Origin of the sequence: Isoptericola sp. 178, assembly GCF_030586525.1 — a bacterium.
Taxonomy (GTDB): Bacteria; Actinomycetota; Actinomycetes; order Actinomycetales; family Cellulomonadaceae; genus Isoptericola; species Isoptericola sediminis.
In genome coordinates, this window is the sequence record NZ_JAUQYN010000003.1 from 620456 (window position 1) to 677550 (window position 57095).

Sequence of the window (57095 nt, forward strand, 5' to 3'; positions counted from 1 at the left end):
CGGGCGATGACGAACTCGCCGAAGGTGGCGATGATCGACAGCAGCGCCACGACCGCCAGGATCGGGGTCACCAGGCGCAGGATGATCGTCCAGTACGTCTGGGCGTGCGTGGCGCCGTCGATCTTGGCCGCCTCGTCCAGCTCGCGCGGGACCGTGTTGAAGAACCCGTACATGAGGAACGTGTTCACGCCGAGCGCGCCGCCGAGGTAGACGCAGATGAGCGCGACCCGGGAGTTCAGGCCGAGCGCCGGGACCACCTCGCCGAGGCTGATGAGGAGCAGGAAGATCGCGACGAACGCGAGCATCTGCGGGAACATCTGGAGGATCAGCAGCGTGGTCAGCCCGGCCCGGCGCCCGGTGAACCGGAACCGGCTGAAGGCGTACGCCGCGGCGGCGCCCATGAGCACCGTACCGATCGAGGTCGCCACGGCGATCAGTACCGAGTTGGCGAACCACGACCAGTACACCGTGTCGGCCAGCCGGGCGTAGTTCTCCGTGCTGAACGTGTCGAAGAGCTGGTTGGACCCGGTCAGGGTGCCGCTCTCGGCCACGGAGGCCGACAGGACGTACACGATCGGGAAGGCGGCGTAGACCACGAACACGACGCCGACGACGTGCCGCCAGCCGAGCTCGGTGAACCAGCGCCCGGCCGTCCTGCGACGGGTGGGCGTCGACGGGGTGCGGACCGCGGGGGCGGTCGAGGTGGCGGTCATGTCAGTTGATCTCCTCGAGCGAGCGGGTCCGCTTGAAGGCGATGGCCGAGATCGTCGCGATGATCACGAAGATGACGATGGACAGCGCGCTGGCCAGGCCGAAGTCCTTCGGGGCGTTCCCGTCCAGACCGGCCACGGAGTAGACCATCGTGATCATGATGTCGGTGTGACCCAGCGGCACGGAGGCGTCCTCGAACCGTGGACCGCCTCCGGTGAGCATGTACACCAGGGCGAAGTTGTTGAAGTTGAACGCGAAGCTCGAGATGAGCAGCGGGGTCGTGGAGACGAGCAGCAGGGGCATGACGACCGAGCGCCAGGTGCGCAGCCGGCCGGCGCCGTCGATCTTCGCGGCCTCGAGCACGTCGGTGGGCAGGGACTGCAGCGCACCGGTGCAGATGAGGAACATGTACGGGAACCCGAGCCACAGGTTCACCCCGATGATCGACAGCTTGGCCAGCCACGGGTCGGTCAGCCACGGGATGGCCGCGCCCCCGAGCAGCACCTGGTTGACGAACCCGAAGCTGCGGTTGAGCAGACCGGACCACAGCAGCGGGGCGACGAACCCCGGGATCGCGTACGGCAGGATCAGCAGCGTCCGGTAGATCTTGCGCCCGCGCATCGGGGTGTTGAACACCGACGCCAGGAACATCCCGAGCAGGAACGTCGTGGCCACGGAGGCGAAGGCGAAGACGAAGGTCCAGACGACGATCTGGAAGAACGGCCCGGAGTACCGCGAGTCGGAGAACGCCGTGGTGAAGTTGTCGAACCCGACGAACACCCGCCAGCCGACGTTCAGCGTGGATCCGTCCGCCGCCTCGAACTGCCCCTCGTCGTTGGGTGTGTAGACGGTGCCGCTCGCGGTGTCCGTCATGGTGTCCGCGGCCTCGTCGTAGACGAGCGTGGACTCGTAGACGTACCCGGTGCGGGCGTCCTGGGTGCGCACGGACCCGGCGGCCGGGTCGTCGGAGACGGGCACCCGCAGATCGGTGACCTCGCCCTGCCGGGCCAGCACCTCGGCGCGGTCGAGGACCTCCCAGCCGTCGACGGCGGTGACCCGCCCGTCGGTGACGGTGGCCTCCGCCGCGGCGAGCGGCTCCTCGGCGCTGCCGACCTCCGTCGTCCCGTCGGGCTGGACGACGGCGAACCCGAGCTCCTCGCCGTCGGCCACCACGGTCAGCGGCACGGCGGGCGACCCCTCGACACGGCGCTCGTTCTGCACGAGCAGCGCCGCGACGGCGTCCTCCTTGGTGGAGTTGTGGCCGTCCCCGTAGTTGGTGAAGGCCACCCACCCGGTGTAGCCGATGGTGAAGATCTGGAAGGTGAACAGGAAGATCAGACCGGGCAGCACGTACTTCAGCGGGACGACGCGCCGCGAGAAGTAGACCCAGTTCGCCACGACCAGCATGGCGACCATGGCGCCGAGGATGAACCACGACTCGGCCAGGTAGGCCGACCAGACGACGTAGACGCCGAACGCGTCGACGACGGCCATGAGGGCGAGCTTGGCCAGGAATCCGGCGCCGTAGCGTCCGGCCGGCGACTCGTCGCGGCGTCCGAGCCGGAAGCGGCGCGAGGGGCGGCCGGGGGGTGCGGGAGCGTCGTCCGAGGCCTCGCGCGAGGCGGTGCGGGACTGCTGCAGGTCGGTCATCGAAGAGCCTTCCGGGATCGCGCGACGGGCCGTGGTGGCACCACGGCCCGTCGCGAGAGGTCAGGACGTCAGGAGTCGAGTGCGCCCTCGATGTCCGAGATCATCTTGTCCCAGGCCTTGGCCGGGTCGGCCTTGCCGGCGATGATGTTGGCCTCGGTGACGCCCCAGAAGGCCCACACGGAACCCATCTCGGGGATGGACGGCATCGGCACGGCCTCGGCGCCGACCTCACGGAAGCCCGCCACGATCGGGTCCGACGACGCGGCGTCGGCGGCGGCGGTGAGCGCCGGCGGGCGGCCACCGGCCTCGAACAGCGCGGTCTGCGCCTCCTCGGTGGACAGGTAGTTCACGAGGAAGTCGTTGGCCAGCAGGGCGTTCTCGCTCTGGGCGCTGACGTAGAAGCCCTGCACGCCGACGAACGGCTGCGCGGCCTCGTCACCCGCGGCCGGGATCGGGTCGATCGCCAGGTCCAGGTCGGCGAACTGCTCGAGCATCCACGGACCGCCCACGATGAACGGCGACTGGCCCTTGGCGAAGGCCTCGACGGCGATGTCGTAGGTGATGTCGGTGGTCAGCGTGCCGGCCTCGCCCTGCTCGGCGAGCCACTGCGCGTACGCCGTGCCCGCGTCGCCACCCATGGCGAGCTCCGGGGAGTAGGAACCGTCCTCGTTCTGCTCGAACACGGGAGCGCCGAACGACGTCTGGAACGGGTAGTAGGTGTACGGGTCGCCCTCGGTCCCGGTCTGGATGAGGAACGGGTACTTGGTGTCCGCGTCCTCGCCCATCGAGATGGCGTCGTCCCACGTGGCGGGGGCGCTGTCGGCCAGCTCGGTGTTGCGGATCAGGGCGATGTTCTCGATCGCGTACGGCATGCCGTAGACCGCGCCGTCGGCGGTGAAGGCCTCGACGGCGACGTCCTCGAACCCGTCGGCGGTGGCTCCGAGCTCGACCGGGGCGACGACCCCGTTGGTGATGAGCTCGCCGAGCCAGTCGTGGGCACCGACGGTGACGTCCGGGCCCTCGCCCGTCGGCACCTGGGCGATGAAGTCGGAGCGGATGTCCTCGAAGTTCTTCAGGACGATCTCGACCTCGGCGCCGGTCTCGGACTCGAACGCCTCGGCGGCGGACTCGACCGCGGTCTCGCGCGTCTCGTCGACCCAGACGGTCAGCGAGCCGGTCGCCTCGGTGGCCTCGGCCGTGCTCTCCTCGGTGCCCTCGGTGGTGTCACCGGCGTCCTCCGACGACCCGCACGCCGACAGGGCGAGGGTCGTCACCAGGGCGGACGCGATAAGGATGCTCCGTCGCATCGTCATTCTCCCAGCATCTTTCGGGGTGGTGGCCCACCGGCATGCACGCCGGCGGGCCCTGCTGGAGGATGAATCTAGGACAGGATGTTCGCGATTTGCAAGATGTTGCAATAACGTTTCTGCAACCGACGATCCACCGCAGCGTCCGACCCGCGGTCGCCCGAGGACGAGGAGGTCCCGTGTCCCTTACGATCGCAGGCGTGCGCACCCGACTGAGCGACCTGGCCGACCAGGCCGGGGTCTCGACCGCGACCGTGTCGCGCGTGCTCAACGGGAAGCCCGGTGTCGCCAGCTCCACCCGCCAGGCGGTGCTGGCCGCCCTGGACGTGCTGGGCTACGAGCGCCCCTCGACGCTGGCCGGCCGGTCCGCGGGACTCGTCGGTCTCGTGGTGCCCGAGCTCACCAACCCCGTCTTCCCCGCGTTCGCCCAGGCGGTCGAGTCCATCCTCGCCCAGCGGGGCTACACGCCGCTGCTGTGCACCCAGGCCCCCGGCGGCACCACCGAGGACGAGTACGTCTCGACGCTCGTGGACCACTCCGTCGACGGCATCATCTTCATCTCCGGCCTGCACGCCGACACCCGCGCCAACCACTCGCGCTACGAGCTGCTGCGCGGGCAGGGCGTGCCCATCGTCCTGGTCAACGGCTACGCACCGGGCATCGACGCCCCGTTCGTCTCCCCCGACGACGCCGAGAGCATCGACGTCGCGGTCCAGCACCTGGTCACGCTGGGGCACCGGCGTATCGGCCTGGCCATCGGCCCCGAGCGGTACGTGCCCGCCCAGCGCAAGGCGGCGGCGTTCGCCGCGGCCCTGGTCCGTCACGGGCTGGCCGCCGACGAGGCCGCGGCCCGGGCGCACGTGGTCAACACGCTGTACACCCTCGAGGGCGGGCAGGCCGCGGCCGCCGAGCTCTACGCCTCGGGCCACACGGCCGTGGTGTGCGGCTCGGACCTCATGGCCCTCGGTGCCGTCCGGGCGGCCCGGGCCCAGGGCCTGAAGGTCCCCGACGACGTCTCCGTCGTGGGCTACGACGACGCCCCGCTCATCGCCTTCACCGAGCCGCCGCTGACGACGGTGCGCCAGCCCGTCGACGCGATGGCCGACGCCGCCGTCAGCGCCCTGCTCACCGAGATCGGCGGGGACCGCGCCCCGCGCACGGAGCTGCTGTTCTCCCCCGAGCTCGTCGTCCGGGGCTCGACGGGTCCCGCGCCCCGCGACTGACCCTCGACCGCAGGGTTGCCCTCCTGCCCGCCGCAGCGCAGGCTGGATGCCACGACGGCCCGCCCATCGACCCCGGGCACCCCTTCTGCAAGAATCTTGCAGAGGCGTTTACACTCGACCGCCGTACCCCCACCGACCACCACCGAGGTTCCTCATGGCCACCACCGAGCCGACCATCCCGACGTCGGAGACCCTGTCCACGGGCGCCACCGTGCACGTCGGGTCCGCGACCGCCCGCGAATGGTGGCGGGACGCCGTCATCTACCAGGTCTACCCGCGCTCCTTCGCCGACGGCAACGGCGACGGCGTCGGCGACATCCCGGGCATCACGTCCCGCCTGGACCACCTGCAGACCCTCGGCGTCGACGCCGTCTGGCTGTCCCCGTTCTACCGGTCCCCCCAGAAGGACGCCGGCTACGACGTCGCCGACTACCGCGACGTCGACCCGCTGTTCGGCACCCTGGCCGACTTCGACGCGATGCTCGCCGGCGCCCACGCCCGCGGCATGCGCGTCATCGTCGACCTCGTGCCCAACCACACCTCCGACCAGCACGTCTGGTTCCAGCAGGCGCTGGCCTCCGCCCCGGGCTCGCCGGAGCGGGCGCGGTACATCTTCCGCGACGGCCGCGGCCCGGCCGGCGAGGAGCCGCCGAACAACTGGCACTCGATCTTCGGTGGTCCGGCCTGGACGCGCCTCGAGCCGCGCGAGGACGACGGCCCCCTCGGCCCGCAGTGGTACCTGCACCTCTTCGACTCCACCCAGCCGGACCTCGACTGGGACCACCCGGAGGTGCGCACCGAGTTCACCGACGTGCTGCGGTTCTGGCTGGACAAGGGCGTCGACGGCTTCCGCGTGGACGTCGCGCACGGCCTGGTCAAGGCCGACGGGCTGCCCGACTGGCACGGCCACGTGTCCATGGTCGACGGCGGCACCTCCGACGACGCCGAGGACGACCCGGGCGCCCCGGAGGACGGCTCCACCGGCGCCGGCAACCAGGGCCCGATGTTCGACCAGGACGGCGTGCACGAGATCTACCGGACCTGGCACGACGTGCTCGCCGAGTACGACGGCGATCGCTGCCTCGTCGCCGAGGCCTGGGTGGAGCCGCTGTCCCGCCTGGCGCGGTACGTGCGCCCGGACGAGATGCACCAGGCCTTCAACTTCTCGTTCCTGACCACCGCGTGGGACGCCGCCGCCCTGCGGCGCGTCGTCGCGGCGTCGTACGAGGCCAACGACGAGGTCGGCGCGCCCACCACGTGGGTGCTGTCGAACCACGACGTGGTGCGTCACGTCACCCGGCTCGGCCTGCCCGACGTCGGCGTGCGGCCCAACGGCGTCTTCGCCACGGACCCCCAGCCCGACGAGGAGCTCGGCCTGCGCCGCGGACGCGCCGCCACGCTGCTCATGCTGGGCCTGCCCGGCTCGGCTTACCTGTACCAGGGCGAGGAGCTCGGCCTGCCCGAGCACACCACGATGCCGAACGAGGTGCGCCAGGACCCGGCCCACTTCCGGACGCACGGTGCCGAGGCCGGCCGTGACGGCTGCCGCGTGCCCCTGCCGTGGGAGGCCGACGCCCCCGGCTTCGGCTTCGGCCCGACCGATGAGACGTGGCTGCCGCAGCCCGACTCCTACGCGCGCTACGCCGCCGACGTCCAGTACGACGTCCCGGGCTCGACCTTCGAGCTGTACCGGGCGGCCCTGGCCGCGCGGCGTGCTGAGGGTCTCGGGCACGGCACGATGGCGTGGCTCGAGGCGTGGGAGGACTCCGCGGACGTCGTCGCCTTCCGCAACGACGGGGTCGCCGTCGTGGCGAACCTCGGTACGGAGCCGGTGGCCCTGCCCGAGGGCGCCGAGGTGCTGCTGACCTCCGGCCCGGTGAGCGACGACCTGCCCGCCGACACCACGGTCTGGCTGCGCGCCTGACCTCACCGCTGTGGGCATGAAATATGCCGTCCGGGGTCACCCCCGGGCGGCAGATCTCATGCCCACAGGCGTGACGAATTCCCCCGGGGGTATGGCTTAGGCTCGTCCCCGATGGGTACCACCGGGTCGTCGCGTCAGGTTCGCGTGCTGCGCGGTGCCGTCGCCGCGACCGTCACGACGGGGGTCGCGCTGGCGTCGCACGTCGCCGGCGGCGCTCCCGTGCCCGGTTGGCTCGGCGTCGCCGCCCCGTGGGCGATCACGCTGTGGCTCTCCACCCTGCTGGCGGGGCGCCACGTCGCCCGCTGGCGCACGGCCTCCTCGGTCGTCGTCGGGCAGGTGCTGTTCCACACCCTCTTCGTGCTCGGCACCCCCACCGGGGCGCCCGCGCCCTCCGGCCCGCACGCGGGTCACGCCGTCATGGCGCCGTTCACACCGTCCGCGACCACGGTCGACCTGCTCCAGGCCGACGCCCGCATGGGGGGCTGGCACGCCGCCGCGGCCGTCGCCACCGTCGCCCTGCTGTACCGCGGCGAGCTGTTCCTCCACCGGCTGCTCCGCGCCGCCGGCACGGTCGCCACACGCCTGGCACCACGACGCCTCGACGTCGCCGCCGCGACCGTCGAGGTCCCGACGCCGCCCGCCCTCGTCGCGGTCCGGCACCACCGGCGGGCTCGTCCGCGGCCCCAGCTGCGCCCGCTCCAGCGGCGCGGCCCTCCCGCCCTCTCAGCGTCCTGAACCCCCTTCCCGGGTCCGTCCGACGACGGACCCCGGTCGCGCCGCGCCCGCGCTCCCGTGCGGCGGCGCCGGCGCGCCCGACGCCAGAGAACCTGAGAGGCACTCCTGTGACCACCCGACGCACCACCACGACGCTCGCCCTGCTGCTCGCCGCCGGCTCCCTCGGCCTGGCGGGCTGCGCCACCGAGGAGTCCGCCGCCCCCGCGGCGACGGACACCACCACCGCCGACGACGTGTCGATCGACGACGCCTGGGTCAAGGCCGCGGACGCGGGCATGACCGCCGGCTTCGGCGAGATCACCAACGACGGGGAGGTCGAGATCACCGTCGTCGCCGCCACCACCGACGCCGCGGCCCGCACCGAGCTGCACGAGACCGCCGCCGACGCCTCGGGCGAGATGTCCATGGCCGAGGTCGAGGGCGGGTTCGTCGTGCCGGCCGGCGAGACCCTCGTCCTCGAACCGGGCGGGCACCACCTGATGCTCATGGACCTCGCCGGCCCGGTCCGTGCCGGGGACGAGCTGACGTTCACCCTGACGTTCGGCGACGGCTCGACGGCCGAGCTGACGGCGCCGGTCAAGGACTTCACCGGCGCCGAGGAGAGCTACGACGGCGAGTCCGGCGCGGAGCACGGGGACTCCTGATGGCGGCGTCCGACGAGGGCGCCCGCGGCCGGCCCGGGTCGACCCGGCGGCAGTTCCTCCTCGGAGGGGCTGCCGCCGGGTTCGGCGCGGTCGCCGCGCTGGGCGCCGAGCACGCTCTCGACCGGCCCACCGCCGCGGCGGAGCCACCTCCCCTGCACGGCACCGAGACGGTCCCGTTCCACGGTGCCCACCAGGCCGGTATCGCTACCGACGCCCAGGCGTACGGCACGTTCGTCGCGCTGGACCTGCACGAGGACACCGGCCGCGAGGCGCTCGGCCGACTGATGCGCATCCTGTCCGACGACGCCGCGCGGCTCACGCAGGGCGAGCCGGCCCTGGCGGACACCGAGCCGGAGCTCGCCGTCGTGCCGGCACGCCTGACCGTCACCTTCGGGTTCGGCCCGGGCTTCGTGGCCCGAGCCGGCGGTGAGGCCCCGGCGTGGCTGCACCCGCTGCCGTCGTTCGCCGTCGACCGGCTGGACCCCGGTTTCAGCGACGGCGACCTGCTGCTGCAGATCGCCGCCGACGACCAGCTCACCGTGTCCCACGCGACGCGGATGCTGCTCAAGGACGCCCGGGGGTTCGCCGAGGTGCGCTGGACCCAGCGCGGGTTCCGCCGGGCGCACGGGTCGGTCGCGCCCGGCACCACGATGCGCAACCTCTTCGGTCAGGTCGACGGCACCGCGAACCCGGTGCCGGGCACGCCCGACTTCGACGAGGTCGTGTGGGCCACCGAGGGCTGGATGGCCGGCGGGACGAGCGCCGTCGTCCGGCGCATCCACATGGACCTCGACGAGTGGGACACCGTCGGGCGGGCCGGACGGGAGCAGGCGGTGGGCCGGACCCAGGCGACCGGCGCCCCGCTGACCGGCACCCGGGAGCACGACGAACCGGACTTCGCCGCGCGGACCGAGGCCGGCTTCTCCGTGATCCCGGAGTTCTCGCACGTGCGGCGAGCTCGCGGTGTCGACGAGGGCCGCCACGACCGGATCTTCCGGCGGGGATACAACTACGACGACACCCCGTCCGGAGACCACGTGTCGGACGCGGGGCTGATCTTCGCCTGCTTCCAGGCCGACGTGGACCGGCAGTTCACGCCGATGCAGCGGCGGCTGGCGAAGCTGGACCTGCTGAACCGGTGGACGACACCGATCGGGTCGTCGGTGTTCGCGATCCCGCCGGGGTGCGCACCGGGCGGGTTCGTCGGCGACACCCTGCTCGCCTAGCCGTTGTGGGCATGAAATCTGCGGCCCAAGACCGTGCCGGAACCGCAGATTTCATGCCCACAACGGGGCGCGGGATGGTCAGCCGCCGGAGACGCTGAGCTCGGCCTCGCGCAGCTTCGCCTCGAACGCGGCGTCGAGCTCGCGCGAGTCCAGCCAGCCGTACGGCAGGTGCGGCTTCTTCGGCGAGCCGGCACGACCGCGCGGACCCTCGGCGTCCTCGCCCGGGTACGGCAGGTCGAGGTCGAGGCCGTCGAGCCGCTCGCGCAGCTCGGCGAGCGTGGAGACCATCGCCAGCCCGCGGCGGGCGTCGCCCCCGACGGCGTACCCCTTGAGGTACCAGGCCATGTGCTTGCGCAGGTCGCGCATGCCCTTGTCCTCGTCACCGTCGTAGTACTCGATCATCAGCTCGCCGTGGCGGTAGATCGTGTCGGCGACCGCGCGCAGCCCCGGCCGGACGCGCGCGTCGGACCCGTTGAACGCGGCGGCCAGGTCGGCGAACAGCCACGGACGCCCCTGGCAGCCACGGCCCACGACGACGCCGTCGGCACCGGTCTCGCGCACCATCCGGACGGCGTCCTCGGCGGCCCAGATGTCGCCGTTGCCCAGCACGGGCACGGTCCGCACGGCCTCCTTGAGGCGCGCGACAGCGCTCCAGTCGGCGGTACCGGAGTAGTGCTGGGCGGCCGTGCGGGCGTGCAGCGCGACGGCTGCCGCACCGAGCGACTCGGCGGTGCGCCCGGCCTCGAGGTAGGTCAGGTGGTCGTCGTCGATGCCCTTGCGCATCTTGACGGTCACCGGGATGCCGTGCGGCTCGGCGGCCTGCACGGCGGCCCGCACGATGCCGGCGAACAGCTCGCGCTTCCAGGGCACGGCCGCGCCGCCGCCCTTGCGCGTCACCTTGGGCACCGGGCAGCCGAAGTTGAGGTCGATGTGGTCGGCACGGTCCTCGGTGGCGATGATCCGCACGGCCTCGCCGACGGTCGCCGGGTCGACGCCGTAGACCTGCGCCGAGCGCGGCGTCTCGTCCTCGCCGAAGGTCACGATGCGCAGGGCCTCGGTGTTGCGCTCCACCAGCGCGCGGGAGGTCACCATCTCGGCCACGTACAGGCCGGGGTCGTACCCGGTCGACTCCCCCGCCTGGCGGCACAGGGTGCGGAAGGCGCGGTTGGTCACCCCGGCCATGGGGGCCAGCACCACCGGGGTGTCCACGGTGAGGGGTCCGATCTGCAGCGGCGGCAGCACACGGCTGCCCGACGCCGGAGCGTCCGGGGCGGGCGCGGGCTGCGGCGTGGTGCGGGCGGGGTCGAACACGGAAGTCACGTCGCACATTGTCCCACCGGCACCGCGCGAGCCGCTGTGACCTCCACTACCGCGCATCCCCAGGACTCGCCAGTGTGACGCTCGTCACACTGGCGCGTTTCGGGTCGCAGGATTTTTCACCCGCTGCCAATCTGGCACGACCTCGACGAAAGGAAACACATGGCCCTCTGGCTGATTATCCTCATTGCCGGTCTCATCTCCCTGATCCTCGGTCTGACCGTCCTCGGCCAGACCTTCGTCTGGATCGGTGTGGTGGCCATGGTCGTCGGAGTCGTGCTGGTGCTCATGAACAAGGGCAAGAAGAAGGTCGCTTGATCCTGGGCGGGCTGGAAATGGCCTCGCCCGCCCGACGACAAGCACTCCCCGCTAATCCGTGACATTGTCACATCTTGCCGCGGCACAAGAATTCCGCGGCTCTCGAAGGAGGAAATGTGCCCCTCTGGCTCATTCTGATCATCATCGGCGTCGTGCTCCTGATCCTCGGGCTCAGCGGCATCGCGGAGATCCTGCTCTGGATCGGCGTCGCCATCCTGGTCGTCAGCCTGGTTCTCGCGCTGATGAACCGCGCAAAATCCTGAACTCCCCTCTGGGTTGGTGTACCCGCTGACGCGGGAGCAGTAAGGGGGCCGTCCCCACCGGGACGGCCCCCTTACTGCTGTGCGCACACGACTGCGCCGGGGTCAGGAGACGCCGGGCATCTTCTCGGCGAGGTAGCCGGCGACCTTGTCCAGGGAGACCCGCTCCTGGGCCATGGTGTCGCGGTGACGGATCGTCACGGCCTGGTCGTCGAGCGTGTCGAAGTCGACGGTGACGCAGTACGGCGTGCCGATCTCGTCCTGACGGCGGTACCGCTTGCCGATCGCCTGGGTGATGTCGTGGTCGACGTTCCAGTACTGGCGCAGCTCCTCGGCCAGCTTCTCGGCCGTCGGCAGCAGCTCGGAGCTCTTGGACAGCGGCAGCACGGCCGCCTTGACCGGGGCCAGACGCTCGTCGAGGCGCAGCACGGTGCGCTTGTCGACGCCGCCCTTGGTGTTGGGCGCCTCGTCCTCGGAGTAGGCCTCGACGAGGAACGCCATGAGGGAGCGGGTCAGACCGGCGGCCGGCTCGATGACGTACGGGAAGTACTTCTCGTTGGTCACCGGGTCGCGGTACATCAGGTCCTTGCCCGAGTGCTTCGCGTGGGTCGACAGGTCGAAGTCCGTCCGGTTCGCGATGCCCTCGAGCTCGCCCCACTCCGCGCCGGTGAACCCGAAGCGGTACTCGATGTCCACCGTGCGGGTGGAGTAGTGCGACAGCTTGTCGGCCGGGTGCTCGTACAGCCGCAGGTTCTCCGGGTCGATGCCCAGGCCCGTGTACCAGGCCATGCGGTTGTCGATCCAGTACTGGTGCCACTCGGCGTCGCTGCCCGGCTCGACGAAGAACTCCATCTCCATCTGCTCGAACTCGCGCGTGCGGAAGATGAAGTTGCCCGGCGTGATCTCGTTGCGGAACGACTTGCCGATCTGGGCGATGCCGAACGGCGGCTTCTGCCGCGCCGCGGCGGCCACGTTGGCGAAGTTCACGAAGATGCCCTGGGCCGTCTCCGGGCGCAGGTAGTGGCGGCCGGACTCGTCCTCGACGGGGCCGAGGTAGGTCTTGAGCATCATGTTGAAGTCGCGCGGCTCGGTCCACTCACCACGGGTGCCGCAGTTCGGGCAGGCGATCTCGGCGAGGCCGCCCTCGGGCGCACGGCCCTTGCGCTCCTCGAACTCCTCGATCATCTGGTCCTCGCGGAACCGCTTGTGGCAGCTCAGGCACTCGGTCAGCGGGTCGGTGAAGGCACCGAGGTGACCGGAGGCCTCCCAGACCGGCGTCGGCAGGATGACCGACGAGTCCAGGCCGACCACGTCGGGCCGACGGGTCATGGCCTTCCACCACTGCTTCTTGATGTTCTCCTTGAGCTCGACGCCCAGCGGGCCGTAGTCCCACGCGGAGCGGGTACCGCCGTAGATCTCGCCGGACTGGAAGACGAATCCCCGGCGCTTGGCGAGGGAGACGACGGCGTCGAGCTTGGCGTGCGCGGACGGTGCTGCCACGGATCACTCCTGGGTGTCGACCCCGCCGGTGGCTCCGGCGGGGCGTACGTTCACGGTGGGGTCGGCGCCACGACGGGCGCCAGTGGTCCAGCGTACCGGTCGACTCCCCGCCGGAGGGCGCCGCTGCGCACGGGGCCCGGGAACGGTCGGATCGCCCGATCCGCACCCATCGTCAAGGACGCGAAGGACAAGGTGACCCCGACCGGGCCCGTCACATCGACGCGGCTCCGGTGCGGAGAAAGCCACGAGGTCAGTCAACCCAGCTGGACGATCATCACCAGAGCCAACATCCCGCCGATCAGGATCCTTTCACGAGCGGTCAGGCGACGGCGGGTTCGAGTAGTCACGCCGACTGCATCCGGTGCTGATCCATCGTCATACTCGGCCCGAAGCGACCGGATCTCCCGGACCACCCGGTCCACACGGGACTCATGCCCCAGCCTCACGGCCAGGTCTGCGCGCTGCACCGCCCAGCACCTCGAGACGTTGCCCTGATGATCGACGACCTCCACCCTCATTCCTGGGGTGATGTCGGAGATCTCTCGCCACGGATAGTCCCGCACCTTCACGATGTCGCGCGACCGAATACCCCAGTCCCAGACCTCGATCCTGCCGGCCGCCATCACTGTCGCGAGCGTGTGCACCACGAAAGCAAGCGCCAGCATCGCGAAGTCTCCCGGCTTGGGGAATAGTGGCACCAATGCCACCAGCACGAGTGAAAGCGCGCTCGCCATTCCACAAAAGAGTCGGGCCGCGGCGGTCGCGCGATATGTCCTGATCAACATCGTCCTGATCGCCCCCTCCGTTCTGATCAGCCAGCCGCTGGCCTCCAGCTCCTCAGCCAGTGAAGACCTCTCCGATCAGACGCCCTGGGCCCCGGACGAGCCACGCCCCACCGTGGACCAGAAGCCCCTGCGCGACCGGGCGGCGTCGACCATGGCGCGAGAGTAGCGTGACGCCCATCGCAGCAACCCGGATTGACTTTCATTCTCAACTACGGTGAGAATCGTTCTCATGACTCGTCGCGCCACCCTCGGCCTCGCCGCCGCGCTCCCCCTCAGCCTCGTCCTCGCCTCCTGCGCCACGGACGGAGGCAGCGGAGACGGCGGCGACACCGTCGACGTCCTCGCCTCCTTCTACCCGCTGCAGTACGTGGCCGAGCAGGTCGGCGGCGACCTCGTGAACGTCGAGAACCTCACTCCCCCGGCCGCCGAGCCGCACGACCTCGAGCTCGCCCCCGCCCAGGTGCGTGCCGTCGGCACGGCGGACGTCGTCGTGTACCAGTCGGGCTTCCAGCCGGCCGTCGACGAGGCGGTCGACTCCCGCGCCCCGGAGCACGTGGTCGACGCCGCCGAGGTGGTCGACCTCGAGGAGAGCCCGGGCACGATCGAGGACGGCCACGAGGGCGAGACCGCCGAGGAGCACGCCGAGCACGCGGACGAGGAGGAGCACGCGGACGAGGAGGAGCACGCCGAGGACGACGGGCACGGCCACGGCCCCCTCGACCCGCACTTCTGGCTCGACCCGACCCTCCTCGAGCCGGTCGCGGACGCCGTTGCCGAGCAGCTCGCGGCAGCCGACCCCGACAACGCCGAGACCTACACGGCCAACGCCGAGGCGCTGCAGGGCACGCTCGACGACCTGGACGCCGAGTTCGCCGCCGCCCTCGAGCCGTGCGCGGGCGAGACGCTCGTGACGAGCCACGCCGCCTTCGGGTACCTGGCCGAGCGCTACGGGCTGACGCAGGTCGGCGTCGCCGAGATCGACCCGGAGACCGAGCCGTCCCCCGCGCGGCTGCGCGAGATCGGCGAGGTCGTCGAGCACGAGGGCGTGCAGACCCTCTTCACCGAGACCCTCACCAGCCCCAAGGTCACCGAGACCCTCGCCGCCGACCTCGGTGTCGGGACCGCGGTCCTCAACCCGCTGGAGGGCCTCACCACGGAGGAGATCGACGCCGGTGCGGACTACGTTGCTGTCATGACCGAGAACCTCGCGACCCTGCGCGACGGCCTGGGGTGCGCATGACGACGCCCGCGATCGACGTCCGCGACCTGCACGTGCACCTCGGCGCCAGCCACGTGCTGCGCGGGGTCGACCTGCGCGTCGACCCCGGCGAGGTCGTCGCCCTGCTCGGCGCCAACGGGTCGGGGAAGTCCACCCTGGTGCGCACCGTCGTCGGTGTCCTGGAGCCCACCCGCGGCGAGGTCGACCTGCTCGGCCACCGGCGCGGGTCGGACGTGCCGTGGGACCGCATCGGCTACGTGCCGCAGCGGGTGAGCGCGGCGGCCGGTGTGCCGTCGACCGCCGCCGAGGTCGTGGCCTCCGGGCTGCTCCACCGCGGCCGGCTCACCCTGCCGCGGGGCTGGCGGCACCGCGCCCGCGAGGCGCTGGCCCAGGTCGGTCTCGCCGACCGGGCCGACGACGCCACGAACCGGCTCTCCGGCGGCCAGCAGCAGCGGGTCCTCATCGCCCGGGCGCTGGTGCGCAGCCCCGAGGTGCTGGTCCTGGACGAACCCGTCGCCGGTGTCGACCGGCCCAGCCAGGAGGCGTTCGCCGCCACCATGGCCCGCCTCGTCGACGACGGCCTCACCGTCCTGGTGGTGCTGCACGAGCTCGGGGAGCTCGCCGGGCTCATCAGCCGGGCGGTCGTGCTGCGTCACGGACGCGTGGTGCACGACGGCGCTCCCCCGCGCCCGCACGGCGAGCACGGCACGGAAGGGCACGAGCACATCCACCCCCACACCTCCGAGGTGCCCGCCGTCAGCGGATCCGGGCTCGGCCTGACCGACACCCCGTTCGAGAGTGAGCAGGAGGCGCGGCCGTGACCGAGATCGCCTTCATGCTCACCGACCCCCTCATGCAGCGCGCCCTGCTGGCCGCCCTGCTCGTCGGCGCGGCCGCCCCGGTGGTCGGCACCTACCTCGTCCAGCGACGCCTCGCCCTGCTCGGTGACGGCATCGGCCACGTCGCCCTGACCGGCGTCGCCCTCGGCTGGCTCATCGGGTCGGCCATGGGTCTGGCGCCCAACGACGTGCTGGCCATCCCGGGCGCCGTCGTCGCCGCCGTCATCGGCTCGGTCCTCATCGAGGTCGTCCGACGCCGCGGGCGCACCTCCGGCGACCTGGCGCTGGCGATCATGTTCTACGGCGGTATCGCGGGCGGTGTGCTGATCATCGGCATCGCCGGCGGATCGTCCGGCAGCCTCATGTCGTACCTGTTCGGGTCGATCTCGACGGTCACGACCACCGACCTCGTCCTCACCGTGGTCCTGTGCCTGCTGATCCTCGTGCTCGGCGTCGGGCTGCGTCCCGCGCTGTTCTCGGTCAGCCACGACGAGGAGTTCGCGATCTCCTCCGGCCTGCCCGTCTGGGCGCTCAACATGGCTGTCGCGGTCCTGGCGGCCCTGACCGTCACCGTGGCGATGCGGGTGGTCGGGCTGCTGCTCGTCTCGGCCCTGATGATCGTGCCCGTGGCGATCGGGCAGCTCGTGACACACTCCTTCCGCCGCACGATGGCCGTCGGCTCGGTCACGGGCGTGGCGGTGTGCGTCACCGGGCTCAGCATCACCTACTGGTACCCGCTGTCCCCCGGTGCCCTCATCGTGGTGCTCGCGATCGGCGTCTACGCGCTGGTCGCGGGGCTGCACCCGCTGCTCGCCCGTCGCCGTCCCGCCGGCGACCCGCACCCCGACATCCCCGACGACGTCCAGGTGGCCGCCCGGACGTCCGCGCAAGGAGACTGCGAATGAACACACCGCTGCGCATGACCAAGCAGCGGGCCGCCGTCGCCGAGGCGCTCGACGCCAGCGACGAGTTCCGCAGCGCGCAGCAGCTGCACGAGCTGCTGCGCGACCGTGGTGACGCCGTCGGTCTCGCCACGGTCTACCGGACGCTGCAGGCGCTCGCCGACGGCGGCGACGTCGACGTGCTGCGCACGGACGACGGCGAGGCGCTGTACCGCCGCTGCGCCCGCACGGAGCACCACCACCACCTGGTGTGCCGCTCGTGCGGCCGAGCCGTCGAGATCGACGGCCCCACGGTCGAGGCCTGGGCCGCCGAGGTCGGCGCCTCCCAGGGCTTCTCGGACATCGACCACACCATCGAGCTCTGGGGCACCTGCGCCGACTGCCGCGCACTGTGACGTAGTCGACTAAGGACAGGCATACCTCACAGGGCACAATGGGGCCATGGTCACCGCTCACCTGGTCGTCGCCGCGTCCGAGGACGCCGAGCGCCAGGGTGTGTTCACGCTGGACGGATTCCCCTTCTGGATCGTGTACCTGGCCGCGTTCTGCCTCGTCATGGTGCGCGCCGGGGCCACCTACTGGCTGGGCCGCGGCGTCGCCCGCGGCACGGTGCGCACCCGCGCCGCCGAGCTCCTGACCGGCGACCGCGCGACCCGGGTCATCGACCGGATCCATCGGTGGGGCCCGCCGGCGGTGACCTTCTCCTTCTTCACCGTCGGCATCCAGACGGTGGTCAACCTCGCCGCCGGCTACCTGCGGATGCCGTTCGGCCGCTACCTCGTGGCGCTGACATTCGGCTCCCTGATCTGGGCGGCGATCTGGACCACGGTCGGCACCGCGGTCGTCTGGGGCGCCGTCCTGCTGTTCCTCGAGCAGCCGGCCGTGCTCTCCGCCCTGGGCGTGCTGGCGGCGGGCCTCACCGTGTGGTTGCTGCTCCGTCGCCGGGCCCGCGACCGGACCGCCGCACCCCAGCCGGACGAGGTCTGATGCTCACCTCGCCGGCCACCGTGCCGACCGCCGCCGAGCAGGTCGCCCGCCGCACCCGGCGCCGGGTCCTCGCCTGCCTGCTCGCCCTCGCCGCCCTCGCCGCCGTCGTGGTGGCGAGCCTGGTGCTCGGCGTGCGGGACGTCTCGCTGCCCGTCGTGTGGCAGGCGCTCACCGACCCCGTCGCGGGCGACGTCGACCACCAGGTGATCGCCGGCCAGCGGGTGCCGCGCGCTCTCGTGGGGATCACCGCCGGTCTGGCCCTGGGCGTCGCCGGTGCCGTCATCCAGGGCGTCACCCGCAACCCGATCGCCGACCCCGGTCTGCTCGGGCTGAACTCCGGGGCGTCGTTCGCCGTCGTCTGCGCCGTCTGGCTGCTCGGCCTCACCGCACCGTCGCAGTTCGTGTGGTTCGCCTTCCTCGGCGCCGCGGCCGCAGCCGCCCTGGTGTTCTCCATCGGCTCCGGGCAGCCGGTCAAGCTCGCTCTCGTCGGGGCGACCGTCACCGCACTCATCACGCCGCTCATCACGCTCGTGCTGCTGCGCGACCAGCAGGCGTTCAACCTCTACCGGTTCTGGGCCGTCGGGTCGCTCACCGGCCGCGGCACGGAGACCCTCCTCGTGGTGCTGCCGTTCATCGCCGTCGGCGCCGTCCTGGCCGCCGGCCTCGCGCACCGCCTCAACATGCTCGCCCTCGGTGACGACATCGCCCGGGGCCTGGGTCAGCGCGTCGGTGTCACCCGGGCGGTCGCCGGGCTGACCATCGTGCTGCTGGCCGGCGCTGCCACGTCGCTCGCCGGACCCATCGCGCTCGTCGGCCTCGCCGTCCCGCACGCCGCCCGCCGCCTGGTCGGGACCGACTACCGCTGGGTGCTGCTGATGTCGGCGCTGCTCGGACCCGTGATGCTGCTCGGGGCCGACGTCATCGGCCGACTGGTCCTGCCGCACAGCGAGCTCGAGGCGGGCGTGGTCGCCGCGGCGCTGGGCGCGCCCGTCCTCGTCGCGGTCGCCCGCGGCCGGAAGATCGCGGGGGTGTGAGATGACGACGACGCTCCCCGCCACCCCGTCGGCCACCCCGGCCACCGACCCCGTCGGCGCGCTGCGCCGCCGCCGCCGCCGGCGTCTCGCCCTCGTCCTCGGCGCGCTCGCGGTCCTCGCGGTGGCGCTGGCCGGTCTGGCCCTCACGCTCGGCGCGGCCTCGCTCACCCCGGGCCGGGCGCTGCTGGCCGCCGTCGGTGTCGGTGACGACGGCGACCTGTTCATCGTGCAGCGCCTGCGGCTGCCGCGGCTCGCGGCGGCCCTGCTCGCCGGTGCCGCGTTCGGCCTCGCCGGTGCCCTGTTCCAGTCGACCCTGCGCAACCCGCTGGCCAGCCCCGACATCCTGGGGATCGCCACGGGCGCCTCGGTCGGAGCGGTCTTCGCGATGCTCGGACTCGGGCTGACGGGCCTGGCCGTCTCGGCCGGGGCGTTCGTCGGCGCGGGGGTCATCGCGCTGCTCATCTGGTTCTTCGCCTGGCGCCAGGGCCTGCACTCGACCCGGTTCGTGCTCGTCGGCGTCGGGTTCGCCTATCTCGCCTCCTCGGTGCTCGCCTGGATGCTCGCGAGCGCCGACCAGCGCGACGCCGCGTCCGCCCTGGTCTGGACCGTGGGCAGCGTCGCCGACGTGCGCGGCACCGAGCTCGGGGTGCTCGGACTGGGTCTCGCGGTCCTGGCCGTGGTGGTCGCGGCGATCTCCCGCTGGCAGGCTCCGCTCGCCCTCGGCGACGACCACGCCCGTGGGCTCGGCGTGCCCACCGACGCCGCCCGGGTCGGCACGCTGCTCACCGCGGTCGGCCTCGTCGCGCTGGCGACCTCCGTCGTCGGGCCGCTGGCGTTCGTCGCCCTCGTCGCCCCGGCGATCGCCCGTCGTCTGGTGGACGACGGCGGCCCGGCCCTGTCCGTGTCCGTCGCCACCGGTGCGACGCTGGTCCTGGCCGCCGACGTCGTCGCCGAGCACGCCGTGCTCGGTGTGGCCGCCCCGACCGGCATCGTCACCGGCCTGGTCGGCGCCCCGTACCTGCTCTGGCTGCTCGCCACCCACGAGAAGAGAACCCGCGCATGATCGACGTCCCGCACACCGACACCCGCCCCGCGCACGGCACCACCGGGGCGCTCGTCGCGCACGGGGTCTCGATCGGGTACGACGGGCACCGCGTCATCGAGGACCTCGACCTCACGCTGCCCGCGGGCCGGGTCACCGCCGTCGTCGGGCCGAACGCGTGCGGCAAGTCGACGTTGCTGCGCGGGCTGGCCCGGCTGCACCCGCTGGAGGCCGGGCGCGTCACGCTCGGCGACCGCGACGTGTCCACGATGCCCCGCAAGGAGCTGGCCCGCTCCGTGGGCGTGCTGCCCCAGACGTCGGTCGCCCCCGACGGCGTCCGGGTGGCCGAGCTGGTCTCGCGCGGCCGCTACCCCCACCAGGGCTGGTTCGGGCGGCACCGCAGCGACGACGACGCGGTCGTGCTGCGGTCCCTCGAGGCCACCGGGGTCGCCGACCTCGCCGACCGGCCCGTGGCCGAGCTCTCCGGCGGTCAGCGGCAGCGCGTCTGGGTGGCGATGGTGCTCGCCCAGGAGACCGGCGTCGTGCTCCTGGACGAGCCCACGACGTTCCTGGACGTGGCCCACCAGGTGGAGCTGCTGGACCTGCTCGCCGACCTCAACGCGGAGCGGGGCACCACCGTGGTCATGGTGCTGCACGAGCTCAACCTGGCCGCCCGCTACGCGGACCACCTGGTCGTGATGAGCGCGGGGCGGGTCGTGGCCGAGGGACCGCCGGCCGAGGTGCTCGACGCCCGCACGGTGCTGGACGCGTTCGGCCTCGACGCGCAGGTCGTGCCCGACCCGGTCTCGGGCACCCCGATGGTCGTCCCGGTGGGCCGGCACCGGCGTGGGCGACGTCACACTCCCTTCCACTCGGTCGACAAATGAGGTTAGCCTTGCCTCACTTACCCGCCCTCACGGTTCGCCGTGAGCACACCGAGGAGAACCTGTGCGTCGTCGCCGCTCCCTGACCACCGCCGTCGGCCTCGCCGCCGTGGGCACCCTGATGCTGACCGCCTGCTCCGGCGACGCCGAGCCCGAGGCCGGCTCCGGGGAGGAGACCGCCGCCGAGGAGTCGGCGGGCTCCGCGGGCGCCACCGACGAGTTCCCGGTCACGATGACCCACGCCTTCGGCGAGACCACGATCGAGTCCGCACCGGAGCGCGTCGCCACCTGGGGCTGGGGCTCCACCGAGGCGGCGCTGGCCGTCGGGGTCGCGCCCGTCGGCGTCGCCGAGCAGGTCTTCACCGTGGGCGAGCAGGCGCTCGTGCCCTGGGTCGCCGAGGAGTACGAGGCCCTGGGCGCCGAGGAGCCGGTCATCTTCACCGACCCGGAGGCCGGCGCCTCCGTGCCCTACGAGGAGTTCGTCGAGGCCGACCCGGACCTCATCCTCGCCCCGTACTCGGGCCTGACCGAGGAGCAGTACGACGTGCTCTCCGACATCGCCCCCGTCGTGGCCTACCCCGAGAACCCGTGGACCACCCCGTGGGACGAGACCATCACGATCACCGCCGAGGCCCTGGGCCGTTCCGAGGCCGGTGAGCAGGTCCTGTCGGACATCGACGCCTACTTCGCCGACCTCGCCGCCGAGCACCCCGAGCTCGAGGGCGAGACGTTCGCCGCGATCGTCGACTCCCCCTCCGAGGGCCAGGTGTACGTCTACACGCCGGCCGACCCCCGGGTGAGCATCCTGGAGAAGCTGGGCATCGAGTCCGCACCGGCCGTGGCGGAGCTCGACACCTCCGACGGCGGGTTCTTCTACACGCTGTCCTACGAGGAGCTGGACAAGCTCGAGTCGGACGTCGTCATCGCCTACACGTACACCGAGGAGGAGGCCGAGACGTTCGGCGAGTCCGACGAGCTCCAGGCGGTCCCGGCGATCGCCGACGGGAACGTCGTCAAGGTCGTCGGCAACGTCGCCGTCTCCTCCGTCTCGCCGCCCACGGCCCTGTCCTACGACTGGCCGGACGGCGTCCCCGCGATCGTCGACCAGCTCGCGGCGCTGTACGACGAGAGCTGAGTCGTCACGACACGTCGTCGAACAGATGACGCCCGTCCGAGGTCGTCGATCCCGAAGTGGAGGGGCCCCTGGGGCCCGTGAACGCGATCTCGGACGGGCGTCATCTGTTCGGCGTCAGGCCGACGCGCCCGGGACGTCCACGGCCCCGCCGTAGCGCCGGTCGCGGCGCGCGAACTCCTCGACCGCCCTCCACAGGTGCCGCCGGTCCACGTCCGGCCACGGCTCGGGCAGGAACACCAGCTCGGCGTACGCGGCCTGCCAGATCATGAAGTTGCTGGTGCGCTGCTCGCCCGAGGACCGCAGGAACAGGTCGACGTCCGGCAGGTCCGGCTCGTCGAGGTACTGCTGGATCGTCTTCTCGGTCACGCGCGCCGGGTTGATCTTCCCGTCGACGGCGTCCCGCGCGATCGCCGCCGCCGCGTCGGCGATCTCCGCGCGGCCGCCGTAGTTCACGCACATGGTCAGCGTGCAGCGGTCGTTGTCCTTCGTCATCTCCTCGGCCCGCTGCAGCTCGTCGATCACCGAGCCCCACAGCTTCGGACGCCTCCCCGCCCAGCGGATCCGCACGCCCCAGGACGCCATCTCGTCCCGGCGCCGGCGGATGACGTCCCGGTTGAAGCCCAGGAGGAACTTCACCTCCTCCGGCGACCGCTTCCAGTTCTCCGTGCTGAACGCGTACGCCGAGACGTGCTTGACGCCGATCTGCACCGCGCCCGCCACGACGTCGAGGAGCGACTTCTCGCCCTCCTTGTGCCCCTCGATCCGGGACAGCCCGCGCGCGTTGGCCCACCGGCCGTTGCCGTCCATGACGACGGCGACGTGGTTCGGCACGAACTGGGCGGGGATGTCCGGCGGCGTGGCACCGGAGGGGTGCGCGTAGGGCTCGGCGTACTCACGGGGGGCGCGGGGCATCAGGCCTCTCTCTCGATCAGGCGCAACGAGCGCAGGGTGCGCTCCAGGTAGAACTGCGAATAGGCGGCGACGAGGCCGTCCGCCTCGTGGCGGTGGCGCGGCTCGGCGGCGTCGGCGACGTCCCACTCACCGGCGAGCAGCGCGGCCAGCAGCACGAACGTCTCCGGGGCCGGCGACGGCGACCCGGGCGGGCGGCAGCGCGTGCACACCGCGCCGCCCTGCGCGACGGCGAAGGCGTGGTGCGGCCCGGGCTCGCCGCAGCGGGCGCACTCGGTGAACGACGGTGCCCACCCGGCGACGGCGAGCGCGCGCAGGAGGTAGGAGTTCAGCACCAGCCCGGGGGCGTGCGCCCGCTCGGACAGCGCTCGCAGCGCGCCCACGAGCAGCCAGTACTGCTGGACGGCCGGTTCGTGCTCCTGGGAGACCAGGCGGTCGGCGGTCTCCAGCATGGCCGCCCCGGCGGTGTACAGCGCGTAGTCGGCGCTGATCTGCCGGGCGAACGGGCCGATCGTCTCGACCTGCGTCACCGAGTCCAGGCTGCGGCCGGTGTGCAGCTGGACGTCGACCGCCATGAAGGGTTCCAGCCGGGCGCCGAACCGTGAGGACGTGCGCCGCACACCGCGACCGACGGCACGGACCTTGCCGTGCTCGCGGGTCAGCAGCGTGATGATGCGGTCGGCCTCGCCCAGCTTCTGGGTGCGCAGCACGATCGCGTCGTCTCGGTACAGGGGCACCTGGCCATTGTCCCAGGTGCCCCTGTCAGCGAGGGCCTCAGGCGTGCTCGGTGCGGTTCACCGCCGAGACGATGGCCTTGAGCGAGGCGGTGGTGATCGACGGGTCGATGCCCACGCCCCACAGCACGTCGTCGCCGACGGCGCACTCCACGTAGGCCGCGGCCTCGGCGTCGCCGCCCGCGCTCATCGCGTGCTCGGCGTAGTCGAGCACCTTGACGTCGACGCCGACGCCGGCGATCGCGGTGACGAAGGCGTCCAGCGGTCCGTTGCCGGTGCCGACCAGCGTCTGCTCCGTGCCCTGGTCCACGACGTCCACCTCGAGCGTCGTGGTCCCGTCCTCGGCGGCCCGGGTGCGGATCTCGCGCAGCCGGAGGCGGCCCCACGGCTTGAGGTCGGAGTGCCCGTACTCGTCGAACGGCAGGTACTCGTCGGTGAACATGCGCCAGATGTCGGCGCCGGTGACCTCGTTGCCCGCGGTGTCGGAGTACTTCTGCACGACCCCGGAGAACTCGATCTGCAGCCGGCGCGGCAGCTCGAGCTGGTGCTCGGTGCGCAGCAGGTAGGACACGCCGCCCTTGCCGGACTGGGAGTTGACCCGGATGACCGCCTCGTAGGTGCGGCCCAGATCCTTCGGGTCGATCGGCAGGTAGGGAACGCCCCAGGTCAGCTCGTCGACGTCCTTGCCCTCGGCCACGGCGCGGTCCGCCATGTGCTCCAGGCCCTTCTTGATGGCGTCCTGGTGCGAGCCGGAGAACGCCGTGAAGACCAGGTCGCCCGCGTACGGGTGCCGCTCGTGGACCGGCAGCTGGTTGCAGTGCTCCACCGTGCGCCGGATCCCGTCGATGCCGCCGCCGACGGTGAAGTCGATCTGCGGGTCGATGCCCTGCCCGAAAAGGTTCAGGCCGAGGGTCACGAGGTCGACGTTGCCGGTGCGCTCGCCGTTGCCGAACAGGCAGCCCTCGATCCGGTCCGCGCCGGCCTGGTAGCCCAGCTCGGCCGCCGCGACGGCCGTCCCCCGGTCGTTGTGCGGGTGCAGGGACAGCACGACGTGCTCGCGGTGGTTGAGGTTCCGGCTCATCCACTCGATGGAGTCGGCGTAGACGTTGGGCGTGGCCATCTCCACCGTCGCCGGCAGGTTGACGATGACCGGGCGCTCCGCCGTCGGCTCCAGGACCTCGAGGACCTCGTTGCAGATGCGGGCGGCGTACTCGAGCTCCGTGCCGGTGTACGACTCCGGGGAGTACTCGTAGTAGACGGTCGTCTCCGGCACCGTCTCCTCGAGCTTGCGGCACAGCCGCGCGCCCTGCAGGGCGATGTCGATGATGCCGTCCTGGTCGGTGCGGAAGACGACCTCGCGCTGCAGGATCGACGTCGAGTTGTAGATGTGCACGATCGCCTGCTTGGCACCGCGGATCGCGTCGTAGGTGCGCTCGATGAGGTGGTCGCGGCACTGGGTGAGCACCTGGATGACGACGTCGTCGGGAATGCGTCCGGTCTCGATGAGCGTCCGCACGAAGTCGAAGTCGGTCTGCGAGGCGGAGGGGAACCCGACCTCGATCTCCTTGTAGCCCATCTGGACGAGCAGCTCGAACATCCGCAGCTTGCGCTCGGCGTTCATCGGCTCGATGAGGGCCTGGTTGCCGTCCCGCAGGTCCACCGCGCACCAGCGCGGGGCCTTCTCGATCCGGCGGTCGGGCCAGGTGCGGTCCGGCAGGTCCACCTGGATCTGCTCGTGGAACGGCACGTAGCGGTGGTAGGGCATCTGCGAGGGGCGCTGGGGGTTGTGCGCCGCGATGCCGTTGGTCGAGTGGGTGTGCTCGGCGATCATCGGGAGGTCGTCCTTCGGGGTGGTTCGGCTCGGTGACGGCCGGCGCACCAACGTTCCCCGCGGCGAGGAACCGGCCTGTACTAGGCCTCGCCGCGGCACCGAAGGAGGAGGCTCACCACGTGCTGCACCCTCACACCGTACACCGTTTGTGGCCGAGGTCACCCTGACGTCCACACTGTGTACCGCGACCGCACCCGGCGGCGCCACCCCACGCCGGGACGCCGCGACCCGACCGGGTCCGCCCCCCGGGGGGCGGGCGCTCCGACCGCGGGTCGGGGCGCCCGCCGGCGTGGTCAGCGCCGGCTGCGCAGCGCGGCGTCGACCGCCGGGTCGCCCAGCGCGCCGAGCCAGTCGAGCAGGGCCGGGTAGGTCGCGGGGTTGGCGGCGACGTGCGGCCGCAGGTGGGGAGCCTCCTGGACGATCTGCGCGAGCTGCTCCAGCGGCGTGTGGGGGTCCATCGCCTGCTCGGCGGTCCAGGACCCCGCCGGGGCGTCGGCCACCGGCGACATCATCTGCGTGCTCTCGGCCCGCGTGGCCTCCGCCTGGGCACGCACGGGCTGCTGCACGGCGGTCGCGTCCACCGGGGAGCTGCTCCCGGCGGCCTGCGGCTGCTCGCCCGACGGGGCGGAGCGGACCGGCGACATGTGCTGCGTCGCGTCCGTGCCGTCGGCCCAGGTGCCACGCCACCGGGCCCCCGGCTCCGAGCCCGACGACGGCTCCCGCGACGCCGCGGAGGAGGCGCTGTGCCCGCTCTCCTCGCCCGACCACTGCTGCGCGTGCTCGGGCTGGGCGTACTGGCCGTACTCCGGCTGATCGTGGTCCGGCCCGGCGTACTGGCCGTACTCCGGCTGGGCGTACTGGCCGTACGCCGGCTGATCGTGGTCCGGCCCGGCGTACTGGCCGTACTCCGGCTGGGCGTACTGGCCGTACTCCGGCTGGGCGTACTGGCCGTGCTCCGCCTGACCGTGGACCGGGGCGGTGGCCGGCTCGCTGCCCAGGAGGGCGCGGACCGAGGGCGGCACGATGAGTGCCACGAGCACGAGGGCCGGCAGCGCGAGCGCCAGCAGCAGCTCCTCCACCCGCGACGCGGTGCCGACGCCTGCGCGTGCCACCACGATGATCACGCCGAGGACGACCACGACGCAGGCCGCCCCGACCGCCGTGGCGTGCCCGTCCTTCGGGTTCCGCAGCAGGGCCCGGCGGGCCAGCACGGCGACCACGACGACGAGCACCCCGACGATCAGCCGCACGATGACCTCGGCGCTGACCCCGACCCCCACGAGGCGCACGAGGGCGACGGCGGCGACGAAGCCCGCGACGAGGGTCATCAGCTCGAAGGACTGCACCGCGACCCGGACCCAGCGTGCCGAGGCGGCCTCCACGGGCTCGTCGGCCAGGGCGTCGATGCGCGTCAGGACCGGCACGGCCGCCGCCGCGGACACGACCGGCAGCAACAGGAGCCCGAAGCGGCTCCCGTGGACCGAGTCGAACCAGGCGGTGCCGACGCCGCCACCGAGCATGACGATCTCCAGCATCACCGCACCGCCGACGACGAGCAGCACGATCCCGGCGGCGTCGTCCCCCCGCACGAAGCGGCGCACCGTGGCCCAGAGCAGACCGAGCACCAGGACCGCACCGAGCAGTGCGCCGAGGACGCCGTTCGCCGACGTGTCGCCGACGAGGTTCAGCAGCGGGTTCAGCACGGCCCCGGCGGCGAGGACGACCGCGGAGACGACCATCGGCCGGGTGCCGGTCATGGCGGCGGCCAGCACGGCGCCGGCCAGCCCGACCGCCAGCCCCCCGCCGACGAAGCCCTCCTGGTCCCCGGGGCTGAAAACGTCGAGCACCAGGTACAGCAGCGCCACCAGGCCGTAGGGGGCGAGCCCCCACCAACGGGCGGCGGGTTCGGCCAGGCGCTTCCAGCCCCCCGACAGCACACCGGCGCGCTCGGCGTAAGGCGCGACGATCACCACGAGGGCGGCGACCGTGGCCAGCACCACCCAGAGCAGGTCGCTGCCCCGCAGCAGCATCGCCCACGGCAACGGCAGCGCGACGAGCAGGGCGCCCACGGCGACGGCGTCGCGCACGATCTCGCGGGTGGGCACCCCCGCGAAGGGCGATCGGCGCTGGTCGACGGCGACGGCGTCGGACATGACGGTGACTCCTTGCGATTGGCCTACCCGGACCGGGGAACCGGGACCGGACCTGGACGTTTCTACCCGACCGGACCGCCTCCCGTCTCCCCGGGGCGCGGCACGGTCAGATCCCGAGCTGGTACACCCCCCAGTAAGCAGCTGTGACCAGCAACAACGCGGAGCCGAGCACCACGGCCCACAACGTGACGTGCGCCACCGCCCCGTGTGCGACGGCCACGTCGCGGTCGGCCCGACGGTGCACCCGCACGTCGCCGACCCGTCGCAGCAGCACGGCGGCGGCCACGGCCGCGACGACGCCGAGCACCCGCACGGTGATCCAGCCGCCCTGGACCACGAGGGCGTCACGTTCGTAGTCCACGGCGAGGCGGGCGACCGCGGCCAGGTAGAGCGCCAGACCCACGACCGTGGCGACGGACACCACCCCGAGCACGACCAGCGGCGGCCCCACCCCGGGCGCGAAGCGGCCGCCGTGCGGCGCCGGCCGGTGCAGGAGTCGGTGGGCCAGCGCCGCGACGCCCCAGGCCACCAGGGCCAGCACCACCAGGCCGGTCCCGGCCACGACCACGGCGACGACGACGTCACCGTTGCCCCACCACTGCGGCCGCGGCACCGGCGCCGCCAGGTAGAGCTGTTCCGGGGAGTCGCCGGCGACCCGGGGCGCGGCGTCGGCGGTCCCCGGCAGCCCCTGGATCCAGGCGGCGAGGTCCCGCGGGAAGTCGGGGTGCAGCGGCGACCCGGCTCCGTCCGTCGACTGCTCGCCGCGCAGGCGGATGCCGTGGTCGGCCCCGGCGTAGTACCGCACCGTCACGGGCGCGTCGGTGCCCACGCCGGTGTCGGCCAGGATCAGCCGGACCCCCTGCTCGATGGGCATCGACGGGTCGGCGGTGCCGTAGACGACGAGGATCGGCGCGGTCTGCTGCTCCAGCCACGGGCGCACGTCGAAGTCCGCGTAGTCGAAGCCGCCGCCCGGCAGCTGCATCCCGACCGCGCGCGGGATCGCCCGGAACACCTGCCCGGGCACCCCCGTGTTGCGCAGGTAGTTGTCGACGGCGAACGCCGCCTGCTCGCGCGGGGGCACCACCGGTGCGGAGACCAGGACGGTGAAGGCGAGCGTGGGGTCGTCGACCTGCATGACCGGGACGATCCAGGTCCCCTCCGACTCGCCGTAGGCGCCCACGCGCGCCGGGTCGACGCCCTCGACGGTACGCAGCAGGTCCACCGACCGCAGGTAGTCCTCGGCCATGGCCTCGTAGTCGCGCTCGCGGGTGGAGTACGTGTCCAGGCGTTTGTCGGGCACGAGGGTCACGATCCCGGCGCTGGCCAGCATCCGGGCGGTCCGGACGAACGCCTCCTGCGCCCGGCCCGTGCCGGCACCGTGCACGAACACGACACCCGGGCGGTCCTCGAGCAGCGTGCCGTCCTCGTCGACGGGGCGGCGCAGGAGGCCCTCGACCGTGGTGTCGCCGAGGTCGACCGGGACCACCGTGCTGCGCACCTCGTGGTCCCCGACCTGTCCGGCGTCGGCGAGAGACACGGGGTCGTTGCTCTCGATCGTGGTGTCCACGCGGGTCGGCACGATGTGGTCCCGCACCGGGACCGGGTGCCACTGCGGCCCGGCGAGGGATCCCACGACGGCCAGCCCGACCAGCAGGGCCAGGCTGGCCGCGAACGTCCGGAAGACCACCTCTCGGATGCTACTCGGCGACCCTGTGCGGGGCCGCCGGGACGCACCGGTACGGCGCTCTCAGAACCCCATCCGCTGCAGCTGCTTGGGGTCGCGCTGCCAGTCCTTGGCCACCTTCACGTGCAGGTCGAGGTAGATCCGCGCGCCGAGCAGCTTCTCGATCCCCTCCCGAGCCTGGGACCCGACCTCGCGCAGCCGGGACCCGCCCCGGCCGATGATGATGCCCTTCTGGCTCTCGCGCTCGACGAACAGGTTGACGCGCACGTCCAGCAGCGGGGCAATACCGGCGGCGCCGTCCGTGCCCTCGTCCTGCCCGGTGCCCTCCCGCGGCACGATCTCCTCGACGACGACGGCCAGCGAGTGGGGCAGCTCGTCCCGGATGCCCTCCAGGGCCGCCTCGCGCACGAGCTCGGCGATCATCGTCTCCTCGGGCTCGTCGGTGAGCTCACCCCCGGGGTAGAGGTCGGGCCCCTCGGGCAGGTGCGCCACGAGAACCTCCGTGAGCTCCTCGACCTGGTAGCCGCCCTTCGCGGAGACGGGCACGATCGCCGACCAGTCGCGGTCGATCGACCGCGCGAGCTGGTCCACCGCCAGCAGGTGCTCGGCCAGCTGGCCGCGGCCGACGAGGTCGGCCTTGGTCACCACGGCCACGACCGGGACCGCCGACCGGCGGCCCTCCATCAGGGGGGCGAGCTGGTTGGCGATGTAGCGGTCACCCGGTCCGATCTTCTGGTCCGCGGGCAGGCAGAACGCGACCACGTCGACCTCGCTGAGCGTGTCCAGCACGAGCGTGTTGAGCCGTTCGCCGAGCAGCGTGCGGGGCCGGTGCAGGCCCGGGGTGTCCACCAGCACCATCTGGGCGTCCTCGCGCTGGACGATCCCGCGGATGGTGTGCCGGGTCGTCTGCGGCCGGGCGGACATGATCGCGACCTTCTCCCCCACCAGCGCGTTGGTCAGCGTCGACTTGCCGACGTTGGGGCGCCCCACCAGGCAGGCGAAGCCGGAGCGGTGCGGGTTCTCGTGGGTCATACGGCGTCCTTCTGGTCGTGCGGCACGACGTCGTCGTCCTCGTCCACCGCGGGGAGTGCGATCCGTCGCACCAGGAGACTGGCGAGCTTCTTGCGGCGACCCTCGACGTGCTCGGCCTCGAGCCGCAGCGCCCCGGCGTCGGCGGAGGATCCGGCCAGCGGCACCTTGCCGAGCGCCTTGGCGAGCAGACCACCGGCGGTGTCGACGTCGTCGTCGTCCAGGCGCAGGTCGAACAGCTCACCGAGCTCGTCCACGGGCATCCGGGCGGGCACCCGCCAGAGCCCGTCGCCGAGGTCCTCCGGCTCGGGCTCGGCGACGGTGTCGTGCTCGTCGGTCAGCTCCCCGACGAGCTCCTCGATGATGTCCTCGACGGTGACCAGGCCGGCCACCCCGCCGTACTCGTCGACGACGATCGCGATGTGGGAACGCCGGGCCTGCATCTCGCGCAGCAGGTCGTCGGCCGGCTTGGACTCCGGCACGAACACCGCCTCGCGTGCCACGTCCCGGACGGGCCAGTCCGCCGCCCCGGCGTCGTTCTCGAGCCGCCGCGCCACGTCCTTGAGGTAGACCACGCCGAGCAGGTCGTCGACGGTGCGGCCGACGACCGGGATCCGCGAGAAGCCCGAGCGCAGGAACAACCGCATGGCCTTCTGCAGCGAGGTGTCGGCGCCGGCGGTGACCATGTCGGTGCGCGGCACCATCACCTCGCGGGCGAGGGTGTCGCCGAGCTGGAGGGCCGAGCGCAGCAGCTCGCGCTCCGGCTCCTCGATCGCCTCGTTCTCGCGGACCCGGTCGGCCATGTCCTGCAGCTCGTCGGTCTCGGGCACGGCGACGTCGGCGGCCCGGTCCCGTCGCGGCACCCAGGCCACGGCCCGGTGCACGACGGACAGGGGGCCGGCGAGCATGACCAGCGCCGTGGTGGGGCGGTGGTGGGCCCACGTGCGCGGGCTGAGCCGCACCACGAGGATCCCCGCGAGGACCCCGACGACGGCGGCGGCGAGCAGCACCTCCCACCACCGGTCGAACCAGTGGGCCAGCAGCAACGTCGCCGACGCCACGGACACCGTCTCGGCCAGCACCCGGACCAGGGCGAACGACCCGGCGGCACGGGAGTCGGCCGCGAGCGCCTGCGCCCGGCGAATGTTGCGCCGTCGGCGTCGGGCGGGCGTCCCGCCGTCCGGTCCGGGCTCCTCGAGGGCGAGGGCCAGCGAGACCTTGGTGACCCGTTCGACGGCGGCCTCGCCGGCGCTGAGCAACGCGGACAGGCCCAGCGCCGCGACGAGCGCGGCCCACAGCACGAGGTCGGGAGCGTCCACCGCGCCGCTCACCGCCCGGCCAGGAAGGTCAGCAGGAGCCGTCGTTGCAGGGCGAACATCTCTCGTTCCTCGTCAGGGTCGGCATGGTCGTAGCCGAGCAGGTGCAGGATCCCGTGCGTGGTGAGCAGCAGCATCTCCTCGACCGTGGAGTGCCCGGCGGCGCGGGCCTGGGTGGCGGCCACCTCGGGGCACAGCACGATGTCCCCGAGCGTGCCGGGCGGGGTCTCCTCGCCCTCGCGGCCGGGGCGCAGCTCGTCCATGGGGAAGGACAGCACGTCGGTGGGACCGGGCTCGTCCATCCACTGCACGTGCAGGTCGGTCATGGCGGCGGTGTCGACGAACACGATCGACAGCTCGGCCGCGGGGTGGACGTGCAGCTCGTCGAGCGCGAACCGGGCCAGGGCGGCGAACTCGGCCTCGTCGACCTCGACGCCGGACTCGTTGTTGACCTCGATGCTCACCGGCGTCCTCCTCGGTCGTGGCGTCCGGGCCGTCGGCGGTCGTCGGCCGGGCGGGTGCTGTCCCAGCGGGCGTAGGCGTCGACGATGTCGCTCACGAGGCGGTGCCGGACGACGTCGGTGCTGCTCAGCCGGCAGAACTCGACGTCGTCGACCCCGGTGAGGATGTCCTCGACCACCCGCAGGCCCGACGTCGTCCCGCCGGGCAGGTCGACCTGGGTGGCGTCGCCGGTGATCACCATCGTCGAGCCGAACCCGAGCCGGGTGAGGAACATCTTCATCTGCTCGGCGGAGGTGTTCTGCGCCTCGTCCAGGATGATGAACGAGTCGTTCAACGAACGGCCGCGCATATAGGCCAGCGGAGCGACCTCGATGGTGCCGGACTCCACCAGCCGCGGGATGGAGTCGGGGTCGACCATGTCGTGCAGCGCGTCGTAGAGCGGGCGCAGGTACGGGTCGATCTTGTCGCTGAGCGAGCCGGGCAGGTAGCCGAGCTTCTCCCCCGCCTCGACGGCGGGACGCGTGAGGATGATGCGGTTGACCTGCTTGGCCTGCAGGGCCTGCACGGCCTTCGCCATCGCCAGGTAGGTCTTGCCGGTGCCCGCCGGGCCGATGCCGAAGGTGATCGTGTTGGCCGCGATGGCCTCGACGTAGCGCTTCTGCCCCACCGTCTTGGGCCGGATGGTGCGGCCGCGCCCGGAGAGGATGTCGTGGGTGAGCACCTCGGCGGGCCGCTGGGCGGCGGCGGAGGTCAGCATCGACACCGAGCGGGAGACCACCTCGGGGGTGAGCGGGGTGCCGGCCTCGACGACCTCGACCAGCTCGTCGAGCAGCCGTGCCACCAGGGCGACGTCGCCGGCCGGGCCGTGCACGGAGATCTCGTTGCCGCGGGCGTGCACGTCCACCCCGGGGAACCCGTCCTCGATCGCTCGCAGGACGGAGTCGCCGCTGCCGAGCAGCGCCACCATCGGCACGTGCGGGGGGACGACGACGCGATGCTCGGTGGCGTGCCGCGGGTGGTCGGTCAGGGAGCGGTCGGAGGCGGGGGACGTCATGCTCAGGCGGGACTCCATCCCAGCTGGGTGCCGGCCAGGACGTGGCCGTGCACGTGGAAGACGCTCTGGCCCGCACGCGGGCCGGAGTTGAAGATGAACCGGTACTGGCCGTCGGCGAGGTCGTGCGCGATCTCGTCGGCGACGGCGACGACCTCGGCGAGCAGCTCCGGGTCGGCGGCGGCCAGGACGGACACGTCGCCGTGGTGCTCCTTGGGCACGACGAGCACGTGCACCGGCGCCTGCGGGTCGATGTCCCGGAACGCCAGGACCCGCTCGGTGTCGGCCACGACGTCGGCCGGCTGCAGGCCGGCGACGATCTTGCAGAAGAGGCAGTCCGCCTCGGTCTCCGTCGTCATGCGTCCACGCTACCGCCAGCGGCCCAGCCGGTCGCTCAGGAGCGCCACGGCGACGGGACCCGCCGTGGAGGTACGCAGCACGTGCGGGCCGAGCCGTGCCGTCACGGCGCCGGCGTCGGTGAGCGCGCTGACCTCCTCCGTGGAGATCCCGCCCTCGGGGCCGACGACGAGCGCCAGCTCGGGAGGCGCGTCCGCGCCGAGAGCCGGCTCCGGGAGCGCGACGTCGGCGAGCGGTGTCGTGGCCTCCTCGTGCAGGACGACGACGGCACCGCCCGCGGCGACGACGTCGCGCACCCGGGCGGCCAGCGTCCGCGTGGTGACGTGCTCCTCCACCGGCGGCAGCCACGCGCGGCGGGACTGCTTGACCGCCGCGAGCACGGTGGCGGCCCACTTGGCGCGCGCCTTCTCGGCCCGCGGTCCGCGCCAGACGACGACGGACCGGTCGGCCTGCCAGGGCACGACGGCGTCGACCCCGACCTCGACCGCGGCCTCGACCGCCTGGTGGTCGCGGTCGCCCTTGGCCAGCGCCTGCACGAGGGTCAGGCGCACGGCCGGCGCCGGTTCGTGCCGCACGTCCTCGACGCGCAGGGCGACCTCGCCGCCGTCGACCGTCTCGACGACGCCGAGCACGCGGGTGCCCGCGCCGTCGACCACGTCGACCCGCTCACCGGCGCGCCGTCGCTGGACGACGCCGGCGTGCCGCCCCTCCGCCCCGCCGAGGACGTAGGTCGCCCCCGGGGCCAGGGAGGCCGGCACGCCGTGGTCGACGAAGACCGGTGCGCTCACGACGTCGCGCCTAGCGCCCGGCGAACTTGTCCCGCAGCCGCGAGAACACGCCCGGGTGGGCCGCGGCCAGCCGCGGGTCGGGGCGTTCCTCGCCGCGCAGGTTCGCCAGCCGGCGCAGCAGCTCGGTCTGCTCCTCGTCGAGGGAGGTCGGCACCTGGACCTCGACGTGGACGTTGAGGTCGCCGCGACCGTTGCCGTGCAGGTGCCCCACGCCGAGGCCCTTGAGGGTGACGATCTCGCCGGGCTGGATGCCCGGACGCAGGTCGATCTCCTGCTGGCCGTCGAGGGTGGACAGCTCGAGCACGGTGCCCAGCGCGGCCGCGGTCATCGGCACCGGCAGGGTGCAGTGCAGGTCGTCGCCGCGGCGCACGAACGTGTCGTGGGCCTTCTCCCGGATCTCGACGTACAGGTCGCCCGCCGGACCACCGCCCGGCCCGACCTCGCCCTGGGCGGCGAGCTTGATCCGGGTCCCGGTGTCCACGCCCGCGGGGACGTTGACCGTCAGCGAGCGACGCGAGCGCACCCGGCCCTCGCCGGAGCACTCCGCGCAGGGCTCGGGGATGATCGTGCCGAAGCCCTGGCAGGCCGCGCAGGGCGCCGTCGTCATGACCTGGCCGAGGAACGACCGGGCCACGCGCTGGACGTTGCCCTGGCCGTGGCAGACCTCGCAGGTCCGCACGTCGGTCCCGGGCCGGCACCCGTTGCCGCCGCAGGTGCCGCACACCACGGCGGTGTCGACCTGCAGCTCGCGCTTGCCGCCGAACGTGGCCTCGGAGAGGTCGATGTCCATGCGCACCAGCGCGTCCTGGCCGCGCCGGGCCCGCGGCACGGGACCGCTGGCCTGACCGCCGCCGAAGAACGTCTCGAAGATGTCCTGGAAGCCGAAGCCCTGGCCGAAGCCGGCTCCGGCGCCGCCGCCGGGTGCGCTCGGGTCGACGCCCAGGTCGTACTGCTCGCGCTTCTCGCGGTTCGACAGCACCTCGTAGGCCCGGGCGACGTCCTTGAACCTCTCCTCGCCCTCGGCACCCGCGACGTCGGGGTGGAGCTCGCGCGCCATGCGGCGGTAGGCCTTCTTGATCTGCTCGGGAGTGGCGTCACGCTCGACGCCGAGGATCTCGTAGTAGTCGGTCACAGGTCTCTCTTCGGTGACGTGGAGAAAGTCTGGTCAGGGATACCGGTGGTCAGTTCGGCAGCACGCGGGACAGGTAGCGTGCCACGGCGCGGACCGAGGCGATGGTGCCCGGGTAGTCCATGCGGGTGGGGCCGATGGACCCGAGGGAGGCGACGGTGTCGCCGTCGCTACCGTAACCGGAGGCGACGACGGAGGTCTCGGTGAGACCGTCGAGCCGGTTCTCGTGCCCGATCCGCACCCCGACCCCGTCGGTCGCCATCTCGGTGAGGAGCCCGAGCAGCACCACCTGCTCCTCGAGCGCCTCGAGGACGGGGCTCAGCCCCTGCTCGAACGTGGCGCCGGACCGGGCCAGGTTGGCCGTGCCGGCCAGCACGATCCGCTCCTCGCCCTCCTCGCCCAGCGTCTCGACGACGAGGTCCGCCACGGCCTGGGCCACGCCGCTGAGGCGCGGGCCCACGGACTCGACCACGCCGGCGAACACGCCGGTCAGGTCGGCGAGGCGCTTGCCGGCGGCGGCCGCGTTGAACCGGGCCCGCAGCTCGCCGAGGGTGCCCTCGTCGAGGTCCGTGCCGGCATCGGTCCCGTCCGGTCGCACCGGCAGCTCGCAGTAGCGCTGCTCGACGCGGCCGGTGTCGGTGATGACCACGACGAGGATCCGGGAGTCCGCCACGGGCACGAGCTCGAGGTGGCGCAGGCCCGACCGCCGCAGCGACGGGTACTGCACCACGGCGACCTGTCCGGTGAGCTGGGCGATCAGCCGCCCGGCACGGGTCAGGACGTCGTCGAGGTCGATCGCCTCGGACAGGAAGGTCTCGATGGCCCGCTTCTGGGGCACGTTGAGCGGGCGCACCTCCGCGAGCCGGTCGACGAACACCCGGTACCCGGCGTCCGTGGGCACCCGGCCGGCCGACGTGTGCGGCTGGGCGATGTACCCGGCGTCCTCCAGGGCGGCCATGTCGTTGCGGATCGTGGCCGGGGAGACACCGAGACGGTGACGCTCGGTGAGCATGCGCGACCCGACGGGTTCGCGCGTGGTGACGTAGTCCTCGACGATGGCGCGCAGCACCTCGAGCCGACGTTCCTCGCTCACTTCTCGACCTCCCCTCGCTCGGCGCCCCGGGGGGTTTAGCACTCTCCAGGGCTGAGTGCCATCTTACGCGGTTCGTGCGACGGTCCGGCGTCACCCGCCGTCACCGGTGAGGTACGTCATGCCCGCCCCCCGTCGCCGGGCCCCGTCCCCGGGTGCTGTCGGCGCTCGTCCGCCCGCGGCACCGCCGGACCGGGGCGGTCCGCCCCGCCCGAGGCGTGCCGCCCCGGAGGCTGGCAGCATGTCCCCATGAGGGTCAGCCAGGTCCCCCTGGTCGGGCGCCGGCCCGAGCTCGCCGCGCTGCGCGAGGCCCTCGACGGTGCCACGCACGGCGCGGGGCGATGCCTCGTCGTGGCCGGTGAGGCCGGGATCGGCAAGACGCGTCTCGTCGAGGAGCTCCTCGACGGCGTCGACACCGGCACGACCCTCGTGGCCCGGGGCCAGTGCGCCGACTCCGGCGCGGGCCCCGTGCCCTACGCCGGGCTCGACGGCGTGCTGCGGGACCTGGTCGGCGCGCTCGGTGAGGAGGCGGTGCTGGACGCCGCCGGCCCCGCGGCGGACGCCCTCGGCGTGATCCTGCCCCGGCTGGTGACCGTGCGGCCCGGCGTCGACGGCGGCCGCGTACCGGAGGTGCTCACCGACCTGCTGACGACGGTCTGCGCCCGCCGGACGGTCGTGGTCGTCGTCGAGGACCTGCACTGGTCCGACGACGTCACGCGGACCACCGTCGCGCGGCTCGCCCGCGCCGCCCCGTCCACCCACCTGCTCGTGCTGGTCACCTACCGCAGCGACGACGTCGGCCGGCGCCACCCGCTGCGCACCACCCTGGCCGAGCTCGACCGGGCTCGGCTCGCCGAACGGGTCGAGGTGCCGCGCCTCGCCGACCCGGAGGTCGTCGAGCTCGCACGCGCCGTGCTCCCCGACGCACCGGCCGGCGCGGACCGGACCGGCGCCGGGGGCCTGGGCGAGCTGGTCGAGCGTGCCGAGGGCGTGCCCTTCTACGTCGAGGAGCTCGCCTGCTGCTACGACGGTGACATCCCCGTCTCGCTGCGTGACGTCCTGCTGCTGCGCTACGCGGGCCTGTCGGAGGCGGCGCAGGCGTTCTGCCGGGTGGTCGCCGCCGGCGGGGTCCGCGCCGGCCGTGACGTGCTGGCCGCCGTCCTGGGCGACGAGGCGCTCGAGCGGGCCGAACCCGCTGCGCGCGAGGCCGTCGACGCCCTGGTCCTGCAGGCCGACCCCGACGGCTACGGGTTCCGTCACGCCCTGATGCAGGAGGCCGTCGAGGCGGAGCTGCTGCCCACCGAGCGGCGGCGGCTGCACGCGGCCTACGCCGAGGCGCTGGCCACCGGTCCGGCCACCGTGCCGCGGCTGGTCGAGCAGGCCGACCACTGGTGGCACGCCCGTGTGCCGGACCGCGCCCTGGCCGCCGCCGTGACCGGCCTGGACGCCGCCGCGAACGACGTCGCCCCGGCGGCTGCCGTCCGGCTCGGGGAACGGGCTCTCGAGCTGTGGGACACCGTGCCGGACGCGGCGGACGTCACCGGGACCACGCACCACGACCTGCTCGTGCGCGTCGCCGAGGCCGAGACCGTCGCGACCCACGTCGACCGGGCCCTGGCGCTGGCGCGTCAGGCGTTGGACGAGTGGCCGGCCGACGACCCCGCGGGCCGGGCCCGCACCCTCGGGCTCGTGGCGGTGCAGCAGCTGCGCGCGGGCGACGTCGCGGGCCTGGACCGGACCCGGGAGGCGCTCGCGGCGGCACCGCAGGACGACCTCGGGACGCTCGCCGGGCTGCTGCGCCTGGACGCCCGCGCCAAGATGCTCGCCGGCCGCTTCCAGGAGGCGGTCGCGGCCGCCGGGCGCGGCTACGAGGCCGCGACGGCCGCGGGCGACCGCTCCACCGCCGCGCTGCTGCTGAACACCAGCGGTCTCGCCCGGCTGAGCGCGGGCGACCCGGGCGGCCTCGACGAGCTCGAGGAGTCCCGCCGCCTCTCCGGGGACGACTGGGCCGGGCGGGCCCACTACTTCACCAACCTCTCCGACCACCAGCTCCGGCTCGGCCGGTTCGCCGAGGCGCTGCGGACCGCCTCGGCCGGTGCCGAGGTCGGCCGCGCCGGGGGATCCGGCTGGAGCAGCCGCGCGATGCTGGAGGGCAACGTCGCCGAGGCCCTCATCGGGCTCGGCCGCTGGGAGGAGGCCGACGCCTGGTACCGGCGGGCCACGAACGAGGTCTCGCCGAGCGCCTGGGCCGTCTACCTGGCCGAACGATGGACGTGGCTCACGCTGTGGCGCGGGGACGTCGAGACCGCCCAGGCGATGGGGCGACGCCACCGGGCCGTGTGGCTGCGGTTCGCCGAGGTGGAGATGCAGGTCCGGGGTCGGGCCCCGGCCACGCTGGCCGAGCTGGCCCTCGCGCGCGACGACGTCGACGACGCGCTCGACCTGGTCCGCCACGCCGCCGACCCCGGTCGGCTGTCCGGGGCGTACGCCCTGACGGTGCTGGCGGTCGCCGCCCGGGTGCTCGCCCGGGCCCGCGCGACCGGCCGGGCGGTCGACGTCGGACCGTACGAGGAGGCCCTGGCCGCCGCCGCCTTCTGGCCGACCCACCGGTTGTGGGCGACGGTGTTCGCCGCCGAGCTGGGCCGGACACCGTGGCCCGAGGTCAGCGCGTTCGGTCCCGACGACGGCGCCCCGGCGCACCTGCGCCCCTACGCCCTCGTGCGCGAGGGCGAGCACCGGCTCGCGGCAGGTGACAAGGCTCGCGCGCGCGAGCTGCTCGGTGACGCCGCGGAGGCCGCGCGCGACGTCGGTGCCGGCTCCCTGCTGGCCCGGGCGACCTCGCTGCTGCACGACGCGGGACTCGCGGCACCGACCCGGCGCCGGCCGGCCGAGGCCGGCGCCGACCCGCTGACCGACCGGGAGCGCCAGGTGCTGGAGCTGGTCGCCGAGGGACTGACGAACGGGCAGATCGCCGAGCGGCTGTTCATCTCCCGCAAGACGGCGTCGGTGCACGTCTCGGCCATCCTGCGCAAGCTCGGTGTCACGAGCCGGACCGAGGCCGCCGTCGTGGCCCGGTCCGCGGCGCACCCCGCCTGACCCTCCGGGTACCTCAGACGGGCGCCGCCCCGGGCCGGGGGGTACCTCAGGCCTGTCGAGCGACGCGCCGGCGAAGACCGGTCGGATGCCCGATCCACGCCCCTACCTCAGGGACCGAACCTGGAGTCATCGCGAGCCACCCCGGCCCGCCGACCAAGGAGGGTCACCATGTCCCCGGAGCAGTTCCACCAGATGTACCGCCTGCAGGAGGCCGAGGTCGTCCGCGAGGCCGAGCACCGCCGTCAGGCGGCCGAGCGCGGCCAGCGGACGGCACCGGCGCACCGCCGGCACCCCGCCACGGCTCCGCGCCCCCGCGTGCTGGTGGCCCTCGACCGCCTGCGCATGGCCCGGGCCCGTGCGGTCCGCGCAGCCTGAGGCGTACCGCCCCGGGGGCTGGCAGCATGACTCCATGAGGGTCAGCCGGGTCCCGCTGATCGGCCGCGAGAGCGAGCTCGCGACGTTGCGTGGCCTCCTCGACGAGGCCGCGCACGGCGACGGCCAGTGCGTGATCGTGGGTGGCGAGGCCGGGATCGGCAAGACGCGCCTCGTCGAGGAGCTCCTCGACGGGTCCGCTGCCGACCCGGCCTTCGTCCTGCGGGGCCAGTGCGCCGACTCCGGCGCCGGTCCCGTGCCCTACGCCGGGCTCGCGGGTCTGCTGCGGGACGCCGTCGCCGCGCTGGGGGCCGAGGCCACGCTGGAGGCCGCCGGACCGGCGGCGGACGCCCTCGGCGTCGTGCTCCCCGAGCTGGTCGAGGTCCGGGCGGACGGGGAGGCCGGACGCCTCCCGGAGGCCTTCGCCGCACTGCTCACCACGCTCGCCGGGCGACGGCCCGTCGTGGTCGTGATCGAGGACCTGCACTGGTCCGACGACGCCACCCGCGGCTGCCTGGCCCGCCTCGCGCGCACCGCCCCGGGCCGCCGGCTGCTGGTGGTGGTCACGTACCGCAGCGACGACGTCGGACGGACCCACCCCCTGCGGACCCTGCTCGCGGAGATCGAGCGGGCCCGGCTCGCCACCCGGATCGAGGTCCCGCGGCTCGCCGCCCACGACGTCGTCGCCCTGTTCCGGGCGCACCTCGACGCCGGAGCCGTCGACCTCGAGGAGGTCGTCGACCGCAGCCAGGGTGTGCCGTTCTACGTCGAGGAGCTCGCCACCGGGGTCGGCGTCACCCTGCCGGACTCGGTGCGCGACCTGATGCTCCTGCGGTACTCACGCCTCGGCCGCCAGGCGCAGGAGTTCTGCCGCACCGTGGCCGCCGCCGGGCAGAGCGTCGGGCACGAGCTGCTCGCCGCGGCGCTCGGCGACGAGGCCGTCCGGGAGACCGAGCCCGCCGCCCGCGAGGCCGTCGAGGCCGGGGTCCTCGTCGTCGACGCCGACGGCTACCGGTTCCGGCACGCCCTCATGCAGGAGGCCGTGGCCACCGAGCTGCTGCCCAGCGAGAGCCGACGCCTGCACACCGCCTACGCCCGCGCCCTGGAGACCCGGCCGGCCACCATCGCCCGCCTCGCGGAGATCGCGGACCACTGGTGGCGTGCCCGCGTGCCGGACCGGGCGCTCGCCGCGTGCGTGGCGGGCCAGGCCGCGGCCGGCGAGTACGCGGCGACGTCCACGGCCGTCGCCCTGGGCGAGCGGGCGCTCGAGCTGTGGGACCTGGTCGCGGACCCCGAGGGGGTCACGGGCACCACCCACGCCGAGCTCATGCGACGGGTGGCCTGGGCCCTGCACGTCGGGTCCCAGGCCGAGCGTGCGCTCGCGCTCGCCCGCCAGGCCCTCGCCGAGTGGCCGCCGGACGACCCGGCCGGCCGCGTCTCCGCCTACGTGACGCTGTCGACGGCCGCCGAGGTCACCGGGTCCGACGAGGGCCGGCGCCTGCTCGACCACGCCCTGGAGGAGATCCCGGACGACGACGTCGCCGGGCGCGCCGCCCTGCTCACCGAGTCCGCCCGGGGCGCGATGATGGAAGGGCACGAGGAGCGGGCCATCGAGCTCGCCAACCAGGGTCTGGCCGCCGCCGAGGAGGCCGGGGACCGCAGGCTGCAGGCGCGCTGCTACAACATCCGGGCGGTCAGCCGCGTGGTCACCGGCGACCTGGACGGGCTCGAGGACTTCGCCCTCGACCGTGAGCTCGCCGGCGACGACTGGGACGCGCTGATGAAGCACTTCGTCAACGCCTCCGAGGCCACCCTGCGCGTCGGCAGGGCGCACCGGGCGCTGGAGATCGCCGAGGAGGGCGCCACCCGGGCGCGCGAGCGCGGCACCGGGATCGGGATGCGGTCGCGCATCGAGGGCAACGGCATCGAGGCCTTGATCGACCTCGGCCGCTGGGACGAGGCGGCCGCCTGGTTCGAGCGGACCGTCCCCCTCATGGGCCGCAGCGTCTTCACCGTCACCCTCACCGAGCTGTGGGCCTGGCTCCTGCTGTGGCGCGGCGAGGTCGAGCAGGCGGAGTCCGTGGTCCGGACCTACCGGGCGTCCTGGGAACGGCACGGCCGGATCGAGCTGCAGGTGCGCTCGCTGCTCACCACCACGCTGGCGGACCTGGCCCTGGAGCGCGGGGACGTGGACGAGGCCCTCGGCGCCGTGGCGGACGCCGTGGCCGACCCCCTGCAACGCCGGTCGGCGTCGTCGCTGCTGCCGATCCTCGGGATCGCGGCCCGGGCGCTGGCCGCCGCACGGGCCGCCGGGCAGGAGGTGGACAGCACGCCCTACCGCGAGGCGCTCGCCGACTGCGCCGGGTGGCCGACCCACGGCGTCTGGGCGGCCCTGTTCGCGGCCGAGCTCGGCGAGGGCCCGTGGTCCGCGGTGGCCTCTCTCGGGCCCGACGACGGCGCACCGGCCCACCTGCGGCCCTACGCCGAGTACCGCGAGGGGGCCCGCCTCCTGGCCGCCGGGGACCGGCCCGGCGGCCGTGCCGCGCTGGGCGCGGCGGTCCGGGACGCCGAGTCGATCGGGTGCGGGCTCGTCGCCCGGCACGCCGCGGCGCTGCTGGCGGGGGCCGGCACCGCGTCGCCGTCGCGCCGGGAACCGCACGACCCGGCCGACCGTCTCACCGACCGGGAGCGCCAGGTGCTGGAGCTGGTCGCCGAGGGACTGACGAACGGGCAGATCGCCGAGCGGCTGTTCATCTCCCGCAAGACGGCGTCGGTGCACGTCTCGGCCATCCTGCGCAAGCTCGGCGTCACGAGCCGGACCGAGGCCGCCGTCCGCGCGCGCGAGGCCACCGCGGCCCGCCCGGTCCCGCACCGGCCGTAGCCGCACCCGACCACGCCGCCACCACGCTGCACGACACGCCACGCCGCCACGACGACCCGGAGCCCTCGCGGTCGTACCTCGCGTCACGTGGTCGTACCCGCGGGGTACGACGGCGGGACGGGAGGTACGACCGCAAGGCCCGGCCCGGCCCGGGGCGGGGCGGACCCGGGGCGGGATCGACCCGTGGTCGGACGGGTGTCGGTCCCCCGGCACCGGCCCACGCCTGCCTAGGCTCACGCCGTGCACGATCGCTACGGCTCCGACGTCCTGTCCTCCTCCCCCGGCGCGTCCGGCGGGTCCGCCCACCACCGCCGGCGCCTCGTGTCGCGACCGCAACCCGCCGAGCCGGGTCTCGTCGTGGAGGAGGTCACCAGCGGCTGGGTGGGCGCCGTCGTCCGCGTGGAGAAGTCCGGCGGCGTGCACCTGGTCGTGCTGGAGGACCGGCACGGGAAGGTCCGGTCCTTCCCGCTCGGGCCGGGGTTCTGGGTCGACGGACGACCCGTCGCCCTCACCGCACCGGTCACCTCCCGCGCCCCGGCCGCCCCGGCACGCACCGCGTCCGGGTCGGTCGCCGTGCACGGGGCCCGCGCACGCGTCGCGCGGGGCTCGCGGATCTGGGTCGAGGGCAAGCACGACGCCGAGCTCGTCGAGAAGGTCTGGGGGGACGACCTGCGGATCGAGGGGGTCGTCGTCGAGATGCTCGACGGCGTCGACCACCTGGCCGAGGCCCTGGCCGAGTTCGCACCCACGCCCGAGCGGCGCGTCGGGGTGCTGGTCGACCACCTGGTGCCCGGCGCCAAGGAGCAGCGGATCGCGGCCGACGCGCTGCGCAGCGTGCCGGACGGCACCGTCCTGGTGCTCGGGCACCCCTACGTGGACGTGTGGCAGGCGGTGAAGCCGGCCCGGGTCGGTCTGGAGACGTGGCCGACCATCGAGCGCGGCACCGAGTGGAAACGCGGCATCCTGCGGGAGCTGGGCTGGCCCGCGGACTCGACGGCGGACGTCGGGCGCGCCTGGCAGCGGATCCTCGGCGCGGTGCGGGACTACCGCGACCTCGACCCGGCCCTGCTGGGCCGGGTCGAGGAGCTCATCGACTTCGTGACGGCCTGATCAGACCATCCCGTCGCGCCGCGCGTAGTGGTTCATCTTCTCGGAGATGTTCACCACCGCCTGGAAGACCTCCAGCCCGATCCGCCAGACCGCCAGGTAGACCAACGCGGCGATCCAGCCGAACAGGATGGTGACCAGGCCGACGTACCACTGGTCCGAGAACAGCGTGACGACACCGGCGATGAAGGAGAACAACCACCCGATCGCGATGAGGACCGTCAGGATCACGTAGACGATCTTGACGATCTTGGGGGTCACGTAGTTCGAGAACGAGAAGTCGAAGAGGGAGCCCAGCAGCCCCTTCGTGTCGTCCCGGGCCACACCGGCCGCCGACGACGCGGCGGCCGAGTAGAACGGCTGCTGGCCGCCCTGGTAGCCGGTGGCGCCGCCCGCGTGCTCGGAGGGCGGCGGTGTCGACGGCTGCGGCGGCTGCGCGGGCCGCTCGGAGTAGGGGTCCTCGGGTCGTCCGGGCGGGTTCGGGGGGTTCTCGCTCATCGTTCCTCCTGGTCGGGACGTCATGGCCGAGCGACACCACTGTCGAACCGCCCGTGCCGCCTCGCCACCGGGAACGAGTTCCGGCGCAGACGGTGCGCACCCGTCCCGCACGCTGCCAGGATGGGGACATGACGCAGACTCCCCCGCCGACGGGACCGCCCCCGGGGCCCCGACCGCTCTCCCAGCCCGACGAACGGACCTGGGCGATCATGGCGCACATCGGTCCGCTGCTGATCGGGATCGTCACGGCCGGGTCGTTGGGTTTCGTGGCGCCGCTGATCATCTGGCTGGCGCTGCGCGACCGCAGCGCCTTCGTGGCCGACCAGGCGAAAGAGGCCCTCAACTTCCAGATCACCCTGCTGATCGGCCAGGTCGTCGGGTGGCTGACCGTCTGGCTGCTCGTCGGGTGGCTCGTGCTGGCGGCCGTGTGGGTGATCGGCATCGTCTTCGCGATCATCGCCGCGGTCACCGTCAACCGGTACGAGGCCTACCGGTATCCCGTGAACCTGCGAGTGGTGAGGTGACCGGGTGAAATCCCTTCACGACCGTCAGGGACACGGCGTCGGCGGGCTCCTCACCGGTAGTTTCGCCGGACGTGTCCGGTGCGCCCAGCGCGCCCTACCTCGAAGGAGAAGCAGATGAGCCAGTCGACTCCGGAACCACACCCCGAGGAGCACCCGCCCCCGGGTCAGCCTCAGCAGGGCTTCCCCCAGCAGCCGCCGACGGGTGCGAGCCAGGGGCAGGCCCAGCAGCCCCCGCAGGGCTACCCGCAACAGCCCCCGCAGGGCGGGCAGGCCCTTCCGCCGGTCGCGCCCTCGGAGGAGCGGACCTGGTCGATCGTCGCCCACGCCGGCGGGATCCTCGTCGGGTTCCTGGCCCCGCTGATCGTGTGGCTGAGCTACAAGGACCGCAGCGCACGGCTCGACGACCAGGGCAAGGAAGCCCTGAACTTCCAGCTGACGATCCTCATCGCCTACGTCGTGGGCTGGATCCTGACGATGATCGTCATCGGCGGGCTCATCGTCTTCGCCGCCTGGGTGTGCACGATCATCTTCGGCATCCTCGGCGCGATGGCCGCCTCGCGCGACGAGTGGTACCGCTACCCGTTCAAGATCCGCTTCATCAAGTGACCCGCTGACGGGCACGGACCGCCCGCGCCGCGGGCGGTCCGTGGGTCAGGCGGTGAGCTCCCGCACGACGGTGTCGGCGAGCAGGCGCCCGCGGCGGGTGAGCACCGCGCGGCCGCGCACGGCCGCCGCCCCGTCGAGGAGCTCGCGGGCGACCATCCCGGCCACCGCGCGCCGGCCGGGCGGGTCCAGCACGTCCAGGTCCAGCCCCTCGGCGAGCCGGACACCGAGCATGACCCGCTCCAGGTGCGCCTCACCGCGGGAGAGCACCTCACGTCCCGCCCCGGGTGACCGGCCGTCGGCCAGCAGCGCCGCGTAGCGCCGGGGGTGCTTGACGTTCCACCAGCGCACTCCCGCCCGGTCGTCGGTGGCGTCGCCGTCGGGCGCCCCGACGTAGGAGTGCGCGCCGGGGCCGATGCCCCACCAGTCGTCTCCCCGCCAGTAGGCCAGGTTGTGCCGGCACGCCTGCTCCGGTCCGCGCGACCAGTTGCTCACCTCGTACCAGGACAGGCCGGCCGCGGTGAGCAGGTCGTCCGCCAGCTCGTACTTGGCGGCCTGGTCGTCGTCGTCCGGGAGGGTGAGCTCGCCGCGGCGCACCTGCGCCGCCATCTTCGTGCCCGGCTCGACGACCAGGGCGTACGCGGACACGTGGTCGACACCCGTGCTCAGGGCGGCCTCGACCGACGTCCGCCAGTCGTCCAGGGACTCGCCGGGCGTGCCGTAGATGAGGTCCACCGACACCGCGAGACCGGCCTCGCGGGCCCACCGCACGACGTCGGGCAGACGCGCCGGGTCATGGGTGCGCTCGAGCGTGGCCAGCACGTGCGGCACGGCGGACTGCATCCCGAAGGACACCCGCGTGAACCCCGCCGCGGCGAGCGTGGCCAGCGACTCCGGCGTGACCGAGTCGGGGTTCGCCTCGGTGGTGACCTCGGCGTCGGGGGCCAGCCCCCACGCGGAGCGGATCCCGTCGAGGATCCGCACCAGGTCGGCGGCCGGCAGCATCGTCGGGGTCCCGCCGCCGAAGAACACCGTCCGCACCGGCCGGTGGCCGAGCCCGGCGTCCGCCAGCACCCGGGCGGCCAGGTCGACCTCGCCGAGCGCCGTCGTGGCGTACTGGTGCTGGGAGGCGCCCCCGCCCAGCTCGGCGGCCGTGTAGGTGTTGAAGTCGCAGTAGCCGCACCGCACCGAGCAGAACGGCACGTGCACGTACACCCCGAACCGGGAGCGCGACGACGGGACACCGGCCGCGTCGTCGGCCGACCGGGTGACGAGGTCGGGCAGCGAGCCGTCCGCCGGGACCGGTTCGCCGTCGGGCAGGGCGGGCACTACTTCTTCTTGTCCTTGGTCTCCTTGCCGCCGGAGCCGTCGGAGGACAGCGCGGAGATGAAGGCTTCCTTCGGGACCTCGACGGACCCGATGTTCTTCATCCGCTTCTTGCCCTCCTTCTGCTTCTCCAGCAGCTTGCGCTTCCGGGAGATGTCGCCGCCGTAGCACTTGGCGAGCACGTCCTTGCGGATCGCGCGCACCGTCTCGCGGGCGATGATGCGAGCCCCGACGGCGGCCTGGATCGGCACCTCGAACTGCTGGCGCGGGATGATCTCCTTGAGCTTGGCCGTCATCTTGACGCCGTACTCGTAGGCCGCGTCCTTGTGCACGATCGCGCTGAAGGCGTCGACCTGGTCGCCCTGCAGCAGGATGTCGACCTTCACCAGATCGGCCGCCTGGTCGCCGGAGGGCTCGTAGTCCAGCGAGGCGTACCCGCGCGTGCGGGACTTCAGCGCGTCGAAGAAGTCGAAGACGATCTCGGCCAGGGGCAGCGTCCAGCGCAGCTCGACCCGGTCCTCCGAGAGGTAGTCCATGCCCTCCATCTGGCCGCGGCGGTCGGTGCACAGCCCCATGACCGCGCCGACGAACTCGCTCGGGGCGAGCACCGTGGCCTTGACGATCGGCTCGCGGACCTCCTTGATGCGCCCGGCGGGGAACTCCGAGGGGTTGGTGACCTTGACCGTCGTGCCGTCCTCCATCGTGACGTCGTAGACGACGTTGGGGGCCGTCGAGATGAGGTCGAGGTCGAACTCGCGCTCGAGGCGCTCGCGCACGATCTCCAGGTGCAGCAGGCCGAGGAACCCGACGCGGAACCCGAACCCGAGCGCCACGGAGGTCTCCGGCTCGTAGTTCAGGGCGGCGTCGTTGAGCTTGAGCTTGTCCAGCGCGTCGCGCAGCGTGGGGTAGTCCGACCCGTCGATCGGGTAGAGGCCGGAGAACACCATCGGCTTGGGGTCGTCGTAGCCGCCCAGCGGTTCGGCGGCGGGGTGCTGCGCGCTCGTCACCGTGTCGCCGACCTTCGACTGGCGCACGTCCTTCACGCCGGTGATGAGGTAGCCGACCTCCCCCACGCCGAGACCCTTGGTCTTGATCGGTTCCGGCGAGATGACACCGATCTCGAGCAGCTCGTGGGTGGCCTTGGTCGACATCATCTCGATCCGCTCGCGCGGGGTGAGGTCGCCGTCGACCGCCCGCACGTAGGTGACCACGCCGCGGTAGGTGTCGTAGACGGAGTCGAAGATCATCGCGCGCGCCGGGGCGTCCGGGTCTCCCACGGGCGCGGGGACGCGGTCGACGATGAGGTCGAGCAGCTCGGTGACGCCGTCACCGGTCTTGCCGGAGACCCGCAGCACGTCCTCCGGCTCCCCGCCGACCAGACCGGCCAGCTCGGCCGCGTACTTCTCGGGCTGCGCGGCCGGCAGGTCGATCTTGTTCAGGACCGGGATGATCTCCAGGTCGTGCTCCATCGCCAGGTACAGGTTGGCGAGGGTCTGGGCCTCGATGCCCTGCGCGGCGTCGACGAGCAGGATCGCCCCCTCGCAGGCCGCCAGCGACCGGGACACCTCGTAGGTGAAGTCCACGTGGCCCGGGGTGTCGATCATGTTGAGGGCGTAGGGCTCCTCGCCGCGCTGCCACGGCATGCGCACGGCCTGGGACTTGATCGTGATGCCCCGCTCCCGCTCGATGTCCATCCGGTCGAGGTACTGCGCACGGGCGTCACGCGGCTGCACCACACCGGTGAGCTGGAGCATGCGGTCCGCCAGCGTCGACTTGCCGTGGTCGATGTGCGCGATGATGCAGAAGTTGCGGATCAGCTCGGGCGGGGTCGCGTTCGGCTGGATGCGTTCGCTCAGGGCGGCGGACGGGATGGGCAACACGTCTCCGTCGGGTCGAGGCTGGACTGCGGGCCTCGTCATTGTCCCACGAGCCCGACGGCGCCCCGGCGGACCCCGGCGGCACCCGTCGCCCCGGACCCCTGCCCGTCACGTCCCCGGCACGCTACGTTGCCCGTCATGACCAGCCCGACACCCGTCGTCGACCCGGGCTCCGGACGCCGCACCGACGGCGGTGCGGACCTCGACCACCTCGACCGCCTCGCCGCGCTGCAGGAGGCGTTCCTCGCGGACGTGCCCGGCGCCGACCCCGGCGGGCACGTGCCGGCCTGCGGCCGCTGGACCGTCGCGCAGCTGGTCACCCACGTGGGCAGGATCCACCACTGGGCCTCCGGCCAGGCGCGTCGACACCAGGAGACGCCGCTCGGGCGCGGCCCCTTCGACCTCGCACCCTTCTACGCCGCGCAGGCCGCCGAGCTGCGGAGCACGCTGGCCGACCTGCCCCCGGACACGCCGTCGTGGACGCTGCTCGGTACCGGGCCGGTGTCGTTCTGGCACCGCCGGCAGGCGCACGAGACCTTGGTCCACCTGCACGACCTGCGGGCGTCCGTGCTGGGATCGGGACGGCTCGTCGCGCCCGAGCGCCCGATCGACGCGGGTCCGCCGGTGTGGGCCGACGCCGTGGACGAGGTCGTGCGGATGTTCGCCCCGCGGCAGGTCGAGCTCGGGCGGATGACGGCGCCGGGCGCCCCGGTGCGCCTGACCGCCACGGACCTCGGCTGGTCCTGGGACCTGGGACCGGAGGCACCCGGACCTGCCGCCGTGCTGCAGGCGCCCGCCCGCGAGCTGGCGCTGGTGCTCTGGCGCCGGCTCACCCCCGTCGAGGCGGGCGCGCGGATCGACGGCGACGCCCGGCTGGTGGCCGACCTGCTCGCGGCGCGTCTCGTGCCCTGACCCGGCGCCCGTCCGGCCTGTTCCGCCGAGGTCTCCTCCGCGTGTCGCGCCGTAGGCTGTCCGTCATGGCGAGCCACCGGTGGACGAGACTCCTGCGCGACGCGGGCCGCGCCCTCGCGGCGGTCCTCGGGCGTGCCCGACGCCGCCCGCCGGCGGGACGTCCCGCCCCCGGGCGACCGGAACGGGCGCCCTCCTACCCGGGTGACTTCACCGGCATCGTGCGCCCCGTGTACTCCCCGCACCCGGACGGCGCCCCGGACCCCGGCGAGATCGTGTGGACGTGGGTGCCGTTCGAGGAGGACCACACCCGCGGCAAGGACCGCCCCGTGCTGCTGGTCGGCCACGACGGACCCTGGCTGCTCGGTCTGCAGCTGACCAGCAAGAACCACGACCGCGACGCGGCCCAGGAGGCCCGGTTCGGGCGGTTGTGGATGGACATCGGGTCGGGTCCGTGGGACGCCCGGGGCCGGCCGAGCGAGGTCCGGGTCAACCGCGTCGTGCGGGTGGCACCGGATGCCGTGCGCCGCGAGGGCGCGGTCCTGGACGCCGCGACCTTCCGCCAGGTGGTCGACACGATGGGACGCGCCCGCCGCTGACGCGGCGTCGGTCACACCGGTTACCACGTCCCGATCCCGGCTGGTACCGTAGATCCTTGCGTGTCCGCCCAGGTCGGCGGACACCGCCGCAGTTCCTCTCCACGGGTTCCCCACCCCCAGTCCCGGAAGTGCGGCCGCCCTCTACGACCTATCCGCTCGCCGACAGGCGAACACACCAGGAAGTTCTCTCGTGGCAAACATCAAGTCTCAGATCAAGCGCAACCTGCAGAACGAGAAGGCGCGCCTGCGGAACCGCTCCGTGAAGTCGGAGCTCAAGACGTACGTCCGCAAGGTCCGCAAGGCCGTCGCCGCCGGTGACAAGGACGCCGCCACCTCGGCGCTCCGCGACGCCTCGCGCAAGCTCGACAAGGCTGTCTCGAAGGGTGTCATCCACCCCAACCAGGCTGCGAACCGCAAGTCGGCGCTGGCCAAGGCCGTCGACAAGCTCTGACGCCGCCCGGTCGCCCGCGCGACCGCTGGCCGCCGAACGCCCCTGCACCCCGTCGGGTGCGGGGGCGTTCTCGTGCCCGGGGCTAGGACCGCCCGCCGGACCGGGCGATCGTCAGGACCGCCCGCTCGACCGCGTAGACCGGATCACGGCCGCCGCCCTTGACGTCCGCGTCCGCCTGGGCCACCGCCGAGATCGCGGCGGCCAGCCCCTCCGGCGTCCACCGGGACAGGTCCCGCTGGGCGTTGCGCACCTGCCAGTCCTGCAGACCGAGCTCCCGCGCCGTCGTCGACCCGCCCCGGATCGCGGCCACGCGGGCGAGGGTGCGCAGGCGCAGCGCCAGGGCCGCCACCACGGGCACCGGGTCCGCCCCGGTGGCGAGGGCGTGCCGCAGCAGGGCCACCGCCGCGCCGGCGTCGCCGGCCACCGCGGCGTCGGCCACCTTGAAGCCCGTGGCCTCGACGCGACCGCCGTAGTACCGGTCGACGGTCTCGGCGGAGATCGTCCCGGCGGTGTCCGCCACCAGCTGGGAGCAGGCGGCCGCCAGCTCGCGCAGGTCGTTCCCGAGCGCGTCGACCAGCGCCCGCACCGCCGCCTGCTCGGCCCGTCGCCGGGCCGCCCGGAACTCCCCGGCCACGAACGCGACCTTGTCGGCGTCCTTGGTGATCGCGTCGCACTGCAGCACCGGCGCCCCGGTGGCCACGATCGCGTCGAGCATCTTCTTGCCTCGGTTGCCCCCGCGGTGCACCACGACGACGATCGTCTCCGGGTCCGGGGCGGCCACGTAGTCGACGACGTCGGCCACCAGGTCCTCGGTGCACGCCTCGGCACCGCGCACCACCACGGCCTTGGCCTCGCCGAACAGTGACGGACTGGCCGCCACGGTGAGCTGGCCGGCCGCGTAGGTGGGCGCGTCCAGCTCGGCCTTCTCCACCGCGGGGTCCTGTTCGCGGGCGAGCGCCAGGACGCCGTCCACCGCGCGCTCGGCGAGCAGGTCCTCCGGGCCCCGGACGAGGATCACCGGCGCGAGCGTCGGGTCGTCCCAGGGGCGCGTGTTCGCCGACGCCCCCGAGCGGCGGGACGAGCGGGACCGGTTCGTGGAGGGCACGGGGACAGCCTGCCAGACCCGACCGACACGGCGTCCCGGTCCGGTGAGGCGCCGGGTAGCCTGGCCCGGTGCCCCGGACCCTCGTCGTGACCAACGACTTCCCTCCCCGCCAGGGCGGCATCGAGACGTTCGTCCACGCGATGACCTCCCGCTTCGACCCCGACGAGGTGGTCGTCCACACGTCCTCGACGCCGGGCCAGGAGGGGTACGACCGCACGCTGCCCCACCCGGTGGTCCGGGCACGCACGCGGATGCTGCTGCCGACCCCGGCGCGGACCCGGGAGGTCGTCCGCCTCGTGCAGGAGTACCGGTGCGACGCCGTCTGGTTCGGGGCGGCGGCCCCGCTGGGCCTCATGGCACCGACGCTGCGCCGGCGGACCGACGTCCGGCGCCTCGTCGCCACGACCCACGGCCACGAGCTGTGGTGGGCGCGGGTGCCCGGCACCCGGGCGGCGCTGCGGCGCATCGGTCGCTCGGTCGACCACCTCACCTACCTGTCGGACCGGACGGTCGACGTCCTGGCCGAGGCCGTCGGGCCCGAGGTCGTGTCCCGCGCCGTGCGGCTCTCGCCCGGCGTGGACCCGTCGGCCTTCGCCGGTACCGACCCGGCCGGGGGCCGTGCGGTGCGCGACCGCTACGGGATCCCGTCGGACGCACCCGTCGTGCTCTGCGCCGCAAGGATCGTGGAGCGCAAGGGGCAGGACACCCTCGTGCGGGCCATGCCGGAGGTCCTGCGTGCCGTGCCGGACGCGCACCTGCTCCTGGTGGGCGACGGCCCCTACGCCGACCGCGTGCGGCGGCTCGTCGACGCGCACGGCCTCGGGGGCCGCGTCGTCCTCGCCGGCGGCCACCCGCACACCGCGATGCCCGCCTTCTACAGTGCCGCGGACGTCTTCGCGGGTCCCTCGAGGACGCGACGGGGCGGTCTCGAGGTCGAAGGTCTCGGCATCGTCTACCTGGAGGCGCAGGCGGCCGGGCTGCCCGTCGTCGTCGGCGACTCCGGCGGCGCCCCCGACGCCGTGGACGACGGTGTGACCGGATTCGTGGTGGACGGCACCGACCCCGGTGACGTCGCCGCCCGCCTCGTCGAGCTCCTGCAGGACCCCGCACGACGGGCGCGGATGGGGGCGGCCGGGCCCGCCTGGGTCGAAGGTGTCTGGACGTGGGACCAGCGGTTCGAGATCCTCCGGGGACTGCTCGCGCGCTGACGCCGCGGCCCTGGCGTCACCCCTCGCACACCAGGGCCGGCGCACCGTCCCGCACGACCAGCGAGGCCGCGCCGCAGCGGTCCGTGCGCACCACGCGCGCGCCGACCTGGCGGTACATCTGCATCGCCGTGTCGGTCGGGTGCCCGTAGTCGTTGCGCCCGACGGAGACCAGGGCGACGGCGGGGTCGAGCAGCCGGGCCAGCTCGGCAGACTGCGCGGCGGACCCGTGGTGCGCCATCTTGACCACCTCGACGGGGTCGGCCGGGTACCCGGTCGACGCGAGGTCGGCGACGAGCCGCTGCTGCCCCGGCACCTCGAGATCGCCGAGCGCGACGACGTCCACGCCACCCGCCGTGCGCAGGGCGAGCGCGACGCTGCCGTCGTTCGCGGACACAGCGGTCACGTCGGCGCCCAGCACGGTCCAGGTCACGTCACCGGCGGTCCCGTGCCGGCCCCGCCCGGCCACCTCCACCGGCACGCCGGCGAGCTCGAGGGTCGCCCTGGTCCGCTCGGCACCCTCGGGCGGGTCGTCGACCGGGGACACCAGCGCCGCCGCCACCCCACGGCCCGCGAGGACGGCGGGCAGGCCTCCGACGTGGTCGGCGTGGAAGTGGCTCAGGACCAGCAGGTCGACCCGGTCGACCCCGAGGCGGTCCAGGCAGCGGGCCGCGTCCTGCCCCGGCGGACCCACGTCGACGACGACCGCGGCGCGCTGCCCGCTGCGCACCACCAGGGTGTCGCCCTGCCCCACGTCGCAGGCCACGACCTGCCAGTCCGCCGGGACCCCCGCGCCGACGGGTCGGACCAGCACCAGCAGCACGACGAGCACGACCGTGCCGGCCGCACCCCCGAGGAGCACCACCGCGACCGTCCGCCGGCCCGGTCGCGCCCGGCGCCGGGCTCGCGCCACCCAGGACGCCGGGTCCCGGCCCGCCGGCCAGCCCCGCCCGGGCGGACGTCGCAGCACCGCCAGGAGCACGGCGGCCGTCGACAGCGCGAGCAGCGCGGCGCCGGCCGGTCCTCCCGGCCACGGCACACCGGCCCCGGGCACCGCCGCGGCCGTGGTGGCGACGGAGGCGATCCATCCCGTCGCCAGCCCGGCCAGCCAGGCCAGCCCCCCGGCGAGCCCCGGGGCCCAGGGGGCCGTCAGCGTGGCCGCCAGCCCGAGCACCGTGGCGGGCACCACGGCCGGCGCCACGAGCAGGTTGGCCACGACGGCGGTGGTCGGCACCACCGGGTCGAGCAGGATCAGCACCGGCCCGCAGGCCGCCTGGGCGGCGACGGGCACCGCGACCGCGAAGGCGGGTCCACGGCCGCACCACGGCGCCATCCGCCGGGCGAGGGGTCCGGTCAGCAGGACGATCCCCGCGGTGGCCGCGCACGACAGCGCGAAACCGAAGGAGCGTGCCTGCCACGGGTCGACGACGAGCAGCACGGTGGCGGCCGTCGCGAGCGCCGAGAAACCCGCCGAGGGCCGTCCCAGCGCGAGGGCGAGCAGCGCGACGGCACACGTCCAGGCCGCCCGCAGGACGCTGGGCTCGGGACGGACGAGCAGCACGAAGCCGACCGCCACGAGCGCCAGCAGCAGCACCCGGGCGCCCCGGGGGATCCGCAGCGCCACGCACGCGGCACCGGCGACCGCCAGGACGATCGCGAAGTGGCTGCCCGACACGGCGGTGACGTGGGTCAGACCGGTCACGCGCATCGCCTCGTCGATCGGGGCGGGCACCCGCGAGGTGTCCCCCACCGCGGCCCCGGGCACCAGACCGCGGGCCTGCGGCGACAGCCCCCCGGTCACGACGAGCAGCTCGGAACGCAGCCGGTCCGTCAGCCGCCCGACCGGTCCGGGCGCTGCCGTCTCGGGCACCGCGGACGGGACCTGCGCGGCCGCCACCACCCCGGCACCGAACGCGGGCGGTGCGAGCCGGCCCCGGGGGCGCACGGTGGCGCCGACACGCGGCGCCGGCCCCGGAGCGGTCACCATGACGTGCCCCACCGCCGGGACGAGCACGTCGCGGGTCATCACCTCGTCGACGGCCAGCACCCACCGCTCGCCGTCCCCGCGAGCAGCGGGACGGGCCGACGAGACCACCTCGCCGTGCAGCGTCACGACCGCGCCGTCCGCGGCGAGCCCGCTCAGCGGACCGCGGGCGTCGCTCTGGACCGCCACCGAGGAGGCCACGGCGACCAGGCACGCCGTCACGAGCACGCCGTGCGTCACGACCGGGCGCGTCACCGCCGGGCGGGTCACGACCGGGCGCCCGCGCCGCCGGGCGTCGTCGGCCGCGAGCACCGCGCCGACCGCGAGCAGCACCGCCGCGCCGACGGCGACCACCGGTCCGGCCCACGCCGACGACGTCCCCGTCAGGGCCCAGGAGGCGACCCACGCCGCGGCCAGCACCGGCGCGAGCCGCAGGTCCCGCGTCACAGCACCACGCGGTCGCGCAGTCCCTCGAGGAGCACCGGGCCGATCCCCGACACCTCCGTGAGCTCGTCCAGCCGGGAGAAGGGCCCGTGCTCGTCACGCCAGGCGACGATCCGGTCGGCCAGCACGGGCCCGACGCCGGGCAGAGCGGTCAGGGCCACGGCGTCGGCGGTGTTGAGCGGAACCGGACCGGCGTCCGCGCCGGACCCGCCGGCCGGCGGGTCGGCCACGAGCGGCTCCTCCCCCGGCGCCGGCACGTGGACCTGCTCGCCGTCCACGACCGGACGGGCCAGGTTGAGGGCGGTGAGGTCCGCCTCCGGACCGGCACCGCCCGCGGCCTCGACGGCGTCGGCGACCCGTGATCCCGCCGGCACGGTGACCAGCCCGGGTGCGGCGACCTGCCCGATGACGTGCACGACGACGGCCGGTCCCGGGTCGTCGGCACCCGGCGGGGGCGCGGCCGCCGGGTCGGTCCGGTCCGACGAGCCGTCGCCACCGGGGGCGACCGGCGCGGCGGGGGCCGCGGTCGCGGCCGGCACGGGCAGCGGTTCGAGGGTCTCGCGGGGCCACAGCGCGACGGCGGCCGCGATCACGGCGACGAGGAGCAGGACGGCGGCTGCCGCGGTCCCGGCCGGCCCGGCGAGTGCCCAGCGGCTCCGCCCGGGGGCGGGTTCGAGGTCGACCGGGTGCCCGTGGGCGGCGCTGTAGGCGGCGGCGACGTGGCCGGCCGAGCGCCGGGAGCGCAGTCGTTCGACGAGCTCGTCGGGTGCAGCGGTGTCGGGCGGGGTGGCGAGCGCCGCGCGCAACGCCTCGCGGCGGCCCGCCGCCGGGTCGAGCCGGTCGTCGGGGAGGTCGGGAGGTGCCGTGGTCACGGCGCGACGCTAGGGCCGCCTCCGGTGCTGCCGACGGTGGCCGGCCCGCGTCTGTGGACGGGCGCGGGTGTGGATGGCCGCGGCGCCCGCTACCAGGGGCCGCCGGGCTCCAGGTCGTGCACGTGGCCGCCGCGGTCGACGACCACCACGGCCAGCGCTCCCGGCCCCACGTGCGCACCGAGGACCGCACTGACGGGGGTGACGACCGGCAGGAACCCGAGCCGGTCGGCGAGCGCGGCGGCGACCTCGGCCGCCTGCTCGGGTGCTCCGAGGTGGTGCACCGCGACGGCGGGCCGCGAGGCCGCACGGACCTGCTCCAGCGCCAGCCCGACGAGCCGGGCCACCGAGGCCCGGCGGGTCCGGACACGCTGGGTCAGCTCGATCGCGCCGTCGTCCAGGGTGAGGATGGGCCGGACGCCCAGGGCGGTGCCGAGAGCGGCGGCCGGGGCGGAGAGCCGTCCGCCCCGGCGCAGGTGGTCGAGGGAGTCCACGAGGAACGTCGTCCGCGCGGAGGCGGCGACCTCGGCCGCCCGCCGGGCCACGTGGCTCGCGTCGCAGCCCGCAGCCGCGCAGCGAGCCGCCTCGTCCGCGGCGAACCCGAGCCCCATCGCGGCGGTGCGCGAGTCCACGACGCGCACGGGGAGCATCGCCCGCTGCCCGGCACGCTCGGCGGTCCCGGCGGTGCCCGACAGCTTGCCGGACAGGTGCACCGACACCACCGCGCGGGCGCCCTGGGCGGCGAGGTCCCCGTAGACCGAGGTGAACTCGGCGGTGCTGGGCTGCGAGGTCGTCAGCCGCTCTCCCTCGGCGATCCGCGCCGCGACCTCGGCAGCGCGGACGTCGACGCCCTCGCGCAGGTCAGTGTCGTCCGTCACCACGTGCAGGGGGACGACGACGGGCGCCAGCTCTGCGGGCAGCAACGAGTCGGTGGGCGGGTCTCCTGGGCCGGGCAGGCAGGCGGTCGAGTCGGTCACGACGCGGACGGCCGGTAGGTCACGCATGTCGCCACGAGTGTAGCCACAGGCACCCGTGGGGTCGCGCCGGGCCGGGCCGTGGACCTGCGGGGT

Annotated in this window: 52 protein-coding genes (1 of these 52 cut by a window edge); 26 read left to right on the forward strand and 26 right to left on the reverse strand. The window is 73.7% G+C overall.

Going from position 1 to position 57095, the window contains the following annotated elements:
• From Q6349_RS12105 to Q6349_RS12115, 3 genes are all read right to left on the reverse strand, one after another.
• Positions 1-713, reverse strand: the 5' portion of a protein-coding gene (locus Q6349_RS12105) for a sugar ABC transporter permease (RefSeq protein ID WP_304604278.1). 193 nt of this gene lie to the left of the window's left edge; only the first 713 of its 906 coding nucleotides appear in the window; the start codon lies at positions 711-713; its stop codon lies beyond the left edge, outside the window.
• A 1-nt stretch (position 714) separates the two neighbouring features.
• On the reverse strand, positions 715-2361 hold the full coding sequence (locus Q6349_RS12110; RefSeq protein ID WP_304604279.1) for an ABC transporter permease subunit: 1647 nt from the start codon (positions 2359-2361) through the stop codon (positions 715-717).
• 68 nt (positions 2362-2429) lie between these two features.
• Positions 2430-3668 (reverse strand): maltose ABC transporter substrate-binding protein, encoded by a 1239-nt coding sequence (locus Q6349_RS12115; RefSeq protein WP_304604466.1) that lies wholly within the window; start codon positions 3666-3668, stop codon positions 2430-2432.
• Between the two features lie 200 nt (positions 3669-3868).
• Here Q6349_RS12115 and Q6349_RS12120 point away from each other — a divergent pair, with 200 nt between their 5' ends.
• The 5 genes from Q6349_RS12120 to Q6349_RS12140 all read left to right on the forward strand — a co-directional run bounded on the left by Q6349_RS12120 (position 3869) and on the right by Q6349_RS12140 (position 9420).
• Positions 3869-4891 (forward strand): LacI family DNA-binding transcriptional regulator, encoded by a 1023-nt coding sequence (locus tag Q6349_RS12120; protein ID WP_304604280.1) that lies wholly within the window; start codon positions 3869-3871, stop codon positions 4889-4891.
• Positions 4892-5045: 154 nt separating this feature from the next.
• Positions 5046-6815 carry an alpha-amylase family glycosyl hydrolase gene (locus Q6349_RS12125; RefSeq protein ID WP_304604281.1) on the forward strand — a complete coding sequence of 590 codons (1770 nt, stop codon included), beginning with the start codon at positions 5046-5048 and terminating at the stop codon, positions 6813-6815.
• 111 nt (positions 6816-6926) lie between these two features.
• Positions 6927-7550, forward strand: coding sequence for a hypothetical protein (locus tag Q6349_RS12130; protein WP_304604282.1), 624 nt, complete (start codon positions 6927-6929; stop codon positions 7548-7550).
• A 107-nt stretch (positions 7551-7657) separates the two neighbouring features.
• Entirely contained in the window at positions 7658-8194 is a 537-nt protein-coding gene (locus tag Q6349_RS12135; RefSeq protein ID WP_304604283.1) for a copper chaperone PCu(A)C, read from the forward strand.
• The gene (locus Q6349_RS12140) at positions 8194-9420 is read left to right on the forward strand and encodes a Dyp-type peroxidase (RefSeq protein ID WP_304604284.1); all 1227 of its coding nucleotides are present in this window, start codon (positions 8194-8196) and stop codon (positions 9418-9420) included. Before Q6349_RS12135 ends, Q6349_RS12140 begins: the two co-directional genes overlap by 1 nt.
• 78 nt (positions 9421-9498) lie before the next feature.
• Here Q6349_RS12140 and dusB read toward each other — a convergent pair whose 3' ends face one another.
• Positions 9499-10749, reverse strand: coding sequence for a tRNA dihydrouridine synthase DusB (gene dusB, locus Q6349_RS12145; protein WP_304604285.1), 1251 nt, complete (start codon positions 10747-10749; stop codon positions 9499-9501).
• A 150-nt stretch (positions 10750-10899) separates the two neighbouring features.
• Between dusB and Q6349_RS12150 the strand changes: the two genes are divergently transcribed.
• Both Q6349_RS12150 and Q6349_RS12155 read left to right on the forward strand, forming a co-directional pair.
• Entirely contained in the window at positions 10900-11055 is a 156-nt protein-coding gene (locus tag Q6349_RS12150) for a hypothetical protein (protein ID WP_171247973.1), read from the forward strand.
• Between the two features lie 116 nt (positions 11056-11171).
• Positions 11172-11318 (forward strand): hypothetical protein, encoded by a 147-nt coding sequence (locus tag Q6349_RS12155; RefSeq protein WP_171247972.1) that lies wholly within the window; start codon positions 11172-11174, stop codon positions 11316-11318.
• 102 nt (positions 11319-11420) lie between these two features.
• Here Q6349_RS12155 and Q6349_RS12160 read toward each other — a convergent pair whose 3' ends face one another.
• Positions 11421-12815 carry a glycine--tRNA ligase gene (locus Q6349_RS12160; RefSeq protein WP_304604286.1) on the reverse strand — a complete coding sequence of 465 codons (1395 nt, stop codon included), beginning with the start codon at positions 12813-12815 and terminating at the stop codon, positions 11421-11423.
• A gap of 254 nt (positions 12816-13069) precedes the next feature.
• Positions 13070-13549 (reverse strand): hypothetical protein, encoded by a 480-nt coding sequence (locus Q6349_RS12165; protein ID WP_304604287.1) that lies wholly within the window; start codon positions 13547-13549, stop codon positions 13070-13072.
• A gap of 280 nt (positions 13550-13829) precedes the next feature.
• On the opposite strand from Q6349_RS12165, the gene Q6349_RS12170 reads away from it, so the two are divergent.
• The 9 genes from Q6349_RS12170 (at position 13830) to Q6349_RS12210 (ending at position 21642) form a co-directional block, all read left to right on the forward strand.
• On the forward strand, positions 13830-14840 hold the full coding sequence (locus tag Q6349_RS12170) for a metal ABC transporter solute-binding protein, Zn/Mn family (RefSeq protein ID WP_304604288.1): 1011 nt from the start codon (positions 13830-13832) through the stop codon (positions 14838-14840).
• Positions 14837-15640: a metal ABC transporter ATP-binding protein gene (locus tag Q6349_RS12175; RefSeq protein WP_304604289.1), complete on the forward strand. Its 804-nt coding sequence runs from the start codon at positions 14837-14839 to the stop codon at positions 15638-15640. Before Q6349_RS12170 ends, Q6349_RS12175 begins: the two co-directional genes overlap by 4 nt.
• A gap of 14 nt (positions 15641-15654) precedes the next feature.
• Positions 15655-16563, forward strand: a complete 909-nt coding sequence (locus tag Q6349_RS12180) for a metal ABC transporter permease (RefSeq protein WP_171248310.1) — start codon at positions 15655-15657, stop codon at positions 16561-16563.
• Positions 16560-16955: a Fur family transcriptional regulator gene (locus Q6349_RS12185; protein WP_171247964.1), complete on the forward strand. Its 396-nt coding sequence runs from the start codon at positions 16560-16562 to the stop codon at positions 16953-16955. The genes Q6349_RS12180 and Q6349_RS12185 overlap by 4 nt, the downstream gene beginning before the upstream one ends.
• Before the next feature lie 46 nt (positions 16956-17001).
• Positions 17002-17547 (forward strand): DedA family protein, encoded by a 546-nt coding sequence (locus Q6349_RS12190; RefSeq protein ID WP_304604290.1) that lies wholly within the window; start codon positions 17002-17004, stop codon positions 17545-17547.
• Positions 17547-18581 (forward strand): iron ABC transporter permease, encoded by a 1035-nt coding sequence (locus Q6349_RS12195; RefSeq protein WP_304604291.1) that lies wholly within the window; start codon positions 17547-17549, stop codon positions 18579-18581. The genes Q6349_RS12190 and Q6349_RS12195 overlap by 1 nt, the downstream gene beginning before the upstream one ends.
• 1 nt (position 18582) lies before the next feature.
• Complete coding sequence (locus Q6349_RS12200; RefSeq protein ID WP_304604292.1) at positions 18583-19644, forward strand: iron chelate uptake ABC transporter family permease subunit; 1062 nt, start codon at positions 18583-18585, stop codon at positions 19642-19644.
• Positions 19641-20510, forward strand: a complete 870-nt coding sequence (locus Q6349_RS12205; RefSeq protein WP_304604293.1) for an ABC transporter ATP-binding protein — start codon at positions 19641-19643, stop codon at positions 20508-20510. The genes Q6349_RS12200 and Q6349_RS12205 overlap by 4 nt, the downstream gene beginning before the upstream one ends.
• A 61-nt stretch (positions 20511-20571) precedes the next feature.
• On the forward strand, positions 20572-21642 hold the full coding sequence (locus tag Q6349_RS12210) for an iron-siderophore ABC transporter substrate-binding protein (protein WP_304604294.1): 1071 nt from the start codon (positions 20572-20574) through the stop codon (positions 21640-21642).
• Between the two features lie 114 nt (positions 21643-21756).
• Here Q6349_RS12210 and Q6349_RS12215 read toward each other — a convergent pair whose 3' ends face one another.
• The 13 genes from Q6349_RS12215 to hrcA all read right to left on the reverse strand — a co-directional run bounded on the left by Q6349_RS12215 (position 21757) and on the right by hrcA (position 36178).
• Positions 21757-22554, reverse strand: a complete 798-nt coding sequence (locus Q6349_RS12215) for an isoprenyl transferase (protein WP_304604295.1) — start codon at positions 22552-22554, stop codon at positions 21757-21759.
• Positions 22554-23288, reverse strand: a complete 735-nt coding sequence (recO, locus tag Q6349_RS12220) for a DNA repair protein RecO (protein ID WP_171247957.1) — start codon at positions 23286-23288, stop codon at positions 22554-22556. The genes Q6349_RS12215 and recO overlap by 1 nt, the downstream gene beginning before the upstream one ends.
• A 37-nt stretch (positions 23289-23325) precedes the next feature.
• Positions 23326-25116, reverse strand: coding sequence for a 2-isopropylmalate synthase (leuA, locus tag Q6349_RS12225; protein WP_171247956.1), 1791 nt, complete (start codon positions 25114-25116; stop codon positions 23326-23328).
• Between the two features lie 293 nt (positions 25117-25409).
• On the reverse strand, positions 25410-27269 hold the full coding sequence (locus Q6349_RS12230; RefSeq protein WP_304604296.1) for a hypothetical protein: 1860 nt from the start codon (positions 27267-27269) through the stop codon (positions 25410-25412).
• Positions 27270-27375: 106 nt separating this feature from the next.
• On the reverse strand, positions 27376-28956 hold the full coding sequence (locus tag Q6349_RS12235) for a S9 family peptidase (protein ID WP_304604297.1): 1581 nt from the start codon (positions 28954-28956) through the stop codon (positions 27376-27378).
• A gap of 60 nt (positions 28957-29016) precedes the next feature.
• On the reverse strand, positions 29017-29985 hold the full coding sequence (gene era / locus Q6349_RS12240) for a GTPase Era (protein ID WP_304604298.1): 969 nt from the start codon (positions 29983-29985) through the stop codon (positions 29017-29019).
• On the reverse strand, positions 29982-31301 hold the full coding sequence (locus Q6349_RS12245; RefSeq protein WP_304604299.1) for a hemolysin family protein: 1320 nt from the start codon (positions 31299-31301) through the stop codon (positions 29982-29984). Before Q6349_RS12245 ends, era begins: the two co-directional genes overlap by 4 nt.
• Before the next feature lie 8 nt (positions 31302-31309).
• Complete coding sequence (gene ybeY, locus Q6349_RS12250) at positions 31310-31762, reverse strand: rRNA maturation RNase YbeY (protein ID WP_304604300.1); 453 nt, start codon at positions 31760-31762, stop codon at positions 31310-31312.
• Complete coding sequence (locus tag Q6349_RS12255) at positions 31759-32814, reverse strand: PhoH family protein (RefSeq protein WP_304604467.1); 1056 nt, start codon at positions 32812-32814, stop codon at positions 31759-31761. The genes ybeY and Q6349_RS12255 overlap by 4 nt, the downstream gene beginning before the upstream one ends.
• A gap of 2 nt (positions 32815-32816) precedes the next feature.
• Positions 32817-33170, reverse strand: coding sequence for a histidine triad nucleotide-binding protein (locus tag Q6349_RS12260; protein ID WP_171247949.1), 354 nt, complete (start codon positions 33168-33170; stop codon positions 32817-32819).
• Positions 33171-33179: 9 nt separating this feature from the next.
• Positions 33180-33956: a 16S rRNA (uracil(1498)-N(3))-methyltransferase gene (locus Q6349_RS12265; RefSeq protein WP_304604301.1), complete on the reverse strand. Its 777-nt coding sequence runs from the start codon at positions 33954-33956 to the stop codon at positions 33180-33182.
• A 10-nt stretch (positions 33957-33966) separates the two neighbouring features.
• Positions 33967-35088 (reverse strand): molecular chaperone DnaJ, encoded by a 1122-nt coding sequence (gene dnaJ, locus Q6349_RS12270; protein WP_304604302.1) that lies wholly within the window; start codon positions 35086-35088, stop codon positions 33967-33969.
• A 49-nt stretch (positions 35089-35137) separates the two neighbouring features.
• On the reverse strand, positions 35138-36178 hold the full coding sequence (gene hrcA, locus Q6349_RS12275; protein WP_304604303.1) for a heat-inducible transcriptional repressor HrcA: 1041 nt from the start codon (positions 36176-36178) through the stop codon (positions 35138-35140).
• A 246-nt stretch (positions 36179-36424) separates the two neighbouring features.
• Between hrcA and Q6349_RS12280 the strand changes: the two genes are divergently transcribed.
• From Q6349_RS12280 to Q6349_RS12295, 4 genes are all read left to right on the forward strand, one after another.
• On the forward strand, positions 36425-39271 hold the full coding sequence (locus Q6349_RS12280) for a LuxR family transcriptional regulator (protein ID WP_304604304.1): 2847 nt from the start codon (positions 36425-36427) through the stop codon (positions 39269-39271).
• Between the two features lie 168 nt (positions 39272-39439).
• Positions 39440-39646 (forward strand): hypothetical protein, encoded by a 207-nt coding sequence (locus tag Q6349_RS12285; protein ID WP_304604305.1) that lies wholly within the window; start codon positions 39440-39442, stop codon positions 39644-39646.
• 34 nt (positions 39647-39680) lie between these two features.
• Complete coding sequence (locus tag Q6349_RS12290) at positions 39681-42524, forward strand: AAA family ATPase (protein WP_304604306.1); 2844 nt, start codon at positions 39681-39683, stop codon at positions 42522-42524.
• 240 nt (positions 42525-42764) lie between these two features.
• Positions 42765-43634, forward strand: a complete 870-nt coding sequence (locus Q6349_RS12295; RefSeq protein ID WP_304604307.1) for a DUF3097 domain-containing protein — start codon at positions 42765-42767, stop codon at positions 43632-43634.
• Here the strand turns inward: Q6349_RS12295 and Q6349_RS12300 are convergent, their stop codons facing one another.
• Entirely contained in the window at positions 43635-44129 is a 495-nt protein-coding gene (locus Q6349_RS12300) for a DUF4282 domain-containing protein (protein WP_171247941.1), read from the reverse strand.
• A 128-nt stretch (positions 44130-44257) separates the two neighbouring features.
• On the opposite strand from Q6349_RS12300, the gene Q6349_RS12305 reads away from it, so the two are divergent.
• Both Q6349_RS12305 and Q6349_RS12310 read left to right on the forward strand, forming a co-directional pair.
• Positions 44258-44653, forward strand: a complete 396-nt coding sequence (locus tag Q6349_RS12305) for a DUF4870 domain-containing protein (protein WP_171247940.1) — start codon at positions 44258-44260, stop codon at positions 44651-44653.
• A 114-nt stretch (positions 44654-44767) separates the two neighbouring features.
• Positions 44768-45259 carry a DUF4870 domain-containing protein gene (locus Q6349_RS12310; RefSeq protein WP_304604308.1) on the forward strand — a complete coding sequence of 164 codons (492 nt, stop codon included), beginning with the start codon at positions 44768-44770 and terminating at the stop codon, positions 45257-45259.
• 45 nt (positions 45260-45304) lie between these two features.
• Here Q6349_RS12310 and hemW read toward each other — a convergent pair whose 3' ends face one another.
• Positions 45305-46585 (reverse strand): radical SAM family heme chaperone HemW, encoded by a 1281-nt coding sequence (hemW, locus tag Q6349_RS12315; RefSeq protein ID WP_304604309.1) that lies wholly within the window; start codon positions 46583-46585, stop codon positions 45305-45307.
• Positions 46585-48462: a translation elongation factor 4 gene (lepA, locus tag Q6349_RS12320; protein WP_370375617.1), complete on the reverse strand. Its 1878-nt coding sequence runs from the start codon at positions 48460-48462 to the stop codon at positions 46585-46587. The genes hemW and lepA overlap by 1 nt, the downstream gene beginning before the upstream one ends.
• 135 nt (positions 48463-48597) lie before the next feature.
• Between lepA and Q6349_RS12325 the strand changes: the two genes are divergently transcribed.
• The 3 genes from Q6349_RS12325 (at position 48598) to rpsT (ending at position 50418) form a co-directional block, all read left to right on the forward strand.
• Positions 48598-49371 carry a maleylpyruvate isomerase N-terminal domain-containing protein gene (locus Q6349_RS12325; protein WP_304604310.1) on the forward strand — a complete coding sequence of 258 codons (774 nt, stop codon included), beginning with the start codon at positions 48598-48600 and terminating at the stop codon, positions 49369-49371.
• A gap of 65 nt (positions 49372-49436) precedes the next feature.
• Entirely contained in the window at positions 49437-49967 is a 531-nt protein-coding gene (locus Q6349_RS12330; protein ID WP_304604311.1) for a type II toxin-antitoxin system PemK/MazF family toxin, read from the forward strand.
• A gap of 190 nt (positions 49968-50157) precedes the next feature.
• Entirely contained in the window at positions 50158-50418 is a 261-nt protein-coding gene (gene rpsT / locus Q6349_RS12335) for a 30S ribosomal protein S20 (protein ID WP_171247934.1), read from the forward strand.
• Between the two features lie 82 nt (positions 50419-50500).
• Here the strand turns inward: rpsT and holA are convergent, their stop codons facing one another.
• Positions 50501-51523 (reverse strand): DNA polymerase III subunit delta, encoded by a 1023-nt coding sequence (gene holA, locus Q6349_RS12340; protein ID WP_304604312.1) that lies wholly within the window; start codon positions 51521-51523, stop codon positions 50501-50503.
• Between the two features lie 68 nt (positions 51524-51591).
• On the opposite strand from holA, the gene Q6349_RS12345 reads away from it, so the two are divergent.
• Positions 51592-52731, forward strand: a complete 1140-nt coding sequence (locus tag Q6349_RS12345; protein WP_304604313.1) for a glycosyltransferase family 4 protein — start codon at positions 51592-51594, stop codon at positions 52729-52731.
• 16 nt (positions 52732-52747) lie between these two features.
• On the opposite strand, the gene Q6349_RS12350 is transcribed toward Q6349_RS12345, so the two are convergent.
• The 3 genes from Q6349_RS12350 to Q6349_RS12360 all read right to left on the reverse strand — a co-directional run bounded on the left by Q6349_RS12350 (position 52748) and on the right by Q6349_RS12360 (position 57029).
• Positions 52748-55159: a ComEC/Rec2 family competence protein gene (locus Q6349_RS12350; RefSeq protein ID WP_304604314.1), complete on the reverse strand. Its 2412-nt coding sequence runs from the start codon at positions 55157-55159 to the stop codon at positions 52748-52750.
• Entirely contained in the window at positions 55156-56028 is an 873-nt protein-coding gene (locus Q6349_RS12355; RefSeq protein WP_304604315.1) for a helix-hairpin-helix domain-containing protein, read from the reverse strand. The genes Q6349_RS12350 and Q6349_RS12355 overlap by 4 nt, the downstream gene beginning before the upstream one ends.
• 89 nt (positions 56029-56117) lie before the next feature.
• Positions 56118-57029 carry a DegV family protein gene (locus Q6349_RS12360; RefSeq protein ID WP_171247930.1) on the reverse strand — a complete coding sequence of 304 codons (912 nt, stop codon included), beginning with the start codon at positions 57027-57029 and terminating at the stop codon, positions 56118-56120.
• Positions 57030-57095: the final 66 nt, after the last annotated feature.

Coding starts and splice junctions, on each gene's coding strand:
- Q6349_RS12110 (WP_304604279.1), bottom strand. CDS start 2,361: ATGACCGACCTGCAGCAGTCCCGCACCGCCTCGCGCGAGGCCTCGGAC.
- Q6349_RS12115 (WP_304604466.1), bottom strand. CDS start 3,668: ATGCGACGGAGCATCCTTATCGCGTCCGCCCTGGTGACGACCCTCGCC.
- Q6349_RS12125 (WP_304604281.1), top strand. CDS start 5,046: ATGGCCACCACCGAGCCGACCATCCCGACGTCGGAGACCCTGTCCACG.
- Q6349_RS12130 (WP_304604282.1), top strand. CDS start 6,927: ATGGGTACCACCGGGTCGTCGCGTCAGGTTCGCGTGCTGCGCGGTGCC.
- Q6349_RS12140 (WP_304604284.1), top strand. CDS start 8,194: ATGGCGGCGTCCGACGAGGGCGCCCGCGGCCGGCCCGGGTCGACCCGG.
- dusB (WP_304604285.1), bottom strand. CDS start 10,749: ATGTGCGACGTGACTTCCGTGTTCGACCCCGCCCGCACCACGCCGCAG.
- Q6349_RS12150 (WP_171247973.1), top strand. CDS start 10,900: ATGGCCCTCTGGCTGATTATCCTCATTGCCGGTCTCATCTCCCTGATC.
- Q6349_RS12165 (WP_304604287.1), bottom strand. CDS start 13,549: ATGGCGAGCGCGCTTTCACTCGTGCTGGTGGCATTGGTGCCACTATTC.
- Q6349_RS12170 (WP_304604288.1), top strand. CDS start 13,830: ATGACTCGTCGCGCCACCCTCGGCCTCGCCGCCGCGCTCCCCCTCAGC.
- Q6349_RS12175 (WP_304604289.1), top strand. CDS start 14,837: ATGACGACGCCCGCGATCGACGTCCGCGACCTGCACGTGCACCTCGGC.
- Q6349_RS12180 (WP_171248310.1), top strand. CDS start 15,655: ATGCTCACCGACCCCCTCATGCAGCGCGCCCTGCTGGCCGCCCTGCTC.
- Q6349_RS12185 (WP_171247964.1), top strand. CDS start 16,560: ATGAACACACCGCTGCGCATGACCAAGCAGCGGGCCGCCGTCGCCGAG.
- Q6349_RS12190 (WP_304604290.1), top strand. CDS start 17,002: ATGGTCACCGCTCACCTGGTCGTCGCCGCGTCCGAGGACGCCGAGCGC.
- Q6349_RS12195 (WP_304604291.1), top strand. CDS start 17,547: ATGCTCACCTCGCCGGCCACCGTGCCGACCGCCGCCGAGCAGGTCGCC.
- Q6349_RS12200 (WP_304604292.1), top strand. CDS start 18,583: ATGACGACGACGCTCCCCGCCACCCCGTCGGCCACCCCGGCCACCGAC.
- Q6349_RS12205 (WP_304604293.1), top strand. CDS start 19,641: ATGATCGACGTCCCGCACACCGACACCCGCCCCGCGCACGGCACCACC.
- Q6349_RS12215 (WP_304604295.1), bottom strand. CDS start 22,554: ATGCCCCGCGCCCCCCGTGAGTACGCCGAGCCCTACGCGCACCCCTCC.
- leuA (WP_171247956.1), bottom strand. CDS start 25,116: ATGATCGCCGAGCACACCCACTCGACCAACGGCATCGCGGCGCACAAC.
- Q6349_RS12230 (WP_304604296.1), bottom strand. CDS start 27,269: ATGTCCGACGCCGTCGCCGTCGACCAGCGCCGATCGCCCTTCGCGGGG.
- era (WP_304604298.1), bottom strand. CDS start 29,985: ATGACCCACGAGAACCCGCACCGCTCCGGCTTCGCCTGCCTGGTGGGG.
- Q6349_RS12255 (WP_304604467.1), bottom strand. CDS start 32,814: ATGACGTCCCCCGCCTCCGACCGCTCCCTGACCGACCACCCGCGGCAC.
- Q6349_RS12260 (WP_171247949.1), bottom strand. CDS start 33,170: ATGACGACGGAGACCGAGGCGGACTGCCTCTTCTGCAAGATCGTCGCC.
- Q6349_RS12280 (WP_304604304.1), top strand. CDS start 36,425: ATGAGGGTCAGCCAGGTCCCCCTGGTCGGGCGCCGGCCCGAGCTCGCC.
- Q6349_RS12285 (WP_304604305.1), top strand. CDS start 39,440: ATGTCCCCGGAGCAGTTCCACCAGATGTACCGCCTGCAGGAGGCCGAG.
- Q6349_RS12290 (WP_304604306.1), top strand. CDS start 39,681: ATGAGGGTCAGCCGGGTCCCGCTGATCGGCCGCGAGAGCGAGCTCGCG.
- Q6349_RS12300 (WP_171247941.1), bottom strand. CDS start 44,129: ATGAGCGAGAACCCCCCGAACCCGCCCGGACGACCCGAGGACCCCTAC.
- Q6349_RS12305 (WP_171247940.1), top strand. CDS start 44,258: ATGACGCAGACTCCCCCGCCGACGGGACCGCCCCCGGGGCCCCGACCG.
- Q6349_RS12310 (WP_304604308.1), top strand. CDS start 44,768: ATGAGCCAGTCGACTCCGGAACCACACCCCGAGGAGCACCCGCCCCCG.
- Q6349_RS12325 (WP_304604310.1), top strand. CDS start 48,598: ATGACCAGCCCGACACCCGTCGTCGACCCGGGCTCCGGACGCCGCACC.
- Q6349_RS12330 (WP_304604311.1), top strand. CDS start 49,437: ATGGCGAGCCACCGGTGGACGAGACTCCTGCGCGACGCGGGCCGCGCC.
- Q6349_RS12360 (WP_171247930.1), bottom strand. CDS start 57,029: ATGCGTGACCTACCGGCCGTCCGCGTCGTGACCGACTCGACCGCCTGC.